The 57,671-nt window shown below is 65.3% G+C and carries 46 protein-coding genes and 2 pseudogenes (1 of these 48 running past the window's edge); 21 read left to right on the top strand and 27 right to left on the bottom strand.

Features of this window, described 5'->3' with window-relative positions:
* The 8 genes from DQW85_RS43865 to DQW85_RS43835 all read right to left on the bottom strand — a co-directional run.
* Positions 1 to 253 carry the beginning of a tyrosine-type recombinase/integrase gene (locus tag DQW85_RS43865; RefSeq protein WP_113705649.1) on the bottom strand. 1,112 nt of this gene lie to the left of the window's left edge, so only the first 253 of its 1,365 coding nucleotides appear in the window; its start codon is at positions 251 to 253; the stop codon falls past the left edge of the window.
* Positions 250 to 441, bottom strand: coding sequence for a helix-turn-helix transcriptional regulator (locus DQW85_RS43860; RefSeq protein ID WP_113705648.1), 192 nt, complete (start codon positions 439 to 441; stop codon positions 250 to 252). Before DQW85_RS43860 ends, DQW85_RS43865 begins: the two co-directional genes overlap by 4 nt.
* The gene (locus DQW85_RS43855) at positions 428 to 1,765 is read right to left on the bottom strand and encodes a replication initiator (RefSeq protein WP_113705647.1); all 1,338 of its coding nucleotides are present in this window, start codon (positions 1,763 to 1,765) and stop codon (positions 428 to 430) included. The genes DQW85_RS43860 and DQW85_RS43855 overlap by 14 nt, the downstream gene beginning before the upstream one ends.
* A 246-nt stretch (positions 1,766 to 2,011) precedes the next feature.
* On the bottom strand, positions 2,012 to 2,173 hold the full coding sequence (locus DQW85_RS45435; RefSeq protein ID WP_162795898.1) for a hypothetical protein: 162 nt from the start codon (positions 2,171 to 2,173) through the stop codon (positions 2,012 to 2,014).
* Positions 2,174 to 2,185: 12 nt separating this feature from the next.
* Entirely contained in the window at positions 2,186 to 2,515 is a 330-nt protein-coding gene (locus DQW85_RS43850; protein ID WP_113705646.1) for a hypothetical protein, read from the bottom strand.
* A gap of 11 nt (positions 2,516 to 2,526) precedes the next feature.
* Complete coding sequence (locus tag DQW85_RS43845; protein WP_113705645.1) at positions 2,527 to 3,198, bottom strand: DUF2637 domain-containing protein; 672 nt, start codon at positions 3,196 to 3,198, stop codon at positions 2,527 to 2,529.
* Between the two features lie 26 nt (positions 3,199 to 3,224).
* On the bottom strand, positions 3,225 to 4,550 hold the full coding sequence (locus tag DQW85_RS43840; RefSeq protein WP_113705644.1) for an FtsK/SpoIIIE domain-containing protein: 1,326 nt from the start codon (positions 4,548 to 4,550) through the stop codon (positions 3,225 to 3,227).
* Positions 4,543 to 4,872, bottom strand: coding sequence for an SCO3933 family regulatory protein (locus DQW85_RS43835; RefSeq protein WP_240197808.1), 330 nt, complete (start codon positions 4,870 to 4,872; stop codon positions 4,543 to 4,545). The genes DQW85_RS43840 and DQW85_RS43835 overlap by 8 nt, the downstream gene beginning before the upstream one ends.
* A gap of 144 nt (positions 4,873 to 5,016) precedes the next feature.
* Between DQW85_RS43835 and DQW85_RS43830 the strand changes: the two genes are divergently transcribed.
* On the top strand, positions 5,017 to 5,388 hold the full coding sequence (locus tag DQW85_RS43830; RefSeq protein WP_113705643.1) for a GntR family transcriptional regulator: 372 nt from the start codon (positions 5,017 to 5,019) through the stop codon (positions 5,386 to 5,388).
* A 180-nt stretch (positions 5,389 to 5,568) separates the two neighbouring features.
* Here the strand turns inward: DQW85_RS43830 and DQW85_RS43825 are convergent, their stop codons facing one another.
* Both DQW85_RS43825 and DQW85_RS43820 read right to left on the bottom strand, forming a co-directional pair.
* The gene (locus tag DQW85_RS43825; RefSeq protein WP_113705642.1) at positions 5,569 to 6,771 is read right to left on the bottom strand and encodes a helix-turn-helix domain-containing protein; all 1,203 of its coding nucleotides are present in this window, start codon (positions 6,769 to 6,771) and stop codon (positions 5,569 to 5,571) included.
* A 195-nt stretch (positions 6,772 to 6,966) separates the two neighbouring features.
* On the bottom strand, positions 6,967 to 7,254 hold the full coding sequence (locus DQW85_RS43820; RefSeq protein ID WP_113705657.1) for a hypothetical protein: 288 nt from the start codon (positions 7,252 to 7,254) through the stop codon (positions 6,967 to 6,969).
* A gap of 220 nt (positions 7,255 to 7,474) precedes the next feature.
* Between DQW85_RS43820 and DQW85_RS43815 the strand changes: the two genes are divergently transcribed.
* From DQW85_RS43815 to DQW85_RS45430, 3 genes and pseudogenes are all read left to right on the top strand, one after another.
* On the top strand, positions 7,475 to 7,717 hold the full coding sequence (locus DQW85_RS43815; RefSeq protein ID WP_113705641.1) for a GntR family transcriptional regulator: 243 nt from the start codon (positions 7,475 to 7,477) through the stop codon (positions 7,715 to 7,717).
* Positions 7,718 to 7,770: 53 nt separating this feature from the next.
* Positions 7,771 to 8,156, top strand: a pseudogene (locus tag DQW85_RS47455) (NUDIX hydrolase); the annotation flags it as partial.
* A 339-nt stretch (positions 8,157 to 8,495) separates the two neighbouring features.
* Positions 8,496 to 9,482: a PGN_0703 family putative restriction endonuclease gene (locus DQW85_RS45430; RefSeq protein WP_162795897.1), complete on the top strand. Its 987-nt coding sequence runs from the start codon at positions 8,496 to 8,498 to the stop codon at positions 9,480 to 9,482.
* A 40-nt stretch (positions 9,483 to 9,522) separates the two neighbouring features.
* Here DQW85_RS45430 and DQW85_RS45425 read toward each other — a convergent pair whose 3' ends face one another.
* From DQW85_RS45425 to DQW85_RS43800, 3 genes are read right to left on the bottom strand one after another with little or no spacing between them, the layout of a single operon-like run.
* On the bottom strand, positions 9,523 to 11,553 hold the full coding sequence (locus DQW85_RS45425) for a hypothetical protein (RefSeq protein WP_162795896.1): 2,031 nt from the start codon (positions 11,551 to 11,553) through the stop codon (positions 9,523 to 9,525).
* 22 nt (positions 11,554 to 11,575) lie between these two features.
* Positions 11,576 to 13,441 (bottom strand): AAA family ATPase, encoded by a 1,866-nt coding sequence (locus DQW85_RS43805; protein WP_162795895.1) that lies wholly within the window; start codon positions 13,439 to 13,441, stop codon positions 11,576 to 11,578.
* Positions 13,442 to 13,459: 18 nt separating this feature from the next.
* Positions 13,460 to 14,275: a DNA-methyltransferase gene (locus tag DQW85_RS43800; protein ID WP_162795894.1), complete on the bottom strand. Its 816-nt coding sequence runs from the start codon at positions 14,273 to 14,275 to the stop codon at positions 13,460 to 13,462.
* Between the two features lie 228 nt (positions 14,276 to 14,503).
* Between DQW85_RS43800 and DQW85_RS45420 the strand changes: the two genes are divergently transcribed.
* Positions 14,504 to 14,743, top strand: coding sequence for a DNA-binding protein (locus DQW85_RS45420; RefSeq protein WP_162795893.1), 240 nt, complete (start codon positions 14,504 to 14,506; stop codon positions 14,741 to 14,743).
* A 738-nt stretch (positions 14,744 to 15,481) separates the two neighbouring features.
* Here DQW85_RS45420 and DQW85_RS45415 read toward each other — a convergent pair.
* The 5 genes from DQW85_RS45415 to DQW85_RS43785 all read right to left on the bottom strand — a co-directional run bounded on the left by DQW85_RS45415 (position 15,482) and on the right by DQW85_RS43785 (position 20,901).
* On the bottom strand, positions 15,482 to 16,156 hold the full coding sequence (locus tag DQW85_RS45415; protein WP_162795892.1) for a hypothetical protein: 675 nt from the start codon (positions 16,154 to 16,156) through the stop codon (positions 15,482 to 15,484).
* Positions 16,153 to 16,887 carry an HAD family hydrolase gene (locus DQW85_RS43795; protein ID WP_113705638.1) on the bottom strand — a complete coding sequence of 245 codons (735 nt, stop codon included), beginning with the start codon at positions 16,885 to 16,887 and terminating at the stop codon, positions 16,153 to 16,155. Before DQW85_RS43795 ends, DQW85_RS45415 begins: the two co-directional genes overlap by 4 nt.
* 556 nt (positions 16,888 to 17,443) lie before the next feature.
* Complete coding sequence (locus DQW85_RS43790) at positions 17,444 to 18,694, bottom strand: IS110 family RNA-guided transposase (RefSeq protein ID WP_205315838.1); 1,251 nt, start codon at positions 18,692 to 18,694, stop codon at positions 17,444 to 17,446.
* A 732-nt stretch (positions 18,695 to 19,426) separates the two neighbouring features.
* Positions 19,427 to 19,684, bottom strand: a complete 258-nt coding sequence (locus DQW85_RS45410; RefSeq protein ID WP_162795891.1) for a hypothetical protein — start codon at positions 19,682 to 19,684, stop codon at positions 19,427 to 19,429.
* Between the two features lie 86 nt (positions 19,685 to 19,770).
* Positions 19,771 to 20,901: a macro domain-containing protein gene (locus tag DQW85_RS43785; protein WP_113705636.1), complete on the bottom strand. Its 1,131-nt coding sequence runs from the start codon at positions 20,899 to 20,901 to the stop codon at positions 19,771 to 19,773.
* Positions 20,902 to 21,383: 482 nt separating this feature from the next.
* Here DQW85_RS43785 and DQW85_RS43780 point away from each other — a divergent pair, with 482 nt between their 5' ends.
* Genes DQW85_RS43780 through DQW85_RS43745 form a run of 8 tightly spaced genes read left to right on the top strand, consistent with a single transcriptional unit; the run spans position 21,384 to position 35,921 of the window.
* Entirely contained in the window at positions 21,384 to 25,550 is a 4,167-nt protein-coding gene (locus DQW85_RS43780; RefSeq protein WP_113705635.1) for a CHAT domain-containing protein, read from the top strand.
* A 10-nt stretch (positions 25,551 to 25,560) separates the two neighbouring features.
* Positions 25,561 to 27,186 (top strand): Hsp70 family protein, encoded by a 1,626-nt coding sequence (locus tag DQW85_RS43775; RefSeq protein WP_113705634.1) that lies wholly within the window; start codon positions 25,561 to 25,563, stop codon positions 27,184 to 27,186.
* Between the two features lie 19 nt (positions 27,187 to 27,205).
* Complete coding sequence (locus DQW85_RS43770; protein WP_162795890.1) at positions 27,206 to 27,892, top strand: tunnelling fold family protein; 687 nt, start codon at positions 27,206 to 27,208, stop codon at positions 27,890 to 27,892.
* Between the two features lie 52 nt (positions 27,893 to 27,944).
* Positions 27,945 to 28,553, top strand: a complete 609-nt coding sequence (locus DQW85_RS43765; protein ID WP_205315837.1) for an RES family NAD+ phosphorylase — start codon at positions 27,945 to 27,947, stop codon at positions 28,551 to 28,553.
* Positions 28,550 to 29,146 (top strand): nucleotide exchange factor GrpE, encoded by a 597-nt coding sequence (locus DQW85_RS43760; protein WP_113705631.1) that lies wholly within the window; start codon positions 28,550 to 28,552, stop codon positions 29,144 to 29,146. Before DQW85_RS43765 ends, DQW85_RS43760 begins: the two co-directional genes overlap by 4 nt.
* Entirely contained in the window at positions 29,143 to 30,810 is a 1,668-nt protein-coding gene (locus DQW85_RS43755; RefSeq protein WP_162795888.1) for an Hsp70 family protein, read from the top strand. The genes DQW85_RS43760 and DQW85_RS43755 overlap by 4 nt, the downstream gene beginning before the upstream one ends.
* A 21-nt stretch (positions 30,811 to 30,831) precedes the next feature.
* A complete protein-coding gene (locus DQW85_RS43750; protein ID WP_113705629.1) occupies positions 30,832 to 32,907 on the top strand; it encodes an Hsp70 family protein in 2,076 nt (691 codons plus the stop codon).
* Positions 32,904 to 35,921 carry a zinc ribbon domain-containing protein gene (locus tag DQW85_RS43745; RefSeq protein WP_113705628.1) on the top strand — a complete coding sequence of 1,006 codons (3,018 nt, stop codon included), beginning with the start codon at positions 32,904 to 32,906 and terminating at the stop codon, positions 35,919 to 35,921. The genes DQW85_RS43750 and DQW85_RS43745 overlap by 4 nt, the downstream gene beginning before the upstream one ends.
* On the opposite strand, the gene DQW85_RS46300 is transcribed toward DQW85_RS43745, so the two are convergent.
* The 3 genes from DQW85_RS46300 to DQW85_RS43730 form a co-directional block, all read right to left on the bottom strand.
* The gene (locus tag DQW85_RS46300) at positions 35,922 to 36,488 is read right to left on the bottom strand and encodes a hypothetical protein (RefSeq protein WP_113705627.1); all 567 of its coding nucleotides are present in this window, start codon (positions 36,486 to 36,488) and stop codon (positions 35,922 to 35,924) included.
* A gap of 8 nt (positions 36,489 to 36,496) precedes the next feature.
* Positions 36,497 to 37,954 carry a hypothetical protein gene (locus DQW85_RS43735; RefSeq protein ID WP_162795887.1) on the bottom strand — a complete coding sequence of 486 codons (1,458 nt, stop codon included), beginning with the start codon at positions 37,952 to 37,954 and terminating at the stop codon, positions 36,497 to 36,499.
* A 521-nt stretch (positions 37,955 to 38,475) separates the two neighbouring features.
* A complete protein-coding gene (locus DQW85_RS43730; RefSeq protein ID WP_205315836.1) occupies positions 38,476 to 39,015 on the bottom strand; it encodes a hypothetical protein in 540 nt (179 codons plus the stop codon).
* A 345-nt stretch (positions 39,016 to 39,360) separates the two neighbouring features.
* Between DQW85_RS43730 and DQW85_RS47865 the strand changes: the two genes are divergently transcribed.
* From DQW85_RS47865 to DQW85_RS43695, 7 genes are all read left to right on the top strand, one after another.
* Positions 39,361 to 40,209, top strand: coding sequence for a transposase (locus DQW85_RS47865; protein ID WP_162795886.1), 849 nt, complete (start codon positions 39,361 to 39,363; stop codon positions 40,207 to 40,209).
* Positions 40,210 to 40,250: 41 nt separating this feature from the next.
* Positions 40,251 to 40,964 (top strand): transposase, encoded by a 714-nt coding sequence (locus DQW85_RS43720; protein WP_162795885.1) that lies wholly within the window; start codon positions 40,251 to 40,253, stop codon positions 40,962 to 40,964.
* A gap of 479 nt (positions 40,965 to 41,443) precedes the next feature.
* Positions 41,444 to 41,638 (top strand): hypothetical protein, encoded by a 195-nt coding sequence (locus tag DQW85_RS43715; protein WP_162795884.1) that lies wholly within the window; start codon positions 41,444 to 41,446, stop codon positions 41,636 to 41,638.
* A 143-nt stretch (positions 41,639 to 41,781) separates the two neighbouring features.
* Positions 41,782 to 43,272 (top strand): TIGR02677 family protein, encoded by a 1,491-nt coding sequence (locus tag DQW85_RS43710; RefSeq protein ID WP_113705622.1) that lies wholly within the window; start codon positions 41,782 to 41,784, stop codon positions 43,270 to 43,272.
* A complete protein-coding gene (locus tag DQW85_RS43705) occupies positions 43,262 to 44,482 on the top strand; it encodes a TIGR02678 family protein (RefSeq protein WP_205315835.1) in 1,221 nt (406 codons plus the stop codon). Before DQW85_RS43710 ends, DQW85_RS43705 begins: the two co-directional genes overlap by 11 nt.
* Positions 44,479 to 48,447, top strand: coding sequence for a TIGR02680 family protein (locus DQW85_RS43700; protein ID WP_113705621.1), 3,969 nt, complete (start codon positions 44,479 to 44,481; stop codon positions 48,445 to 48,447). The genes DQW85_RS43705 and DQW85_RS43700 overlap by 4 nt, the downstream gene beginning before the upstream one ends.
* A 107-nt stretch (positions 48,448 to 48,554) precedes the next feature.
* Positions 48,555 to 49,649 carry a TIGR02679 family protein gene (locus DQW85_RS43695; protein ID WP_240197806.1) on the top strand — a complete coding sequence of 365 codons (1,095 nt, stop codon included), beginning with the start codon at positions 48,555 to 48,557 and terminating at the stop codon, positions 49,647 to 49,649.
* Positions 49,650 to 50,163: 514 nt separating this feature from the next.
* On the opposite strand, the gene DQW85_RS45400 is transcribed toward DQW85_RS43695, so the two are convergent.
* Together DQW85_RS45400 and DQW85_RS48485 are read right to left on the bottom strand one after the other, a co-directional pair.
* Entirely contained in the window at positions 50,164 to 50,961 is a 798-nt protein-coding gene (locus DQW85_RS45400; RefSeq protein WP_162795880.1) for a hypothetical protein, read from the bottom strand.
* A 117-nt stretch (positions 50,962 to 51,078) separates the two neighbouring features.
* A pseudogene (locus DQW85_RS48485) lies at positions 51,079 to 51,414 on the bottom strand (phosphorothioated DNA-binding restriction endonuclease family protein); the annotation flags it as partial.
* A gap of 97 nt (positions 51,415 to 51,511) precedes the next feature.
* Here DQW85_RS48485 and DQW85_RS43685 point away from each other — a divergent pair.
* Positions 51,512 to 54,589, top strand: a complete 3,078-nt coding sequence (locus tag DQW85_RS43685; RefSeq protein WP_113705620.1) for a DEAD/DEAH box helicase — start codon at positions 51,512 to 51,514, stop codon at positions 54,587 to 54,589.
* A 79-nt stretch (positions 54,590 to 54,668) separates the two neighbouring features.
* Here DQW85_RS43685 and DQW85_RS43680 read toward each other — a convergent pair whose 3' ends face one another.
* From DQW85_RS43680 to DQW85_RS43665, 4 genes are all read right to left on the bottom strand, one after another.
* Positions 54,669 to 54,983 carry a hypothetical protein gene (locus tag DQW85_RS43680; protein ID WP_113705619.1) on the bottom strand — a complete coding sequence of 105 codons (315 nt, stop codon included), beginning with the start codon at positions 54,981 to 54,983 and terminating at the stop codon, positions 54,669 to 54,671.
* A gap of 389 nt (positions 54,984 to 55,372) precedes the next feature.
* Entirely contained in the window at positions 55,373 to 55,684 is a 312-nt protein-coding gene (locus DQW85_RS43675; protein WP_162795883.1) for a hypothetical protein, read from the bottom strand.
* 124 nt (positions 55,685 to 55,808) lie between these two features.
* Positions 55,809 to 56,366, bottom strand: a complete 558-nt coding sequence (locus DQW85_RS43670) for an RICIN domain-containing protein (RefSeq protein WP_162795882.1) — start codon at positions 56,364 to 56,366, stop codon at positions 55,809 to 55,811.
* 40 nt (positions 56,367 to 56,406) lie between these two features.
* Positions 56,407 to 56,895 (bottom strand): RICIN domain-containing protein, encoded by a 489-nt coding sequence (locus tag DQW85_RS43665; RefSeq protein WP_162795881.1) that lies wholly within the window; start codon positions 56,893 to 56,895, stop codon positions 56,407 to 56,409.
* Positions 56,896 to 57,671 lie beyond the last annotated feature (776 nt).

Genomic DNA, 57,671 nt, shown 5'->3' with positions numbered 1-57,671 from the left:
CAAACTCCAGGAATGTGGGGCCGGAGGACTTGGACGTGAGCATTGACACCGGCAGGCCGGTGGTGATGTCGAACTCCTCCCCCACCTTGGCCGCCTGGCGTAGGTCGGACAGGAAGGCGTTGGCCAGGCCCTTGGTTCGGAAACTCTTGGACTTCGCCTTGCCCGCGACCTTCCAGCGGGCGATGTAAGTGGGGGTATCCCGGTCCGAACGATGCTGAACTCCGCCGAGCTTCACGTCATAGGTGGTGTTCACACCGCCTCCCGTCGCGACTCGAGCCAGGCCAGCAGGTCACTACGCCAGACACGGAGTTCGTCGTTGGGAAGCCGGATGCACTCGGGTGCCCGGCCGAGTTCGCGCCACCGGTAGAAGGTGCGGCGGGAAACTCCGCCCAGCTCATCGAGGACCTGAGGAACGGTCAGCAGCTCGTCACGCCTGCTCATCCAGGTCCACCCCCCAGCCAGCGAGGCGAGTACCAGTGATGGCGGCGAGCACCTGGTCTCCGAGGGACAGGCCCTTTCCGGCGTACTCCCAGTGGGCGATGACGAGGATGGTGTCCTCTTCGAAGAGCGGCAGACGGCCGGTGGTGATGTCCTCGCCGCGCATGTGTTCTTCGCGGGCGGCGCGGAGGGCGCCCAGGGTGGTGGAGTAGCGGCGGCTCTTGGTGGAGAAGTGGCCGCGGAAGCCGAGCATGTGAGCCCACTTGGTGAGGCGGAGGTCGACCAGGTCGTCGAGGGCGCCCAGGCGGAGGCATTCGGCGATGAGGCGGCGGGCGTGCTCACGGAGCGGGTACAGGGCAAGTTCGTCGAGGGTGTGGATGCGTCGGTCGAGCGTGCCGACGCACTCGGCTGCCTTTGTTGCGTATTTGGCAATGTAGGCGGCGACGGCCTGTTCGGTGAGTTCGCCGTTCATGGTGATGGGCCGGACGTCGAGCTGGGTGCCCCAGCGGAAGACGCGGGCCAGCGGCTCGACCTCGACGGTTATCGCCCCGGCCGCGTGCTGGACGGCCTGTTCCAGGGCGTCGGCGGTGGCCCAGGCCGGCGGCGGGGAGGCCGGACCGGTGGGGCCGTCGAGGCGGATGACGGCGTGGAAGTGGACGACTCCACGCCGCTGGTATTCGGCGACCTTGGCGAAGGAGATTGTGAGCTGTTCGCGCAGTTCCTGCAGGTTGAGGCCGGAGATTCGGGCAAAGCGCCGGCGGAGGGCTTCGGTGAAGCGCCGCCACAACTCGGGGGCAACGGAGTTGAACAGCACCGAGCCCTCGTAGTCGTAGCACTCGGCGCAGAGCGGTTCGCCGAGGCGCGGGTCGTCTGCTGCGTGGCGTGCCGTGCAGGTCATGACATGTCCGTGCAGGCAGGTCTCGGCGTCGCGGCGGGCGTGGCAGGGCAGGACCTTGCCGTTCTTCTCACGCCGGACATGCACGGCCCCGAAGGAGGGAGCCGTCAGAGTGACGAACAGGCATGGGTGCGTGCTGACGGTCTCCGGGACGCCCTTGCCACCGACCAGGCCTGCGCGGACAAGTTGGTAGGTGTCGGCGCGGTAGGTCTCGGCGCAGGCGGGGCAGCGGGAGGCGCGGCGGGTCTTGCACGACACCCGCAGCACGCCGTCCGGCTCTTTGCGGGTGCTGTAGCGGTGCAGGAGTTGGCCGGTGGCGCGGTCGTAGTGCTCGACCTTGCCGCGCAGGTGGATGGGCTGGCGGCAGCCACCGGTGCGCTTGATCTGCGCGGCCCAGCGGTCGTAGTTCGAGTCGTGGAGCCGGGTGATCATCCCGGCTATGGCGTGTGGGTGGGGCAAGATGGGTTCCGTCCTATCCGGATGTTCTGGGGTGGGATGGCCCCTCACCTGGCGCGGAACTTGGCGGTTGTGTGGCCAGGTGAGGGGGTCCGGCGAGCTATGCGCCGTAGTTGTCGATGCCGGTGCCGTGGCAGTCGCGGCAGGTGTCGCGGTCGCCGTCGAGCCCGGTGCCGTTGCAGGTGCAGCAGCGGTAGCGGATGGTCAGCTCGTCCATGCCGGTCACCGGACCTTGCGCGGGATGATCGTGACGTAGACGCGGTAGTTGCGGGGTCGCGCGCGGTCGGGGTAGGCGCGCGACATGGCGGTGACGGTGAAGAGTTCGCGCAGGTGGATCATGCCGAGGGCGATCTCGGCGCGGTTGCCTTCGAGTCGGATGCGCATGCTGGGTTCCTCCTAAACGACGGGGTCGATGCAGCCGCGGTAGCTGTCGTCGGTGGCGTGGCGGGCGCGGGCGGCGCCGAGGATGGCGGTGTAGTCGTAGCGGACGGGGCCGAAGTCGAGGCCGGTGGAGTAGTGGCCGTACGGGCTGAGGTGCGAGTCGATCTCGGTACCGAGCAGGGCGGCGACCTTGTCGACCTGGGCGCACATCTCGGCGTCGGAGCCGTGCTTGGGGAACTGGTGGAGGACGGTCCTCGGCATGAACACAGGAACCTCGGGGTTGGCCTCCAGGAAGGCGGCCAGGGCGCGCAGTCCGGTGATGAGGGCGCTGCAGTCGTCGTGCATGGGTGATCCCTTCAGGCGGTTCGCAGGATGCGGAGCAGGTCGGAGGCGAGCTGGTTGGACACGCCCAGGCGGGCGCGGAGCAGGTCGCGGGTGATCGGTTTGCCGTGCTTGGCCGTGTGCTCGTCGGCTACGCGCCGGGCGTAGTCGACCAGGGCCGGGTCAGGTGCAGGCCCGTCGTCCTGGCCGTCCTCGCTGGCGGGGACGAGAGCGGGACGGTCCGGGACCGCTGAGGACGTCTCGGCGACGGCCGGGGACGCCGACACCGTGACCGGGGACGTCTGCGGGATGTCCTGCGGACGAGGGGCGGAAGCCCTCCGTTCGAGCATCGAGACAGCGACGAGGAACGCGCCCGCAGGCGTCGCCGCGGTGATCCAGCCCCAGGCGGTCGCTTCGGCCTGTGCCAGGTTGGCGGCCAGGGACAGGACGATGCCGCCGGTCAGGACGAGAACGGGCCAGGACACGAGGCCGAGCCGTCCTCGGCTGGTCTTCTTGTCGCGTTGGCGTTCGCGGGCGGCCATGACGCAGGTGAGGTCGATGCAGACCGCGACGGCCCAGGCCATCCAGCCGGTCTGGCCGTGCTCGGCGGCGGTGTCGCGAATGTGGGCGAACGAGCCCGCGCCCGCAATGAGGGCCAGGACGAGAACGGGGCCGGTGTCCAGAAACCAGGCGGCGAGGTGTCGCATCGTTGTCCCTCCCTTCGTGAGTGCAGTCAGGCGGCGGACGATTCGTGTGGCTGGGTAGCGATGACCTCGTCCCAGGACGGTGCGAGGTGGGCATGGATGCGGGCAGCGTGTTCGGCGGCCTGCTCGGTGACGTAGAAGGAGCGAGCCCGGTACCACTGGCCGTCCTGGGAGGCGACGATCGCGACTCCGGGAGTCTCGGCCGGGATGGCGCGGGCGGAGTCGAGTGCGGCGGGGTCGAGGTCGCCGAGGGTCATGGTCGCGGTCTCCGGATCGTTGACCCGGTGGCAGATGCGTCCGGAGCACTGCGCGCGCAGCGCGGTGACGCCGGGGCCGAGGTCGGAGCCGATCCGCTGGCCGCAGCAGAATAGGTAGATCCCGAAGGCCCGCCCGAGCTGCGCCACCCGTAGGAGCGCGGTGGAGGACTTGGCGACTTCGTCCTTCTCGGACTTGTCGGCCATCAGGTAGAGCTCGGCCAGCTCGTCGACCAGGACCACAACAGGCACGGGCCGCAGGTCGTCCGGTAGCTGCCAGATGTTGCGGGCGCCAGTCGTGCGGCACAGCGTCATCCGGTCGGCCATCAGCCCTTCCAGGTCTTCCAGCAGGCCGACGCACTCCTTGCGGGTCGTGGCGAGCGCGGAAAGCCGGGACGAGTAGGGCGTGAACTCCACGCCGCCTTTGAGGTCGAACCCGACCAGCGCCACCGGCTGGGGTGCAAGGCCCTGCACCAGAGCGTTGGCGAGGTTGGACTTGCCGGACTGTGTTGCCCCGGCATTCATCCAGTGCGGGACGATGCGGAAATCGATGACCCACGGGCCGCCGGTCTCCAGACGGCCCACGGTCACCTTGAGCAGTTCGGTCGAGGCCGGGAAGTCATCGACCCTCACCAGCGGATCACGCATCGTCGCCGCCAGCACCACCCGGCCCGGACGGGGAGAAGAGACCCTGACCGCGTGGACGCCCCAGGAGTGGGCGAGGCGTTCGGCGGCGTCGGCGTAGTCGCCGGGGATCTGCCCTTCGAGCGTGTGGATGGTGACGCGCCAGCCGTACCGGGTGGGCTTGGGCAGCCACATGAACGGCTTGGTGTCGACGGCGACGCGCTGGAAGCGGCGCTTGACCCGGACGATGCCGGTCGAGGAGATGAGACCGGGGACGGTGGTGAACCACCAGCGCTGCCGCTTCTTGGTCAGCCCGCAGCCGAGGGCGACCTTGCGCCAGGACGCGTGGACGCTGAGCGCCATCAGCGGATAGCCGACCACCAGCCAGAACGACGGGTAGTGCCAGCGGCGCCAGGCCCAGAGCCCGGCCGCGACAGCGGCCAGGACCCCGAGCACCGCGTAGAACTGGTCAGACACCGGCGGCCTCCTGCAGCGGGAGCAGGGCGGTCGCGCGGTAGGAGATGCCCCAGCGTCCGGCGATCTCCCAGACGTAGCCGAGCAGGCCGACCGCGTTGACGGCGTCGCCGGCCTTGATGGGCGGCTCACCGGTGATGCCGATCTTCACGAGTTCGATCCGGCCGAACTCGTCCTCTACCGACACGGTCACCTCGTAGACGGTGTTGCCGTTCTTGTCGGTCTTGATCTCGCCGGTGTCCTTGTTGAGCACCCGCGGGCGCGGGGCCTTGACGCAGGTGATGGTGAGCTTGCTGGTGTCCACAGGGATGGGGACGGTGCGCATGGAGTGATCTCCTTGAGTAGTTACTGTGTCACCTACAAAGATACCTAGGTATCTAGCTCTGCAAACCCATTTTGCTGCGTTGCCTCACGAGCTTGTTACAAGTTGCCTGGAGACCTAGGCATCTAGAACCGATACTGTGGGGGTATGGCACCTACTGACCGGCGCCGGCCATACCTGCGGATCGCCGAGGACATCCGGCGCGACATCGCGTCCGGCCGGTATGCCATGGGAGAGCAGCTCCCCGTAGCCCGCGAACTGTCCGAGCAGTACGGCGTCGCCATGATGACCATCGGAAACGCCCTCGCTGTGCTGCGCGAGGAAGGGCTGATCGAGACCCGCCAGGGGGCCGGAAGCTTCGTCATCCGGACCCCCGAAGGCGAGATGCCGGCCCCCGCCGACGAGCACAGCGAGGAGTTCCGCATCCTGTCCGATCAGCTGCGCGAGATCCGCCAGCACATGGAGAAGCTGACGGTCAGGCTGGATGAGCTAGACGCTCGGACTCGATCCGAGCAGTGATCTCGACCGCGCGCCGTTGAAGGTCGGCCAGGTCGGCCGCAATCTCCGCGAGCTCACGCATCAAGATCTGTCGTTCGATCTCATTGAGACCCACGAATACTTCCCCATTCGTTCCGGGTGTCTGATAGATGGGGGAGCCGTTGCGCGGGATGGCTCACCGTAGGTTCGGTCAGGGCAGCCTCATCGCCTTGACGAGGTTGAGCAGCTCGCGTTGGCAAGAAGCGGCCCGCTGTCTCTGAGGTCACGCACGATGTTGCGGACCATTGGGCGGTTGCGGACATGCTGGGGTGCTATGCGATCCGCGCGCAGCAGCGCGTCCACCGCCTCGTTGTCCTTGCGATTCATGTGGTATCCCGCTGCTGTGCAGGTCCAGTAATGCGCCTGCCTCTCGGACGAGGCGATCTCGGCGATCTCTACGTGTTCTGCCCGCGTGATCACATCACGGGGCCGCCCCAGCTCCATGCTGACTTCTACGGCGTGGATGGTGGTATTGACCCGGTTGAACTGGGTCTGAAAGACGTTCCCGTCTCTCGGGAGGCTCTCGGCGACCCGCCGGGCCTCCTCAAGATGACTCTCGACCTCTCTCGGATCCCACAGCCGGGAGTAGGCGACGGCGGCCCGCAGGTGCAGCGCACCCCACATCGCCTTGATCGTGTCGTTCTCCCCCACATGTGGTTCGATCTGGTCGAGCGCCGACAGCGCCGCGCTCTTGGCCGGATCGAGCTGTGCCTCGTGCAGCCAGACCCCGCACAGGTCCCAGCTCGCGGCAGCCACCAGGTCCGGCGAGCCGACCCGTTGCGCGGCGACGAGCTCCCGCTGTACTGCCGTCCATCCCAGATCGTGATGACCCAGGAGGTTGGAGGACACGCGCGCCATGTGGCACGCCCGCAGCATCAGCGCCTCAGCCCGGTCGTGGTTTGCTGAGGAGTCGGCGGTGATCAGGGTGAGATCGTTGATGATGCTCGGCAGTACATCGCCCAGAGCGGTGAACTTGGCGTCCTGGCGGAGCTGCTCGGCGAGCTTGACGTTCGCCTCCAACTCGTCCAGGGTCCGCGGTTGCCGGCCGCTGAGGAGCGCGGCCCCGCCAGGCATGGTGGCTTGCTGGAGTGCGAGCCGTAGCGCGGGGGTGGCCGCGTGCCCGGAGTCGAGGTCGGCGCTCTCGTGCCGGTACGGCTGGCCGGTGAGTTCGGCCACCTCCACGCCAAGGACTTCGGCGAGCTGGCCGACCACGCTCATCCGGTCGAGCGGCAGCCGCCCGTTCTCCACCTTCGACAGCCAGGAGACGGAACGACCGATTCTCTCGGCGAGGGTGGCCTGATCCCAGCCCTTGCGGTGACGTGCCCGCGCGATGCGCTGGCCCTGGGTGAGGTGCTCGGTTGCCACGTGTTCCGCCCTCCTACTCGTCGTCGCTTGCCTCGACGATAAGGCGGGTGGAGCAGGTCACTGGCAGAAAAACTGCCAGTGCGCGGACATGCGGAAACGCAGGCCGACCGTCGACCTGCGGAAACACAGAGTGATGAAGATGTTGCTAATCGTGCACGGGAATGCGCGACACGCCGTGCACGGTGTGCAGCCCTCCTATCTCGCGAGACCGTTCACGAGTCGCAGCCACAGCACTTCGGTCTCGCGCATGGTCATCCACGTGCTCTCCATGACCTCCGGCGTGGCATAACCGCGGTCGGTGCGGCGGACGAAGAACAGGCCACCGGCCGCGCACAGCTCGTAGGTCGTCGCGAGGCACTCGCAGGTGTGAGCGCGTACCCGTACCCGCTCAGCACGGGGCAGCGACTCGAACCACGACACCCGCCCGCACCCCGCACAGGCCGCGATCGGATGGATACCGTGAAACGGGACAAGCTCACTCATCGGCCCACCGTCAAACGGCGCCAGCGAGCGAACCGCCGGCAACACCACCATCCCGACCGTGGTCGCGGTGCTGCACCTCGAGCCCCACCCGGAGAGGCTCGTGCTCTTCGCTCACCGACGCCATGCCCCTACCGTAGGCCAACCTGTCTTAACCTGTCTACACCATTCCTAGGAATTGCTGTTCTATGTTCGCACGTAGGGTCCTACCTAGAGTCGTCTTGTGATCGATTGGGACCCTAGGCTCTACAAGTGGGAGCAGATCGCGGACATCGTGGCCGAGCGCATCAAGGACGGCACCTATCCGCCCCTCACGCTTATCTCCGAAGTGAAGCTCCAGGAGGAGTTCGACGTCGCCAGGGTCACCGTGCGCAAGGCCATGGAAGCCCTCAGGGCCCAGGGTTTGATCATCACCAAGCCCGGCAAGGGCTCGATCGTCAGCCCTGAATCCGAGACCGAGGACTGACAAGCCCAGATCTTCCGGCGCCGAGGACTGGCACCCGGATGGGCTCCCCGCTCGTGTCCCGCCGGATCGACTATTACGACGACGCCAACGCGCTGGCTGCCAACAGCCTGGCTCTATCCGTCAACATCGTGGTCACAAACGAGGTCGGATACGTCCTCCTCATCCGCCGCTCCGAACAACGACAAGTGGGCCCTCCCCGGGAGAGGCATCGATCTCGGCGAGTCCATCCCCGAGGCCGCCATCCGCGAGACCCTAGAGGAGACCGTGATCACCTGCGAGATCACCGGACTCGTCGGGACCTACAGCGACCCCAGCCGTAGCCAGCGAGCCGACACCAAGCACGGAGTCCCGCGAAGTCCGCTGGGTGCCGCGGAATGAGCTCACGAACTACCGGATGGATCGCTCCGTGAGCCTGCGCATCGGCCACTACCTCAGGCAGACGGCCGCCAGACTCCGCAGATCGGCTGACTGCAGTCCGCTGCTCCGATTCGGTGACATGCACCAACCGAGTCCGGAGCACCAGCGGCGAGGCAAAGCACCAGGTCACAGCCACGATCGTCGTTTGGATGAGTACTACGACTTCAAGGGCAGTCCGCCTGCGGCGGACTGCCGCGCGTCCGGGCGGTCACGGGCCGCGCTGCGGCTCTTCGGCCGGTCGCGGCCCGCAACGCCCACGCGCTAGCTCACGGCGAAGCGGATAGCGATACAAACGCCTATCGAATAGCGCAAGGCCGACGAAGCCGGACACTTGCTCTCCGCTCGACAGTCAAGGAAACCCATGACACCTCCACGAGATCAACCCAGCGAGCTGGAACGACAGCTCATGCTAATCGGCCCCCAGCGTCAATCAGAATCGCTATTTGCAGCCCGAGCACGGTTTCATCAATCTTGGTACCGGTATTATGTGTTGGGGCTAGAACGTTACGGACGAACTTCTGAAGCAAATAACGGTTGCCATCTTGGAAGCATCCTTGCCCCGGAGGATTCTCTGGCGGGAAAAAACTTTATCTCAGATCACAGCCAGCAACTCTATCTTGAGAGGCGACAAAACGGATGGGGGGTAGACCCGGTCCGCTGCACAAGTTATCTGACATCAAGCCAGGCCATGACCATAAACATTTTCGGGTCGATGGCGGCGCACCAAGATTGGATGACTAGAGTCTACGCCATCCTGCTCAAGAAGCCGATCAAGCGCATCATAGGTCCACAGATTGAGTACGCGCCAAAGCAAAGGATTCAGCTTCTAGGAGATCGCACAATCCTCGATGCATGGATAATTGCAGAGACTAACACCGATATCATGCCGATCTCCATGGAGGTCAAGTATATTGACCGCTTCAACAGCCGGCACATTGACCCTGCTCTACGTCCCAAGTATATTGCGCTGGCCGACCGGTCAAATCTTTGGGATACCTCAAATCCGCTATTCAGAAGCCGACGCGTCAATCAACTACTTCGATGCCATGCACTTGGGGCTGCCATTGCATATGACCACAGTCCCGGACAGGGCCCACCGCTCATGATCCTAATTCATCATCCGGACGACCAGGCAGCAAAGGATGTCCTTGACGGCTATCGTCAGCTTCTCCGCGATGAACACCTCCTCCTCTCTATCCCTCTCGACACCTTATTCAAGGCCATGAAAGATAGCGCCACCGAGGCAGAGCAACACCGAATTGCAGACGAGCTGCGCTTGCGCTATATCGGCTACACTGCAAGTCAGGCCTTGTGGAACGAATACCGCTCCCATGGAAAACGAACCTAGAATCGAAAATACAATAAATCGCAGATATTGAAAAGGAAAATCACGGGCTCGCACTAGGCGGAGTTCCTAGTATCAGCACGTCAACTGCTCGTGCAAGCAGGCCTGTAGGTCCAATCAAGACATTCCAGGCTGCTTGCCATGTTGCCTCACTGACCAGATCGCGGTGAGCCGCTGGAATTCGGTATCGCCTATTCATATTCGCCAAGTCTTGCATGAGCTGTTGTGCAGTCGAATGTACGACATTCATCCTGTTTAGTTGAGCCAGGATGGCCTGATGAAGCGCCTCATTACCGTTGTTCAACGCTCTTAGAGTCGCATGTATAACCTGCCCGAGCGTCTTGCATCCATTACCCAGCTGAGTGTTATGTGCGATAGCAGGGCCAAAAATATAGTCATGGAGAATATTTTCCGCGCTTGCACAGATTCCTATCACAGGGCCTGAAAAATCAGCGGCTGGATCAAGCGAGAACCCCACATGCTCCGATGTAGCGAGCATGGTCTGGATTTCGCTTGTAAGTACAGTCCAACGTCCCTTACCAATGACCGTCTCTAGCCTACGCTTTGAAGCATCAAGCAAGCTCTTCGGCATTGCGGCAGCCAAGGCTTGCAACTCAAGGGACCGCGCCCTTACCTGTACTTCGGCCGAGGCTTCTGAGTCGTTGTCGGCGATCGGTTCTTTGTCAACAGAAGCAAGAAGAGGCGGGATATCCAGGAGGCCGAGAAGCATCGTTGCAACTGGCCCAACGGCACTCCGCGATTGGATGGGTCTAGCGGGATTTAGCGCAACCGCGTGGAGGGCGCCTGACGCTCCATGCCTTTCGTAGGAATAGCTCGGAAGCTCACCTTCGGCCGCCGTGGTGTGGTAAAGAATCGCACCACGAGGTGAAGACATCAAGGAATGGTTGCTCAGGTAGCCCAGCACTTTATAGAGCTCCTCCGTGGGAGGACCACCTCTTTGTCGTAGCTTAGGATCAATGATAGCCATGTGTTCTGTACCATCAGAACGCTTAATCGCGTGGGCCACGATGTCAGGAATGCCACCCAACGAGCGTTGATTATCTTCTTGGCGGCGCCATTCAGGCTTGTGCTCTGAGGATATGCTTGATATAGAGCGCTGAAAATGGAGGGTAAGGGTACCAGCTGGACGTTCCCACTTGTAAGCTGCATCGCCGCTGCGCCAGCTCAGGTGCACCGTCGGCATGTTGACACACAACTGGCGGGAGACCTCCTGAGCAAGAGTATGGAGGCACCACAATTCGAACAGTTTAGTATCGAATCGATCTCCATAGAAAGACCAATCCAAGTCACCCGATTCTGCCGCTGGTTGTCCTTCGAGTGATCGCTCTATCCAGTCCACAAGCTCACGGTATGGCGTGGCATTCGCAATTTCACGACGCCGCAACCGAGATTTTGCTGCCGCAATGAGAGCATGCTCATCTTGGCGCCGCTTAACTTCGTCAGCCTTACGAATACAGCCTGCAAGCCACGGAAGACGGAGAAGTTCGTCTAGCGCACGCGTCCTGCGGCCGTATTCCTGTGCTTCTGGCGCAGTGGCCGGCGCAACGCTGGATCGATACGAACTTTGTAGCTCCCTAAGCAGCCAAAGAGCCGCGTACGCAACAAGAACATTCTCCGCTGTCTCCTGCGCTCGCTCAACATGGATGACAGGATAGATCGGAGCCTCTGCTACAGCTCCGAAACTCGTCGTGTAGCGATTGACATCTAGTTGACCCGTTATCGCGCCCACTGACTCAAGTGACGTCAACTGATAGCGAAAGGTGGGTCGCTCAGATATCCGGGAAAGGATGATTTCAAGGCGTGCCGCAGCAGCAAGAGCAACGCGGAGCTGCAAGCCCGCTAGGAGTTCGTGGAGCAACAATCCGCTCGCCGCTTTTCCCAGCGTTGGAGATACAGTGAGTGGTTGTTTCCCTGAAGTGAAATAGAGACCTAGCAGAGGCAACGTCGCGGCAATTGCAGCCTTGCGGCCTACAGCGCTTAGGGCGCCCCCTCTAGCCTCGGTTTCATCTAGAGTCTCACCATCAGTATCGAGATCAAGCCAAGCACCTGACATTGCTGCGCCTCACCTCAACTAGTCAGCTAAGGGTGTGAGGGTTGAAGAGATGGCGAAGCGCATCGTGAGCCGCAACCAGGCTGTGCTCCTCGAATAGCACACTGAATGACTCGAACTGGGCATCGTCCATAAAGCTCATCTGTGGGACCAATAGATCTGCAAGTGCAAAATCAAGAGCCTCACGTTGTTCGTCAGGATTATTTGTGACCGACTGAAGCTGAACAGTTCTGAGCACGTCCACGATTTGAGCGGTGCCCACAGGCCATCCTGCACCGCTGTTTGGCTTCCGAAGATGGTCTACCACGCTTTGAAGTATTTGAAGTTCTGCGTCTAGCTTTGAGCGCAGATCCTCAGCGACGGGTAGCGTCAGAGCAGATCCATACGTCCTGTCTAGCGATGCATAGGCACCCGCGAATGCACTTTCTAGCTCTGAGCTGATAGGGACCTGCTCCGTCCCCGTGACCTTTGGTACGCCTATATGAATGAACTGGAATCTTCTAGTCAGCCCTTGAGAGATTCGGTTGACAAACGACGTATCAAGGTCATTCATCGCGCCAATAATGCGGAACCGGGCAGGAACCCACAGTTTACCCCGACCCGGAGTTGTCTCAAACCACAGGTCGATAGGTGTATCACGCAGATGTTCTGGATCGCACGAGGAGAGCATCGTGTAAAGCGAACCGATTGCTTTATCAATGTCTGCTCGATTGAACTCATCGATGAATAGCCAGGCTGCCTGAAGATCCCCAGTCGACGTTGAAGCAACGCTATCGAGGTCGAAGAGAGCTGGGTCATCTCTATCGACGTCCGCGGCTTCGGCGTTCGCCGCATCGCGCACTATCTCGGCACACGACAGAGCTGCTTCTGCCACCTTCCCATAGGAAGGAGACAAGCCGCCGGCTGCATTAGGGCGAAGTCCACCCACCACGTGGTAGGGCGACCAGTCACTGGTGGCGGTTGATTCAATGAGTTGAGCCCGAAATCCTCGCGCCAGCGCGCGTGCCAGAGTTGTTTTTCCCGTTCCCGGAGGCCCCTGAAGAATGAGGTGTCCCAATAGAAGCGCCGTCACACAGCGCCGAACGAGCCGGGCCGCGTCTGGAAGTTCAATATTCCGGCGCTCCAGGTCAGCCAATACTTCCTCGGCTATGGCCTGCGGGTTAGGATTTCTGAGGGTGTAGACGCAGACGTCCCGCGTCCATTCCAGATCGTCATCTAGCACAGTTGCCGCCGTTGCCTGAGCTAGCACCGTCTCCGGCACTGAGGTGACGGGTGCCTTCACATCAAGTCTCGCTAGGATCTCTTCGTTCGTCGGGAGCGTGGCTGAGAGTGGTCGCTGGAGGGAAGCTATCTCTGCGGGGATATCGCTGGTGTAGACGGCATCTAAGTCGGTGCCGTCTAGAGGGAATTCATCATCGAACCAGTCCAGAAGATCGCTAATATCTGTCACGTCTTCGTTGCGCCCCAACCAAGCGGCAAGGCAAATCTTGGGAACCTTGGGGCGTTCAGCCGCAAGAACAATCCCTGCATCGGATTTAAGACCGAAGTGCGTTCGCTTATTAGTCTGTGGATTTACCCTGTCCGAGAAGATCGCGCGTCCCAGAGCGTCTCGGGTGCGCTTCGCTTGAAGGGTAGACCCAGAGTAGTCTCGCCTCACCATTTGGGGGGGCTGATTCCAGACTGCCAAAAACGGCTTGCTGCCGTCGCCGACTTTGAAGGCATTAAGGATATCATTTTCTTCTCGGGAGCCGAACTTTTGTAGATCAGTAGGCGCTATGCCTGATCTACGTGCTCCACGAAGCAGTGCTGGGATGCTGATGACCGCAAGGGGATCACGATCCCTGAGCCCGTCGGCTGCTGCGGCGAGTAGGTCGATGCTCGGGTAGGGCACCCATGCGATACTAGTGGATCACGACTCCGCCGTGGGGATCCTGTCCGGTTCTGCCCTCAGAACATCCGTAATGTGTTGGCAGAATTCCTCACTGAGCTCGATACCTACGGCGCCTCGTCCCATGTCGAGGGCTACCGACATGGTCGTTCCCCCTCCTACAAATGGATCAAGGACGGTACCGCCCTCGGGACACCCCACATCGATGCATCTCCTGACGAGTGCTCGCGGATAGGGAGCGTAGTGAGTACCCCTCGCGATGGAGTTACGCTCCGGCTCAATGAACCAGACATCCTCCTCTCGATGCTCCTTCTCGGTACCTTCATCCACAATCAGGCCATCACGGTAGAAGTCGTACTTAACGCTCTTGGTCAGCAGGAAGACCAGCTCATACTGACGCCAGGGCCTGTCCTTTGCGGTGGGCTCGGGGATGCTCGTCTTGCGAACCCAGGTGATCGCGCTCCGCAGGATCCACCCATCAGCTTGCAGCGCAAGGGCAACCCGCCATGGGATGCCAATCAGTGATTTGCGTGGCAAGCCAAGACCGGGCCCATCTACCGCTCGAAGCCTCGACATACGACGTCGTCGATGCTTGTCATCTTGGCCGTGAGGTCTACCCTTGGCGTTGTAGTACGTGTCGCCTAGATTGAGAAAGACCGTACCTCTCGACTTCAGTGCTGGTCGTAGCGCCGCGAAGGTCCTGACCAGGTTGTCAACGTAGCCCGCTATGGTGTCTTCCATACCAAACTGGCCATCGACTTCATAGTCTCGCTGCCAGTAGTAGGGCGGAGACGTGATAACGCAGTCAATGGACTCTTTGTCCAGTTGAGGCAGCACATCAACGCAGTCACCTTGATACAGAGACCAAGTTCTACCGTGCAGCTCCCCGGCAGCGTGGAGAGCCGAAGGCCCTGCATTGCTGGCTGCTTCGCTCACTTTTTCGGTCTCCCAACCTAGTCGCGCTATCTTGCCCGGGCAAGTGTAAGAGATTTCCGACGGTGCTTGCTACCCATACGCGCGATCAGTCCAGAAGACAGCTCCAAACGAGCCCGTTACGATCTCCTTATGGATGAGGCGGAGTTCATCGCCGGAGCTGCGGAGGTCGGTTGGGTTCTCGGCGTGGAGGCGAACACCGTCAACGCGTGGCGCATGCGCCAAGTCGGCTTCCCTGAACCGGTTGTTCAACTGAAGGCCGGGGCCATTTGGGACATCCGCGAAGTGATCGCATGGGCCGACCGGACGGGTCGTACTGTCGAGCATCGAGAGTACACTGCACCCACACCCGCATCGAAGACGGCCCCCTAGCAGGGGGGCTGTCTCGCACCAGTTATGTCTCACGCTGACGACCGTACGCGTAGGTGCTGACATTCCTGAGTACCCGTATGCGCTCTGATCTTCGGTAAGCGATCACCGTAGTACAACACCTTGGCTGCCGCACCGCTTCCGGTGCTCGGGCCTGACGGCCCTGCGCTCCGGGTCGGCTTGCCACCGGATACGTGGGTTGCTGTGGTCTGCTGTACAGCAGGGAAGGTACAGCGCCGGCGCCTCAGACGGCCTGACCGTCCGGCACATCGACGAAGGGCTGGCCAGGGACAGGGCGGCCTCGCGACCCACTCCTTACCCCTTCGCTTCATTCGCGTTGAAAATTCCAAATGTCCTGCATACGAGTCGAGGCAAGTGCGGTTGACCCGAAGGCAATGCCATGACTAGCAAGGTATGGCACAGGATCATCCAGGGAGACGGGCCTGGACCTGGTCCAGGCCGAACGGGCGCTTGTCAGACTCGGAACTCACCGCAGTCATCGACGAAGAACGTGTGCGCGCGCTCAGAGCGCTAACACGGACCGATGTTCCCGCAGGTTTCCATCGCTCACGACCACGTCGACAGGGATCCAAGCAGCCATTCGTGCCACTGCGGGGCCGCTGCGTACCCTGTGACCGAATTAGATGGATCTCCTCCGGCCTTCCCGACCTACAGCAAAGAACAGCCACATCGGAGCAGTCGCTTGCGCCCAGCTCAACTAACGGATCAGCGGCTGCCGCACTAGGTTCTCCGAAGCCACGAAGGTTTAGCCTTAGGCCAGTCTTTAGCGACCCTATAGAGGATTACTATTACTACGAGTGCAACATCAGTAAGAATTATCGCAGTTTCAGTTTTAGGTCGCATCAAGAGCACTACAATTAGCGATCCCATCACCGCTATGGCAAAAAACCAAGTCACATGCCTTCGCCTAATGCGATCAGGAGTGTCAGTATCATCCTTATATGCAGGATTATTGCTAATTCGACGGCCAATTTCATCCCATATCACATAAAGGGCAAAAATGGCAAACACCGTGAGCGCTTCAGGCTCTGCACTATGAGGACCATTCCAGGGATCACCTTGCGGCTTATATTCGGCCGTAGTAGCCATAAGCCAGTATAGTCCCACCAAAAGCACATCTATTACAAACTGCCAGAATGGGTAGTTGAATACTTTGATTTCGTATTGCGGCCGGTAGACGCTGTTGTGATAACCAACCCAACTGAGTAGCGTCACCGTCGCGGCAAGGATCAGATGCGCAACGGCAGAACTCGGCAACTGTTCCGCATCCGTCGCACTTTCCATCATTCGACCCACAACCAGAGCAAACAAGACGTCAATAAAGGTGACGCCCACCTTGTGGTCGTCAATACGCGAGTACTGCGGGTTTGATCCTCCTTGTGCAGCTTGATTCATGTATCCCTCCTAACTGTTGACATCGGCCTCATCAATGAAAGGGCTGTTGATACAGCATCCACTATTGACTCAACACGTACACTTCTTCCCGACGCCAATCGCTTCTCTCGATTCTCGTAAGCCCAGACATTAGCTGGTACCCATGCAGCGTTCATTCCCACCCTAAGAGCAGGGTTTATGTCGGATGGCAAGCTATTGCCAATAGACCATGACTGGTCGGCTTCAGCACTCATTGCGGCGAGTACATTGCAGAACTCGTTTTCGCTCTTCTTGGATACGATGCAAATCAGCGTGAAATATCGCCCTAGCCCACTGTCTTCGATGCGGCGCTGCTGCACCCATGGATCACCGGCAGTCAGCAAAACGACTGGAACAGCGGCGGCTGCTCGCCGGACAGCCTCGGTAGCACCTGAAAGCAGCGAGGCTTTTGTTAGAAAGACTTGCTTGGCGAGAGTCGAAATAAGGTTCTTATCATTGTCACTAATCGGTCGCCCTGCCATGGTAGAAACCTGAATGAAAGCTTGTATGCATGAGGTTGGGAAACGATGCCTTGAAAGGCCAAAGGTCTTTATATTCTCCAGGTCACGCTCACGTTGAGCCGCTATCCAGGCTTGGCCATCTATGTCCTGTCCATCTATATATTCGGCAATCTGCTGGAGCGCATGTTCGTACAACGGCTCGGTCGCCCAGAGAGTGTCATCACCATCGAACACAATCACGGATTCGCTCATGCCTAGGAGGGTAGACACTGACACTGACACTTTCACGATCAGTACTTAGCCCTCTCTATGCTGATCAACACGTACTTCTAGGAGCTGTTGTACCGCCGCGGAGATCCTTTTGGCAGGTCATGCATCCGTTATGTCTGGGACAGCAGTGGTCTCGTTACAGGCCTTGATCAAACTAGTCTGTCCCGTAGGTTCAGCACACCAGCCACGGAGCGACAACAGACAGACTTGCTGCACCACGACCGCCACGGCGATAGCGGCTGGGCAACCACTCCAGGCACGGTACGTCCTACGTAGTATGGAGCCGGAGATCTAACCAGAAGGATTGGTCGCGGCGAGAGTCACCCGACGTCACAGGGATCCAACGTTCGGTCGGGCGGGTTATGCCACCGGATGATATGATTGCTCTCGCGATCGAGGGGCCGGGGATATGCGGGGGACGATCTTGCATGACCCAGGCGCCACACGGGCTGTTTGCCCAGTTCAAGGCGCCTGAACAGGCAGAGTAGACTCCACTCTCCTAAAGCGGGTGCCGCAGACATCCGATCTGCCCAAGTTGTCAAGCCATGGCCTTCGATCGCGGTTGGAAGGCGACATCTTCGTTGTAGGTCACGCCCTTTTGCAGGCAGTGGTGAAGGCAGCCGAGCAGACGGTTGAAGGTGTTGCGTAGCGCGCTGGAGTGTCGCTCGCCTTTGGCGCGTCGCTGGTCGTAGTGGGCTCGGGGGCCTGGTGCTCGTAGGGATGCGAAGGCCCAGAGGTAGCCTGCGGCGGCCAGGCGCTGATTCTTCACCTTGCGGTGGTGGACGACCAGGCTTTTGCCCGAGGTGCGGGTGATCGGGGCTGCGCCGGCGTAGGCCTTCAGCGCGCGGGCATCGGCGAAGCGGGAGCGGTCGTCGCCGAGTTCGGCCAGCACCCGGGCGCCGGTGAGATCGGCCAGGCCCGGGAAGCTGGTGATGACCGTCGCGTCCGGGTGCTGGTGGAAGGCCTCGTTGGTGGCGTCGGCGAGATCGTCAGCGGCGCGGCATGCCGCGTCCAGCTGCAACAGCAAGGCTTGGGCCTGGCGGCCGAGCGCTTCTTCGACCAGGGGGAGCTGGCGAAGGTGTTCTTCACGAAACAGCGCCTGCAGCCGGTCGGTCCAGGTGGCGATGTTGCGCTGCCGGCCCGAGGTGCGCAGCAGGGCGTGCAACCTGCGGGCGGTGAGCTTGGCGGCCGCGGTGGGCGTCGGCGCCGCCTGCAGGACGGCACGAGCCTCGTGGGAGGTCAGGCCGATGTTCTTGACGTGGAAGGCCGTCAGCGCCGCGGGGAAGTATTCGCGCAGCAGGGATCGCAGCTGGTTGGCCAGTTGCTGACGGTTCCAGACCGCGTCTTGTTGCGCCCGGGCCAGTACGGCGATGGCCTGGACCAGCTCGGTGTCGGCTGGCAGCGGCCGGTGGTGGTCGGCGTCCACGCGCAGGATGTTGGCCAAGGTCATGGCGTCGGCGTGGTCGGACTTGGCGCGGGCGACGGTGTGGCGTTCGCGGTAACGGGCCACGGCCAGCGGGTTGATCGCATACAGCGTGCGCCCGGTTGCTCGCAGGCAGGACACCAGCAGACCACGCCCGGTTTCGATCGCGACGGGGATCGGGTTGTCGGGACGGTCGCCGTGCTCGGCCAGCAGCTCGACCAGGGCCCGCCAGCCGTGGGCATCGTCGCTGATGCGCCGTTTGGCCATCAGCTTGCCGCTTTCGTCGACCAGGGCGACGTCGTGGTGGGTTTCGCTCCAGTCGATTCCGCATGTCACCGTCACCGGCGCCTCCTTCGATTCGGTCATTGGCCCAGGTGAGCCGCGCAGGGGCACGCCACGCCCTAATGAGAGAGCTCGACGGCTCGACATCCGATCAGCAGTTCGTGGCCCCAGCCCGCCGCAGGTCCGCGTTCTGCGCAAGGGCTCGAGCGCCCGGGTAGATACGAGCGGTGTCTCCTGCGGCTGGCTCACGCCACGATCTTGACCAAAAGAAGCGGCTGACGGGTGGCGGTTGAGAGAGACCGAGGTGCACGGCCTTAGCAGAGGACTCCAGGTCCGGTATCGACTCAGGCATTCACTCGGTCCCCGGTCGACCGCCACCCGCCAGGTCCTCGCCCCATTCGCACGGCCTGCGGTCAGGAGTCAAGCTCCGATTCGAATCTACGCTTCTGAGGCGAGTGCCCGAGTCGGCGAAACTCGGGGTCGTACACAGTCATTAGGTTCGAATCCTGCAGGGGGCACTCTTCTCCACCAGGCATTTCAGCCTCTGACCTGCGGTTTTCCTGCCGCAGGTCTTTTGCTTCCAGTCCCTGGATGGGTCACCGCGAGCACCCGAATGCAGCCGTAGGACAGCGTTCTGGGGACATGCAGGGGATGATCTTGGTTGCATTCTTCGAGTCAGTGCCGTGTTCGACGGCCGGCTGTCGCTATGAAATCACTCGTCTCTTAAGATCGGCGGCGTGCAATAGCTTGCCCTGTTTGACCTTGACCGAACGCTTATCGGCCTTGATGCTGCGTTCCGCCAGTGGGCCGAATAGTTCACACGGCCACCTGGCCGGAGGGGGCGAGCGGACACTGCCCGACCAGTACATGGACCGTCGACGGATCGAACCTTCTGATCACCGGCTCCTTCTCGAAGCGCTCCGGCGAGGTGTACATCGATTTACCCAGTCCCCTGTTCACTAGCTCCGAGCCTCCACGGCCAGCTTCGTAAGGACGGATAGCACTGACAGCGAAGCCGCCCAGGCCCAGAAGATCGGCAGCGCAGACGGTGTGATGCTCGGCGAGGGCCGTCATAAGTTCCGCTACTCGTGCCAAGTCTGCGGCAAACTGTGCGGCTCGGCAGACTTCCTTGCGAGATCGCAGAAACCCGGCCTAAGCCCTCACCGGGCCCCGGGTCCGCCGCGCGGCAGACCTCCGAGGCGATCAGCAGGCGATTCCTGACCGAAACGGCGGATGACGGCTTCAGCGTCCCTTGGTGCGTGCGTGATGATGTGCAATTCCCAGCCGCTCAGGGTGTCGGCGTCGATCTCCCGTTCGATCGCGCTCCATAACCGGTCCAGGCTCTGCGCCGGGTCCAGGCCGCCGCGTCCAGCCCCGAAGAGCGGCAGGGCGATCGATCGCAGCGGTGGCGCGAAGAGTGCGCGTTCGTGCTCGGCCAGGCGGAACACGTTCCGTACTGCCTGGGTCATGGCTTCGACCGAGAACTCGTACTGATTCCCGTCGGCGCACGGCGTGGCCACCGCCGCATGATAGACACGTTGGACTCCCGACCGGCGCAGACGGCCCGCCTCCGTCACGGCGACGCTGCCGGGCGCGACCGGGAGTCCGAGACGGCCATTGACCCGCAGCCATTGGGTGAGCTCTCGCCTGATGACGTCGTCCACGATCTCACCGGCCTCGTTGACCTCGGCACACGCCCGCCGCAACGCGGCTGACAGGGAGTTCCGGAAGATCTTGGACGCCTCCAGGTACACGTTCTCCGAAGAGACGACGATGTGGACCCCATTGATCAACTCCACGGGCATGAAGTCCAGGATGACCGGCCCCAGCGCCCGTGTCGCGGGGCGCCGGAGACCGGCCGGGCTGGGCGTACTGGCCGTCGTGGCGGCCAGGCAGAGCCGCAGTATCGCCTCGGCGGTCTCGTTGATGATGAGCTGCTCGTGGTGCTTGCGGAATCGCTCGACGCTGACTCCGTAGACGGAAGCAGCGCTCTTCCTGCGCTCGCCGATCGGCCAGTCGCGGGTGCCGGAGGCCAGTCCGAAGGTGTACTCGGCCGCACCGGTCAGATGACCCCCACCCAGCTCGGCGACCGCCCGGCGGACGAGTTCTTCCATGGCCGCGGGACGATAGGGCTCGATCAGCGCCTGTCCTTCCGGGTCCTCGCCCACGGTGCCGCAGAGCACCGTCGCGGCGTGGAGGGCGCTCAGCCTGGCGTCCCGCATCCGGGTGAGGCCCTTTTCCCGTAGTGACCTGAGGTCGGCGGTGAGCTGATCGTGAGACGGCGGCTGCATGACTCCAGTGTGGGCGCAATGTGGTCGTGAATGGGCTGATTTCAGGTCGATGGTTCTGTTTCTCGCATGAGGACGGGAGCACTGATGTTCAATGTGAAACTCACCAGCGCACCTTCTCCGGTGCAGCTGGTATGGATGCCGCCCCATCGAGTCATGACAGTGATCATGAAAGGAGAAGGTCATACCCGTCGAGATATCCGCGCTCACAGGGGCCGCGCCACAGGCTGATTCACCGATCAGCCGACCCGGCCGGGCGGCCGATATCGGATCAAGCACGACATCGGCACCAGAAGCCCCCTAACCGCACTTATCGCAATCTCCACACATATTTCGGGATATATCAATCAATGACCGATTGCAGCCTTAGCGCTGGCCGAATGCGGCCAAAAACGATGGCTTTTCACATATCATCAGCAATAGCGGATTGCGGCGTAGTAGCGTCTACTTATCCGCATGTGGTGAGGGCATAAGGGGGCGCCACGATGACGGCGGACCCATGGGACGCGTTCGATCCCGAACAAAGAGCCGGTGCCGACGAGCGCATCGACAAGCTCCGCGAGTTGCATGGATGCCCCGAGGAGCAGCGCTTCGAGGTGTTCGCCGAACTCGGACTCCTGTTGGGGTGGCGGTACGGAGCGAACGGCGACCAGGCGGACCTCGACGAGGCCCTCGCGTCGCTGTGCACGGCGGGGAACGCGCCAGCCCCGCCGGGGGCCGAACCCGCCTGGATCGACGTGGAGGTCGCCCGGCTCCTCGTCATCCGCGCGGATGCCGCCGGCAGCCTCTGCGACGCCGAGGCCGCGATCGCACACGCGGAGAGCGCCCTGGCCGCCCTCGCACCACCGGTGGACGGCCCCGATCGGGACTTCGCGCTGCTGTTCCATGTCCTCGGCGTCGCTCACGCGCAGCGGGTGTGGCTGGCGCCGGGCGGTGCGCGGGAGGACCTCCGCCTGGCCGCCGACGCGTTCCGCCGATCGCTCGCCCTCCTGCCCCCCTCGGATGCCGGTGCGAGAGGTGAAGTGACCGCCCGGCTCGGGGTCGTGCTCGCCGCCGAGCTCTGTCACGGGATGGACCATCTCGGCGACGCCGTCTGGCGGCATCATGAGGCATGGACCGAGCTGGGCAGACGCACGGCTGACACCCTGCGCGTACTGGAGGCCGGGTGGTCCGCCCTGCCAGCCGACGACCCCTATCGACCGCTCGTCCGGTACTGGCTGGGCATCATGCGGACGCTCCGCTTCACGGCGCTCGGCGGCGGCACCGAGGACCAGAAGACGGCTCTGGCCGACTTCGAGGCTTGTCTCGAACTGCCCGGCCGCGACGACGGCATGGCCGACGCCTGCCACGTCTACATCGCGATCCTGCACCTGACCGGCCTGGCACCCGACGCGTTCAGGATGAGCGGGAAGGCGCCGTCCCTGGACAACTTCGCCCGCTTCCTGGCGACGGTGCAGACGGCCCCGCCCGAGGCCATGCAGCTCGCGCTCGATCACCTGGACCAGGTCACCGGGCCGACGTACGACAGCGTGTTACCTTCGCTGCGGTTGATGGCAGAGGTCGGATCGCAGGGCTCGCACCAGGCAGGGGACCGGCTACGGTCGATGCTCCCCGATCTCATGAAGCTTCCCGAAGAAGTCACGGGTAAGGAGTTCCGCGGGTTCGCCAGCCTGCTCGGTGAGGTTCAGAGGCTGCGGGACGGCTCGGGGAGCCTCGACAAGGTGGCTGGGTCGTTCACCCGGTTCGTCGACGAGCTCGGCGACGCCCACCCCCTGCGCCCTGTTCTCCGAGGCATGCTCGGCCAGTTGCTCGATGCGACGGCGGGAAGGCCGGACAGGGCGAGACCGGCCTCGCGTGAAGAGCGCGACGCCGCTTTCGAGCTGCTGGAGCGCGTTCTGCGGGAGCTGCCCGATGGCCACCCGGAGCGTGCGTCCAGTCTCGTCCGGTTGGCGAACACGCTGATGCTCGGCCTGGAGGACAGTTACTCCCCGGATCGCGTGACGACCGTGCGCGACCTGCTCGTCGACGCGATCGCACGTCCCGCCGCGGATCGCGAGAACGAGGCGATGCACCATTTCCTCCTCGTCCTCATGGACTGCTGCCTGGAACTCGGCGGGAACGACACCGTGCCGGAGCTGAAGAAGCTGATCGAAAGGCTCCAGCGAGCCGTCGCGCTCGCGCCACCGGCCCACCGGATCCGGACGTTGAGCCTGGCGCTGCTGGCGATGGTCTTCACCCAGCGGTTCAGGCTGGGAGACGATCTGGAGCACCTTGACGCTGCGGCCTACTACGCCCGCACCGTGTCGCAGGCGATCGAGTCCGGCGACGTGCCGGGGGGCGAGACCGCCGTCCTGATGGATTGGCTGCTCGCCGTCATACCACTGGCGAGAGAAGACTCCCTCTATGACGCCGACCGGCTGAGCGAGATCACCGGGAGCATGCGGGAGCGGATCGAGCGGATACCGGAGGAGGATCGGCTGCGCCGCCTGTTCGAAACGGATCTGCAGGCGCTGGAGCTCGTGCGGGACCTCGCCGGCCTCGACGGTCCGGACCTGCATGCCCTCCGCTCCGATCCGCGACGCTTCACAGAGGCGGTCGACGCGCTGGTGGCGAAGGCCGGGAGGACCAGCCGGGACAGTTCCTACTACCCCATCGAGATGGGCATCGCCGGCAACGCGAAGGTGGGCAGCGGCTTCGTCCTGCGCGACGTGCGGATACTTGACGAAGGGCTCGCCATGGTGAGCGACGCCTACCTGGCCGCGCACCAGCTTCGCCCTCTCCGGCCCTGGCTGCTGACCATGCTCGGGGGCGGTCTGGTGATGCGGTACGAGATCACCCGCGACCGCGCCGACCTGAGTAACGCCATCGACAGGATGGAGGAGGCTCGGCGGGCCGACGAGGACCAGCCGCCCAGCAGGAGGACGGCGCTGAACCTGAGCCAGCTCGCCGCCGCCTATCGCTTCCGGGGCGACATGCGCCTGGACGACCGGCGCCGCGTCGGTGAGATGGCCCTCGCCTCCGTGCGCGCCAGCGCATGGGGCGTGATGCTGCAGACCAGCACCGAGCGTGCCTTCGACGCCGCTATCCGGGCCAGAGGAGAGGCCGCGGAGATGGCGTTGCTGTGCGTCGCCGCCGGGCTCGTCGAGACGGCCGTGGAGGCGCTCGAATGGGGCAGGGCCATGGTCCTGCACGCCGCGACCACGGAGACGGGGCTCCCCGACCTGCTGCGTGACGGCGACCACGACCTGCTGGCCACGGAGTGGGAGGCGACGTCGCGGGACGACGACCTCGCGCCCTGGGACGTCCCCGACGAGGCCGAGGGGACGCCTGGCCGGTACGCGCGGCTGCTGGAGGTCATGCCCGAGCTCCGCCCGCCGAGCGACCTGCGCCAGCGCGTCATGGCGGCCATCGAGGGGACGGAGACGGAGCGCAGGGTGTTCAACGCCGCGACTGTCGAGGAGATCGCCGCGGAGCTGCGCGAAGCGGGGGCCGCGGCGCTGGTCTATCTGGTCTCCCATCCCGGCTGGCGCGGCGGGCTCGCCCTCGTGGTCCACGCTGATGGGCAGGTGAGCCAGGTCCAGTTGCTCAAGCTGGGCACCACCGTCCAGACGAGCCGGTTGAATGCTTTTGTCGAGGCACAACACGATCGCGAGCAGGCGCAGGACGAGGACGCGGCGAAGCGCGCCCACGACCAATGGGCGCACGCGCTGGGCGAGCTGTGTGACTGGGCGTGGACAGCGGTCATGGAAGTCCTGCTCAGAGAGGTCACCGGCGGTTCGTCCGGGCACAGCCGGACGCCGCGGCTGATCCTGGTCCCTGTCGGCGAGCTCGGCGCTATCCCCTGGCATGCGGCCCGGCGTACGGTGGGGAGCGGTCTCAAGCGCTACGCCTGCCAGGACGCGGTACTCTCCTACGCGGCCTCGGCCCGCCAGTTCGTCGACGCCCGCCGGCGTCAGCCCCGTCGCTGGGTCGAGGACCCGGCGCTGGTACTGGTCCGAGGCGGCAATCTGTACTGGGCCGCCAAGGAGATCGAGCACAACCATGCCCGGCACTATCGGACGGGAGAGCTGCTCGGCGGTCGCCGTCGTGGCGCGGAAGTCCCCCCTGGTCGGCCCGCCACCGGAGAGAACGTGCTCAGCCTGCTGCCGGGCCCCCGATCAGGCGGCGCGACGCTGCTGCACCTTGGATGTCACGCTCGGGCGACGCCGCGCCCCGTCGACTCGTACCTCCTCCTGGCCGGCGGCGAGCGTCTCGGCATGACCGGCATCCTGCGCCAGGCGCGTTCCCGGCCCGCCGACGTCTCCGGCGGCCTGGTCGTGCTGGCGGCCTGCGGCAGCGACCTGACCAGCCGCCACCATGACGAGGCGCTGACGTTGGCGACGGCCTTCCTGGCCGCGGGCGCGACCGGGGTGGTCGGCACCCGCTGGCCGGTGCGCGATTTCCCGACCTCGATGCTCATGATCATGTTCCACCACTACCTGAACTCTGGTTACGACGACCCCATCGTCGCGTTGCGCGCCGCCCAGTTGTGGATGCTCGACCCGCGCCGACGCGTTCCCGGCCATCTTCCGGCCGACGTGGTCGCCCTGCTGGAGAAGACACCGGTCCACGAGCCCGATTCCTGGGCGGCGTTCACCTACCAAGGCCGATGAGGGAGTTCCTTTGACTGCGTTCGGCATCGATCTCGGCACCACCAACTCCTGCATCGCCTGCGTCGACGAGAGCGGCCGACCCGTGGTCCTGCCGAACGCGATCGGGGAACTCACCACGCCCTCGGTCGTCTATTTCGACCAGCGGGAGAAGGTGTGGATCGGCCGCGCCGCCAAGGACGCGGCCCTGCTGGCCCCGGACCTGGCGGTGCAGCTCGTCAAGCGGCAGATGGGGCTCGAGGGGGTCGGGTTCACCTTCCACGGAACCACCTACACCCCCGAGTCGATCTCCGCGCTTGTTCTCAAGGAGCTGACGTCCGCCGCCCAGCGGCACCTGGGCGAGCCGGTACGTGACGTGGTGATCACCGTTCCCGCTTCCTTCGGAGTGGCCGAACGAACGGCCACCCTTCTGGCAGGCGAGATCGCCGGTCTCAACGTGCTGGACATACTGGACGAGCCGAACGCGGCCGCCCTGTCCTACCGGGAGCGCGCCCCTGTCCAGGGCCCCCGTCACCTGCTCGTCTACGACCTGGGCGGGGGCACGTTCGACACCACGGTGGTCCGGGTGGACGGTGACCACGTCGAGGTGATCTGCACCGGAGGCGAGCCCGACCTCGGCGGCGCCGACTGGGATGCCAGGGTCAGGGATTTCCTGCTCGACACGTTCACCCGGCAGCATCCCCGGCTCGACCCCACTGCCGACCCCCACTTCATGAAGGAGCTGTCGATCAGGGCCGAGCAGCTCAAGGAGGAGCTCAGCACCATGACCAGCCGGCATCGGAGCCTGGCCTTCGGAGGAGCGGTGGTCCCGGTCGAACTGAACCGCCGGCAGTTGGAGGAGCTCACCGCCGATCTGCTGGATCGCACCCTGGCCCGCACCGAGAAGACGATCGCCGAGGCGCGCCGCAAGGGCGTGCCAGACGTGGACGAAGTCATCCTGGTGGGCGGCATGACCCGGATGTCGGCGATCATGGAGCGGCTCGGGAAACTCGTGGGCAAGGCGCCGCGGCGGCACGAGCCGGATCTCGCCGTGGCTCGCGGCGCGGCGATGTTCGCCCTGCTCAAGCAGATGGAGCAGGGGGCGGGACAGGGCAGGGCGAGCCGGCCGGCCGTACGCCTCGCCGCCCGGATGGGCCTCGGCGAGAAGCAGGCGGAGAAGCTCGGCTCCCAGCGGGCGACCGCGGTCCTCCCCCGCGGCTTCGGGACCAAGGTGCTCGACATCAATGATCCCCTCGCCACAACCAATCCGGCGCTGGCGCGCGCCTATGTGGTGCACCTGATTCCCGCGGGTACGGCCTTGCCCGCCGACACCGGCCCGGTGACCTTCCACACGGCGATCGACAACCAGCCGGGCATCGAGGTCGAGGTGTGGGAGCAGGCGAGCGAGGAGAGCTCCGAGGAACTCGCCGACAACAAGCTGATCGGGCGCGGCAAGCTGCGCGACCTGCCGCCCAAGCTCCCGAAGCACACGCCGGTCGAGATCACCTTCTTCCTGAGCGAGACCGGGCTGCTCACCGTGAACGCGGTGGAGCCGGCATCGGGGCGGCAGGTCAGGTTCGACCTGCAGATCGGCGGCCTCGACCGGAGCGCCGTCGATCTGGCCAGGACGTTCGTGGCGCGTCACGACACCAGTTCATAACGGGTCGAGGAGGACATTCATGGGACTACGGCGAGCGCTGACGGTGCTGGCCGAGCAGTGGGACGACATCCACGACCGGCTGTCGGCCCATGAGTTCGCACGGTTGTCGAGCCTGGTCGACGAGTTCGTTAGGGAGGGCGACTGGGTGATCGCCGAAGAGATCGCCGAGGATCTCGCGGACCGGCTACGTGAGCAACTGCCGCACGACCACCCGTTCGTCGAGGCACTCAGCGGACCGGTGGACCGGTTGGACCCCACCCCGGCGCGACGTGTGGAGGATCTGACTGCCTGGTTCCGGCTGACCGATCCGTTACGGGCCCGGCTGCTCGGTGACCCGGCGCCCACAGCCGATGAGGTGGATCGCGCCGCCGTGTCCATGCTGCTGGCGGCCCCCGCGCTGCGCGCCGACGAGCTGACCGCCAACGGCCAGGATCCCCAGGACCCCGGCCTGATCCGGCTGGAGGAGGCCGACGGCTCTCCCCGCTGGCCCGCCTTCCAGTTCGCCGGTGATGGCTCACTCCTGCCGCTCGTACGATCGATCAACCAGCTCCTGGAAGCAGCGGACGACCCCTTCGGCGCGGCCGGCTGGTGGCTGGGCGACAACGGCTGGCTCGGCGACGCACCGGCCCGGCTCATCGGGCGGCTGCCCGACGAACGGCTTCTGGCGGCGGCACGCGCAGAGACGCGGGAGGCGGGAGATGCCTAACCGCAAGCCTCCGGCCGGCTTCCGTGCGACCCCGCAAGTGTTCATCCTGCCCGTGAGAAGCCGACTGTGGCGGGTGCACTTCCAGCAGTACAATGCGACCGCCTTCAACCCCTGGCCGGCCGACGACAACTTCGGCGGTGGGCGGTTCGACGGCACCGACCGCGACCCTTATCCGTATTTCTATGCCGGCCTGGAGGCCGGGACTGCGCTGGCCGAAACACTGCTGCGGAGTATCCCCTACGACGAGAAGGGGGATCGGAAGATCCCGCGATCGAGCGTGCGCGGTCGTCGCACGAGCGTCGTCGAGACGACCCAGGAGTTGACCCTGGTGGACCTGTGCTCCGCAGAGGCCCTGGCGGCGGTGGCCCAGGACACCTGGCTCATCCAGGCGGATCCCAGTGACTACCACGCCACCCGCCGCTGGGCGAGCTGGATCAGGCAGCAGGCACCGGCGGCGCATGGCCTGATCTGGCCGTCCAGACGGCTGTACGCCCGGCCCGCACTCGTCCTGTTCGAGGACCGCTGCCCCGACGGCTGCCTCGTCGCGGACCCGGCCGCGGGACGAGACCTCGACGACCTCGAAGGAGCCCTGTGGGTCAACCGGTTCCTGGCCCCCTACAGAGCCTCCGTCAGCAAACCTCGCCGGCGGACGACCAAATGACAAGCGAATCAATTGCCCACTGCAAGGTGAACCATATGGCAGACGCTCCTTCGGACGGGGATTCCACTGAATCCCCGTCGAGCGAAAACAAAGTGCCCACGCTCGGGACGGTCATGGAGGAGCTGACAGCGCTGCGCCAGGCCTTCGACGCCAAGATTCGCTATGACAACGGACGGGAGCGCCTCATCCAGACGATGAGCGAGGAGCTCGAACGACATCGCAACAATGTCCACCAGAGCCTGCTGCGCCCCGTTCTCATCGATCTCATCTCGCTGTACGACGACCTGACCCAGGTTCTCGAACCGGCCGGCACCGCCGACCGGCTGAAATTCTTCCGGGACACCGTCGAGCAGATCCTGACCAGGAGCGGCGTGCAGATGTTCACCGTGGAGGGCGACGCCGTGGACCGCTCCTGCCAGCGAGTCGTCAGCACCGTCGACACCCCGGACCCGGACCTGCGCAGGCGGGTCGCCCAGCGCCTTCGCCCGGGCTTCGCGTGGGACGGGAAGGTGTTGCGCCCCGAATGGGTGAGTGCCTATCGCCATGTCGAAACACCATTGGTAGAGCACACCGGAGAAGGAGCTGCCGAATGAGCGGCGAGCGGGTTTACGGAATCGACCTGGGGACCACCTACACGTGCATCTCGCACGTTGACGAGGCCAGCGGCAAACCGACCGTCGTGTCGAACTTCGAGGGCGAGAACATCACCCCTTCCGTGGTGCTGTTCGAGGACGCCGAGACCCGGGTCGTGGGGCGCGAGGCCAAGAACACGGCCGTTCTCGACGCCGACCACGTCATCGAAATGATCAAGCGGGAGATGGGAACCCCTTGGCGCAGGGAGTTCTTCGGCAGGCAGGTCTCACCCGAGGAGGTCTCCTCCTACATCTTGCGCAAGGTCGTCGACGACGCCGCGCAGTTCGACGGGACGAGACCGCGGGAGGTGGTCATCACATGCCCGGCGTACTTCGACATGACGCAGCGCGAGGCGACCGCGACCGCGGGCCTGATCGCCGGCCTCGAAGTGCTGGAGATCATCAACGAGCCCACGGCCGCCGCGATCGCGTACGGGACTCACGACAAGAGCGACCAGACGGTGCTCGTCTACGACCTGGGCGGCGGCACCTTCGACATCACGGTCATCGAGATCAAGGACCGTGCCATCACGGTGATCGCCACCGACGGCGACGACCGGCTCGGCGGCCGGGACTGGGACGAGGAGATCGTCAGGTACTGTGCCGCGCAGTGGCAGAAGGAGCACCCTGACGCCACGGAGGACATCCTGACCTCACCCGACGCCCTGCAGGATCTCTGGGGCCGGGCCGAGAGCGGCAAACGTGCCCTCAGCAACCTGCCGCAGACCAGGATCGCGGTCAGCCACGAAGGCAGGCAGACGGCAGTGACCCTGCCCCGGGAGACGTTCGAGGAACTCACCGCGCATCTGCTGGAGAACACCATCACCTTCACCAAGGCGGTGCTCGAGAAGGCCGCGCAGCGCGGGCACCCCACGGTGGACCGCGTGCTCCTGGTCGGCGGCTCCACGAAGATGCCGCAGGTCAAGACCCGGCTGCTAAGCGAGTTCGGGTTCGAGGTGGAGACCTTCGAGCCGGACTTCGCGGTGGCCAAGGGCGCTGCGATCTACGGGCAGAAACTCGCGATCAACGAGCGCATCAAGCACGAGATCGCGCTGCAGACCGACCAGAAACCGGAGGACGTCGACGTCACGGACACGGCGAAGGACGTCCGTGACGCCGCCGAGGAGGCCGTGGCCGAATCGATGAACCTACGGCTCAACACGGTCAAGAAGTACAGCGAGATGGAGGTGACGAACGTCGCCAGCCACAGTTTCGGCGTAATCGCCTTCACGGACGACGACATCGAGGTCATCTCGAATCTCGTCCTGGCGCAGCAGAAGCTGCCCACCGACGTCACCAAGCACTTTTCCACGCGCGAGGCCGGCGCGGCGCTGATCGAGCTCAAGATCGTCGAGAACACGTCCAGCGATCACATCGTCACCGACCTCGCCATGGGCGAAGAGGTGGGCAACGCGATGCTGGAGATGCGGAAGGGTCTGCCGGCGGGCTCCCCCATCGAGGTCACCTTCAAGCTCAACAACCAGGGGCGCCTGCACATCACCGGCCGCGACATGGCCGAAGGCGGCAAGACCGTGACAGCGGTCATCGAGACGAATCGCGTGCTGTCCATCGAAGAGGTCGAGCAGGCGGTCAAGCATGGGCGGGGCATCCGCGTCATCGGGTAGGCGGTCCTGGAAGGCGATCACATGGACACAGCCGTGGGCATCGACCTGGGGACCACGTACTCAGCCGTGGCCTGGGTCAACCGGGACGGGGATCCCGAGATCATCCCCGACGCGCTGGGGGAGACGCTGACGGCCTCCGTGGTCGCCCTCGACGCGGACGGCCGTCCCGTGGTGGGCGGCGACGCCAAGGCGGGAATGACGGGCGGCGAGACGGAGGTCGCCCATCTGTTCAAGCGGTTCATGGGCAACCCCGCGTACCGGCTGCCGCTCGGCGAACGTGACTGGTCTCCGCCGGAGCTGTCGGCGCAGGTGCTGGCGCATCTGAAAGCGCAGGCCGAGGCCCGGCTGGGCTGGCCGGTCACGCACGCGGTCGTGACCGTGCCGGAATACTTCACCCATCCGGAACGCGCGGCGACGCTCGCGGCCGGGGACCTCGCCGGGCTGGAGGTCCTGCGGCTGATGAGCGAGCCGACTGCGGCCGCCCTCGCCTACGGCCTGCGGCCCGGCCCGGCCGTACGACGTCTGCTCGTGTACGACCTCGGCGGCGGCACCTTCGACATCTCCCTGGTCGAGGTCGGCCCGGACGAGATCAGGGTGATCGCGGCCGAGGGCGACAACGAGCTCGGTGGCCGGGACTGGGACGACCGCCTGATCGGCGAGCTGCTGCGCGTCCTGCCGCCGGACGACGCCGACCTCCTGGCGGCACATCCCGGCGTTCTCCTGGTGGAGGCGGAGCGGCTCAAGCGCACGCTGTCAGCGCGCCGGGCGGCGGATCTGCGCCTCACGATCGGCGGACGTACGGTCCGAGCGGCGGTGACCCGGGAGGCGTTCGAGGCTTCCTGCCAGGATCTGCTGGAGCTGACCGGGCAGCTCACCTCCAAACTGCTGGAAGAGGCGAGGCTCACCTGGGCGGACATCCACGGGGTGCTGCCGGTCGGCGGCTCCACTAGGATGCCGATGATCACGCGGTGGATCGAGCGCACGTCCGGCAAGCCACCGATGGGCGGAATCCACCCCGACCATGCCGTGGCGCTCGGAGCCGCCGCCCAGGCGGCGATCCTGCTGGAGGCGGAGACGCGTCTGCGCCTGCCCGGCCCGGACGACGGCTCCGTCACCCCCCTCCTGAGGCTCAGCGCGCCCCGCCAGGTCAGCAACGTCGTGGCGCACAGCCTCGGCCTGATCGCCGAGAACCCCGAAGGAGACAGATACCTCAACAGCGTCCTGCTCCCGCGCAACCAGCGCATCCCCTCGCAGGCCACCCGGCCCTACCAGTTCTGGCTCAAGGGCTCCGGCGACGACCTGATGGAGATCTTCCTCACCCAGGGCGAGTCCGACGACGTCCAGGACTGCGTCTATCTGGGGCGGTATGTCGTCACCGGGTTCCCAGCCTCCGGGAGCTCGCGTCAGGCCGTCGTCGACGTCACGTACGCCTACGACGACAGCGCCCTGGTCGAGGTGACGGCGACGGAGCGGACGACGGGCGACCGGCTGGACGTCAACGTGGAGGAGTTGCCGTCCGACGTGCCCGACCGCTTCCTGGAGCCTCCCGCACGCGGCGGCTCGCGGCTTCCCATGACGGTCTACCTGGCCTTCGACCTGTCGGGCAGCATGAGCGGCAGCCCATTGCAAGAGGCGCAGAAGGCCGCCAAGGCGTTCGTGAGCCAGCTCGACCTCACCACGACCGCCGTCGGGCTCATCGGCTTCTCCGACCGGGTCGACGTGCCGCTGCACGCCACCAGCAACGCCGCGCGCATAGAACGAGCGATCCGGAAGCTCAGCGTCGGCACCACCGGCTACGGCAACGCGACGCATCCCTTCGACGACCTCCGGCGGCTGCTGACCGACGATCGGCACAGGAAGTTCTGCGTCGTGCTCGCGGACGGAGTCTGGGAGCGGCAGGACCACGCGGCGAAGCGAGCACGACTGTGCCACCAGGAGGGAATCGAGATCATCGCCGTCGGGTTCGGGCACGCGGACGAGAAGTTCCTGCGCGCCGTCGCCTCCTCCACCGAACAAGCCCTGTTCACACAGCTCGGCTCGCTGAGCCAGGTCTTCAGTACGATCGCACGCGAAATCACGGAGGCGGGCCCGAGATGACCGGGGACCTCCCGAACTTCTTCACCCTGCTGGAGCTCGACCCGAACGCCCCGTGGGACGAGATGGCCTATCAGCGCGCCTTGTGTGATGCCGAGCGGCGGTGGACCCGGCAGGTCTCGGGCCCCCAGTCGCTCCCCTCAACCGCCGCGGCGCGGCGCCACCTGGACCTGATCAGATCCAAGGCCATCCAGAAGGTCATGGAGGACGACGCCGCGCGCGAGGCGGCGCGCAAGCGGGCCAAGGCCGAGAAGATCGCCCTGCTGGCGGCCCGGCGCAAGGAGCTTCAGGACAGGCTGGATCTCCTCGTACGGCGAGGCCACCTTCTCCCGCAAGAGGTGAACTCGCTCCGCGAGAGCTTCGCCGACGTCCTAGCCGACCATCCCGGCCTGGCCAAGCGGCTCAGCAAGGCAACAGTCGGCCCGGCCGGGAACGACAAGACCGCGCCCCGGCTCGATCCCTCCGTCACGGACCAGATACGCGACCAGCTCAGAAACGCGCAGGCCCTTTCGCTCTACGACGTCCTCAAGACGGTGGACTCGAGGATCACCCCCCACAGCCCACGCGAACTCCTCATCGAGGCCGCCGACGCGCTCTACCGGAGGGAGCAGTCCCGCAAGAACAAGACCGATCCGGCGATCAAGGCGCGCAAAGATCTCAGCGGCCTGGCCAAAAGGGTCTTCGCGACTGACGAGCTGCGCGAGCGTCACGACACGTCGATGCGCCTGGCCGGGCTGGAGGAGCTGATCGCTTGGCTGCTGGAGGTCCTCCGCGAGGCGAAGGCGGTCAGCGGCGGTCAGGTCCTGGCCTTCCTGGAGAAGGCGAGGACCAAGGGCTTCGACGACGTGGATCTCGCGCTGCGGCTTCTGCGGGAGAATCTCGCGAAGCGCGGCTGGGCCATCGAGCTACCGGCCACGGAGGCGGAGGACCGGCTGCGCCACCTGGTGCAGTGCCCCAGGTGCGCCCAGCTCAACGAGCCTTCGAGCGAGGTATGCCTGATGTGTGCGTTCGAGCTGCGCGAACCCTGTCCCGCGTGCGGTGCTGTCAAGCCCGGCTACGGCGGCTGCCTGTGCGGCTTCCCGCTCGGGCAGCGGGATACCGTGCTCAACCTCATTGCCCAGGCCATGGAGGCGCTGGACAGCGGCCGGTTGCCGACCGCCGAAAGGCTGCTGGAGCAGGCTGAGCGCATCTGGCGGCTGCCGCGCGACCGTGACGATCAGATCGCGGCCAAGTTGCGTGACACCCGGGCGCGATTGGCTGCCACCTCCCAGAGCATCGAGCAAACACAGGAAATGATCAAGGTCTTGATGGAGGCCGGGAAATACGCTGGAGTCCGTGACCTGCTGCGGGCGGCTCCTGGAGGTTTCCCTGACCGCGAAACGCACTTACAGCAGGCCGAGGCGAGAGTCAGGCAGGCGCGGAAGCTCTACGAGGCGGCCTTGCGGCCCGAGACCCCTTTGGGGCGACGCGTCGAGTTCCTTCGCGAAGCGCTACAGCGGTGCGAGGATTTCGAGGCGGCCAGGACCGAGCTCACGCGTATCCCCCTGGAGACGCCCCGCGCGGTCCGCGCTGAGGTCCTGACCTCGACCACGGACGTGCTGGTCAGGTGGGAGCATTCCACGGAGCCCGGCATCTCGTACATCGTGGTCAGGCGAACCGGCCTGGACGCACCGGAGTCCGTGGAGGAGCTTCCCGGCCAGCGACTCCTTTGCCAGGTCGGCGGCTTGTCCTGCCGCGACAGGACGACAGACGAGTATGCGGGGCTGCCGCTGACCTACGCGGTGTTCGCGGTACGGTCCGGCGCGCACTCCGCGCCCGGCGTGGCCGCATCCGTCGTGGTGACACCCGATCCCGAGCTGCGCTGCCAGGCGGGCGACGGCCAGGTTAAGCTCACGTGGGAACTGTCGGCCCACGCCGAAGGCGTCGCGATCTCCCGGCGGACGATGGGCGCCTCCGAGGCACCGGTCGTGCTGGAGACCACCGGCGAGTCCTTCTTGATCGACTCGGATGTCACCAACGGAGTGCGCTACGAGTACACGGCGCGGGCGTCGTACGTCATCCAGGGGCTGGGGACGTTCTGGTCGGAGGGCGGCAAGGAGCAGGCGATACCGAGCAGACCCCTCGCTCCGCCCGGTCCCCTGACCATTACCAGTTCCCCCCCGCAGTTCAAGCTTGCCGTGCACAGGGTGGGCATCCGCTTCCCCGAGCCGGAGCGGGGCGAAATGCGGATCTTCCGCCAGGACGGCGTGGGAACCTCGAACGAGGGAGATCAGGGGCCCGAGGCCATCCTGCGACCGGCTGGGACAGAGCTGTCAGGGCATCCGCCGGTGATCGACGCCTATTACGACGTCGCGAGCGGATTCTTCTCCTACGTGCCGGTCCTCCAGGCGGACGGCATGCGGTACGTCGGCAAACTGCGGCGTTACGCGATCCGCGAGGAGGTGTCCGGGCTCCAAGGGGAGTTCGGCGGTCCGGTGCTCCAGCTCGGCTGGATTTGGCCGGACGCCGGCGAGCGAGCACTGGTCGGCCACCGCACCAGCGGGGAACTGCTCGATGCGACCACCGCCGACCGGCCGCTGCCGGTGACGCGGGTGTCCGGGGAGCGCGTGGGCGGATGCCTGATCCCGGTCGGGCCGGGCGACACAGGGATGTACGTCGTCGTCGCCGTGGTCGTCGAGCGGGACGGGGTGGACTTCATGACCGCGGGGGTGCGTGGCCACATCGTACGGCCCAGGGTGCTGGTCAACTATCGGGTGGAACAAGCGAACGGGCGCCGGCCCACGCTGACGCTGATCGCCACCGAACCGGTCGGGCTTCCTACCCTGGAGCTGCGCGGCCGGCCCGACCGCCCACCGCGGACCCGTGAGGACGGCACGCATGTCAAGGCCATCGATCCACTGATCGTGACCGGCACGAGCACGGTCCCGTTGCCGAAACTCGGTGATCAGCGCCTGCGGTACCGGCTGTTCACGGCCTCGCCCGGCGAAGCGTCCACCGTGGAGCTCGTGCCGCTGTGATCACTGCTTGAACATATAGACGTCCAGACTCACCGTACTCATCGAGTTGTAGAAATTGACGTAGGGAACGAACACTGTCCCGTGGAACACGGAGAAGTTCTGTTTGCCGAGCTTCTTGAAGACCGCGTTCGCCTTCCTCGCGATGTTCTGGGCACGGTCCCGATCCTGCGCCCCTCCACCGCCGAAGGCCAGCACCAGCCCGGCGTGACGGTCTTTCAGCTGCTCTTTCGCCTGGATCTTCCGCCGAAGATCGGCCTCCGCGGCCTTGCTTCCCGCCAGCAGGCCGGCCCAGTCCACCCCTCGCAGTGTCACTTTGACCGGGCGCTGCTCGATTCCCGGCTCGACCGTCGGAGTGGGAGTGGGAGTGGGACTGGGCGTCGGGGTCGGGGTCATAGTCGGCGAGGGTTCGGGGGGCGGTGCCTCCGGTTTCTGTCCCCCTACCGTGGTCGCCACCAGAAATGCCATGACGAGGGCCACCATGAGGTCGGCGAAGAGCCAGCCTATGGTTCCGAACACCAGGTTGCCCGGCTCTCTCCTACCTCCCCGGATCTCGGCGATCCGGCGCACGCGCCTCATCAGCGCCCACCGAACAGCCGCGCCCAGAGACGGCGGCGGCGGTACACCGGAGCGGAGCCAGCGCTGATCGTCTTGGCCGCCTTTTCCACCGCTGCCGCGGCAGTGAGGAGGTTGGCGGCTGTGGCTCCCATGGCCCGCGTCGCCGCTTCCAGCGATAGGGCAGTCGCGGACAGGCTCCGCTCGGTGGCGGCCAGAGTCGTACCGGCCTGCACGACATTCTGCGCCAACGCCTCCATGTCGCTCTTCATGTTGCCGGTTATCAACTTGGCGACGTCATGCAACTCAGCCGAGGCGGAGCGGATGCCTGTCGAGTGCTCCTCGATCTTCTCGCCGAACGCGGTCTGTGTGGCGTCGATCGACGCGAGCTTCTCGTCGATGGACCGGCCGACCGTGGCGTACGTGCCGACACCGTCGGCCAGCCCGGACGCCGCCGTCGTCAGGTTCACGATGCCTCCGGCCAGCTTGGCGGCGCTGTTGCGGTAGGTCTCCTGGTCTCGCCGGTACTCCGCCAGCGAGATCTTGAACCCCTCGAACAGCGGGGTCATCTGCTGCTCGACCAGCTGCCGGTTGGCCTCGCCTGCCTGCTTGAGCACTTGGGTGGCTTCCTCCCCCACCCGTGTGGTGGTCTGCTCGCTCTGCCGTTGCAGGGTGAGCATCACCTCCCGGGTCTCCTCGCCGACTCCCTTCAGCATCTCCTCACCGTGCTGTTGCAACTGCGTCAACCGCTCACTGGCGGTTTGGGCGATGTCGGCGTTGTTCTTGGCGAGCTGAGTGGTGTCACGCACCGCCGCCTTGATCATCTGTTGCGTCTCGGTCAGGACCCGGCTCGCCGCCTCGGCCCACTCCTTCGCATTGTCGGGCGGCCGAGCCGTGCTGGCTTCGACCGCCAGGTCGAGAGCGTTCAACGCGTCGTCCGCCAACTTGTCGACAATGGCGATGCTTCTGTTCGCCGCGGCTTCTCTGCGGTGCGCCCATACGGTGAGCATCATCACGATGAGCAGCAGGCTGAATGACAGTACGGCCGTTTCCGCGAACGTGGGCAGAGCCATACCGTCGAAGCGCCCCTGCCACAACACCAGGAAGGGATCCGCCATCCGGGACGGATCTTTCCGAACCAGTTCGTGATAGGCCCAGCTGGCCACCGCGAGCGCTAACCAGGTGAGCATGAGTGGTACCAGTGCGACAGCATTACGCCAGCCGGCAACTCGCCCGACCCGACCGTGCTGACGCTCGTAGAACTCGTCGAGCGGAATGCCGGTGGCGACAAATCGTTTCAGCCCATCGAAATCCCGGCGGCACGCGGCTTCGTCCGCGTCCCGGACATGTTTCGCGTCGCCGACCGCCCCCTGTCTCAACAGTTCGTCATACAGCTCAGTCAGTTTTTGGGCGGCATGCTTCCCATGCGGCGCCAGGGCTGCGACGTGCACGAAGGAGCGATCCAGCGATCCGGTAACCATACAGTCCCCCACAAAAAAGAGAAGAGGCTACATCTCAGCCCATCTCCACAGATTCTAGTAAAAGCTAACCTCCCATGTGCGCCGAGAACCTGAAAAATCATGTATCCGATCTTGGCGATAATGGATCTACGTTGGGCTGCGGTCAAGACAATTGCCACCTTCTACACATAAGACCGATCGCTGGCCACATGGAACGAAACGGACTATTTGTAATGATCCGGATACCAATCGCATACAGCCCCCTTCGAAACCGCACTCCTGGGGCGGACAGAGACACACGCCGATTTTTGCGCTTTCGTATGGATCAGGCTCGAAACGAGATTACAGGCGTCGTCAAAATTCGTAAGACGCCGGAGTGAAAACTTCAGGGAAAGAACATTGGCATGCGTCGCTGCACCAATAAACCCGGGTGCCGGTCACGCGTCCGGAACACCTATGAGGCCCATTATGTTCTTCGCTCCCGCATGTGATCCCGGTGACCACTGTGGGCCGATACAACCAGCCCAACCTGCAGCGCCGACTCAAGGCCCTGCCCTGACGCGATGCGATCCTGAACGATCGCACCGACGAGCAAGGGCACGGCCGCCGCTCTGCCCCAGGCCCAGCAGTGAGCGGCAGGCCCACTCGGTCATCGTCATCCCCAGCCGGTAGGCGGCTGCGTTCTTCGCGCTGCGCTCGGTGCCGTACGCGTACCCCGGGTTCAGGGTCAGGCGCCGGTCCTTGGTGCCTCGTACGGGGTACTGAGGCGTGACGGGGTGCATGCCGAGATAGGCGTACAGCGGGGAAACCCTGGCGACGAGTTCCCCGTGCGCATACCGCGGCTGATTCTGTAGGTGCGGGGTGACGTCGCGGCCGACCTCAATGGCGGCCTTGATGATCTCCCGCCAGGTGGTGGTCGAGACGTACCAGCCGTCGCTCGCCGGGAACCCGCCCGAGCTCGCCCACGGCTTGAGCTTGGCTGTCCGCCACTGCCTCCTGGGCTTCCTTCGCAGGCCCGTTACGGAAAAGAACCGGTATGTCGAAGCTGTCGGCGTAGGTGAGCGGTGGCTCGTCGGGAACATACGGGGGGATCATGCGGATCACTCTGGCACGGTTGGATCGCTTCCGGCGCCGGGTCTGGCTTGCCGGCCGCTTCCCGGCGAGAGCGATTCGGTCGACCTCGGGAGCGAGTGTGAGGCTCAAGAACTCGAGTACTTCAAGCGCAGAGCCCTTCGTCCGGTGCTAGGAAGGGCTCTGGGCGCCGAGTGGCTAGTCCCAAGGCCGTGACGCTGTTGGCGATCTTTGAGTGGGGGTTCAGGCTGGAGGTGCCGACCGGACTGCGAGCCGGTCGAGAGGAGGCAAGGGCGATGTCACTGCGTCCCCGAGCGAGTGCGGGGATTCCCGCGAAGACGGCGGAGTTAGCCTGGATGGTCTGTCCGAAGGGCACACCGGCGATGCTGGTCCGAGACCGGCTCGGAGAGATCTTCGAAGATGACGAGTTCGCCGACTGGTACCCGGTCGACGGGCGGCCGTCGCTGTCGGCGGCACAACTGGCGCTGGTCAGCGTGTTGCAGTTCACCGAGGACTACTCCGACCGGCAGGCGGCCTGCGCTGTCGCGGTGCGGATCGACTGGAAGTACGCGCTGGGTCTGGAGTTGGAGGACGCCGGGTTCGACTACTCAGTGTTGTGTGAGTTCCGGGCTCGGCTGGCCGAGCAGCCCGAACGCGCCGACCGGCTGCTGGGCATGATGCTGGATCGCCTACACGCGGCTGGGCTGGTCAAGGGCCGGGGGCGGCAGCGCACCGATGCTACCCACGTGCTGGCCGCGGTCCGGCAGGTCAGCCGACTGGAGCTGGCTGGGGAGAGCCTGCGGGCGGCGTTGGAGGAGTTGGCTGAGGCCGCCTCGGTCTGGCTGGCGCCGCTGATCGAGCCGGAGTGGGCGCGCCAGTACGGCCGCCGGGTGGAGATCGGACGGGTGCCCGGCGGCAAGCAGGCCATCATCGCGCGGGCAGAGCAGATCGGCCGGGACGGCCTGAAGATCCTCCAAGCGGTGTGGGCCGATGACGCCCGCCCCGGCTGCGCGGCCTGCCGCAGGTGGAGATCTTGCGCCAGGTGTGGCTGCACCATTACTACACCGACGAGCACGGCACGTTGTGCTGGCGGGAGGGCAGCGCGCTACCACCGGCCTCGTTGCGTTTTGACTCTCCCTACGATGTCGATGCGCACTGGTGCGTCAAACGTGGCACCGAATGGAGCGGTTACCGGGTTCATCTGACCGAGACCTGCGACGATGACCTGCCGCATCTTGTGGTCCACGTGGCCACCACCATCGCCCCCGTCCAAGATGGGCAGCTCACCGAACTGATCCACGACGACCTGGCCGCCACCGGACTGGCCCCAGCCGAGCACGTGGTGGACGCGGCCTACCTTTCACCCGCACGCATCCAGCGCGCCGATCAGATCCACAACATCACCTTGCTGGGGCCGATCGCCCCCGACCCCAGCGCGCAGGCCATGGCCGGTAGCGGGTTCGACAAATCCGCCTTCGTCATCGACTGGGAGCGTCAGGTGGCCATCTGCCCGCGCGGCTCACCCAGCCGCAGCTGGGGACCGCTACGGATCAAAGGACACGACTACATCCAGGTCCGCTTCGACACCGCCACCTGCCGGGTCTGCCCGGTCCGCACCTCGTGCACCGCATCGGCCGAACGGCCCCGCGCACTGGCGCTGCTGCCCCGCCCGCTGCACGAGATCCAAACCCGTAACCGCGCCGAACAGGCGGATCAGGCATGGCAGGCCCGCTACGCCATCCGCGCCGGGTGTGAATCAACCATCTCCGAGAACGTCCGGGTCCGCGGGCTACGTCGGACCCGCTACCGGGGGCTGGCCAAGACCCACCTCCAGCACGTGCTCACCGCCATGGCCTGCAACCTGGCCCGCCTGGGCGACTGGCTGAACGCCACCCCCAAGACGCGCCGCCGGGCCAGCCGCTTCCACACCCTGTGCCAGGCCCTCCTCGCCCCCACATGAAAGATCGCCAACAGCGTCACGGCCTTGTGGCTAGTCCGGGTCACCTGGGATCAGATTTCGTGATCTTGCCTCTGGTGTGCGCCGTCACCCGGCGACTGTGTCTGTTGTCTGAGGTGCCCACCTCCAGCTCATGCTGAACTCCGGTAGCGCCGCCCTTGCCGACCTTGTGGCTACCGAGAACCATGCACGTCAAGCAGACTAGGCTTCGCGTCAGGGGCGACTCCCAACTCTTGGCTGCAGATCGCTGGCCGATGCTACTCATTGGTTGCTCGTAGTCGTTCGGTCCGTGACAGCACCGAGTATCGCGCTACTGAGAAGCGGCCGCAGGGAGCAAATACCTTGCGTGGTCTGGCGCGCGGCCTGACATGCCGCAAACTCTCAATCAGCGGGTACTTTTCAGCTGAGAACGCTCGACAACAGTCAGCTCATGAGGTGCGAGGACATTGGGGCTTAGTTGCCCATCCGGGCTGCACCCCGCCGTGGAGGTCTACGGCGTGGCCGCCGCCCAGGGCGAAGCCGTGGTCGGAGATGAGTTTGAGTGCCAGCCGAGCGAGCCGATCCTGGAGATCGTCCATCCGGCGGCGACCGCTCCAGGCCAGGGTGAGCGGGAGTTGGATCACGCCGTGTTCGGGCCTTGTAGGTCAGGCACGACGTATGGCCTGGTGCCGGCGTAGCCGAAGGGAGGTGTATCCATGTTTCCGTGTTCCTGACGGCGGATGGGCACGCAGCGCTTGTTGGTCGAGCTGTGTGGGTTCACAGCTCGGTTCGCCGAACATGGAGCGAACCGTATCCGGTGACGGCATACTGACATATTGTTATGTCTCATTCGCGTACTCAAGTATTCGCCCATCTCGATGTCCCCAACTCCTCCCTCTATCGCCGGATCATGAATGTCTTCATGGCCAACAAGCGGCGCTTCGTGGTGCACTTGCGGCCGGAGGACGTGGCGGAGGCTCTTCGCGGAGACGGTGGCGAACCGGTCACGCAGGACCAGGTGGACAGCGCCCTGGACAGCTTGGATAAGTGGGACAACCTGCGCGCCGACCCCGACACGGGCCGTGTCACCACGGTTGAGGATTTCTACCGCGCCCGTTACCTCTATCAGCTCAGCCGTGAGGGCGAGGCCGCCGAGCGCGCGCTGGAGGTCTTCGAGCAGGAGGTGGGACGCAGGGGCGAGCTCCAAGCGGTGGCGCTGGAGGACATCCGGGTACGGCTCCATGCGCTGTCGGCCCTGGAAGGGCAGCCGGATCCGGCGGTCGCACACAACCTGCTCTTGGAGATCATGAGCAGGCTCGACAGTCTGGCGGCCAACGCGAGCGCCTTCATCGGCGGCCTGCAGCGCACGATCGACCTGCAGGATATCGAGGAGGAGGCGTTCCTCGCCTACAAGGATCGCCTGATCGCTTATCTGGAACGGTTCGTCTCGGAGCTGGTCGTCAAGTCCTTCGACATCGCGGACAAGATCCAGAAACTCGACCAAGTCGAGGCCCTGCTCAGGCTGGCCGCAGAGCGGGAGGCAGCTGATGCGGCGCCGGATGAGGAAGACCCCGTCGGCTTGAAGCTGGCGGAGTGGCGTAACCGCTGGTCGGGCCTGCGGTCGTGGTTCGTGGGGGATCGTGCGCGTCCCTGTCAGGCCGATCTGTTGCGGACTCGGGCCCGCCAGGCGATTCCCGATCTGCTGGCCACGATCAGCGTGCTGCAGGAACGTCGTGCGGGCAGGAGCGACCGCTCGGCTGACTTCCGGGCTCTGGCGCGGTGGTTCGCTGAGTGTCTCACCGAGGCGGATGCGCATCGTCTGTGGCGGGCGGCGTTCGGGTTGGCCTCCGCGCGGCACTTGACCGTGGAGGCCGGGGAGCCGGAGGGCGCACCGTCGGCCACGAGCTGGCTTGAGGGGCCGCGAGCGGAGATTTCGGTACGGCTGCGCGCCACAGGCAGCTATTCCAGAAGAGGCGCCCCGAGCAAGGTCGTCAACCGGAGCAGGCAGCGCGCGGAACTGGCAGCGTTCGTGGCGGCAGAACGCGAGCAGACCGAGCTGGCGCGCAAACAGCTGGCGACGGGCCGGCCAGTGTTGCTGAGCGAGCTGGGGGAGCTGGACCCGGTGGAGTTCCGGCTCTTCCTGCGCCTGCTGGGGGATGGGCTGGCGGCCGGGCCGGGCGAGGTGATGGCCAGGACCTCGGATGGCAGCCTGGAAGTGCGGTTGAAGCCAGTGGACGGTCATGCGGAAGTCCGGACGGAGGACGGTGTGCTGCGAGGACCCGACCATGAGCTGACCATCATCGACCTGTCGGTGGCGCCGTATGGCGGCTGAGGTCACCGATGTGCTGGACGCACAGCGTGAGGAGGAGCGCGGCAAGGCGATTCGGGCGCTACTTCGTCATCCGCTGCTCACCCCCGAGGCACCTGACTTCCGACTCGTGCGTAAACATCAGGGCTGGTTGACGGACTGGTTCGCCCGCGAAGCCGGGTGGTCTCTGCACGCCGATACGGCTGCGGCCCGGCTGCGCAAGGTGCCGTCGCGTCACGTCGATGGCACGCGAGCCGCGCAGACCAAGGGAAAGGTGGCGTTCAGCCGCCGCCGTTACGTGCTGACCTGCCTGGCTCTGGCGGCGCTGGAGCGCGCCGACAGCCAGGTGACGCTTGGCTGGCTGGCCGAGCGGATGCTGGCCTTCGCGGGCGACCCCGACCTGATCGCCTCCGGGATGGTGTTCACGCTCGGCACCCGTGAGGAGCGCACCGATCTGGCGACCGTGGCCGGGCTGCTGATCGGTATCGGAGTGCTGAACAAGGTGGCGGGAGACGAAGCGGCCTATGTGAGCGGCTCGGGCGACGCCCTCTATGACGTGAACCGGCGGGTGTTGGCCGTCCTGCTGGCCACCCGGCGTGGACCCTCCATGGTGCAAGCCGCCGAACTGGATGAACGGCTGTCGGCGATCACTGAGGAACTGGTCCCCGACACCGAGGATGGGCGCAACCGGTTGATCCGGCACAGCCTGGTCCGGCGACTGCTGGACGATCCAGTCCTCTACTATCACGAGCTGTCCGAGGCCGAGCGAGGCTATCTGGAACGCCAGCGCGGACCGCTGCTCAAGCGCCTCACTGAGGCGACTGGCCTGGTCGCGGAGGTCCGCTCGGAGGGCATCGCCCTGCTCGACCCCACCCGTGAGGCCACTGACCTGGGCATGCCGGAGGAAGGCACTGACGGGCACGCCACCTTGCTGCTCGCCGAATATCTCGCCGATCACCTGCGCATGTATCCCGGAACGGCGGTTGAGACGGACCAGGCCAGGAACGAGATGGAACGCCTTGCCGTACGGCATCGTACGTTGTGGCGGAAGAATGCCTCGGTTCCGGAACTGACCGCGGGCGCTATCTACCGGCTGGCGTCGCTCGGGCTCATCCGGCTCCAGGCTGACGCCATTGTACCCTTGCCTGCGCTGGCCCGTTTCGGCTTCGCCGACCCGGTGATCACCGGGAAGAAAGCCGACGATTCCGCGATCACCGAATCGAAGGACGCATGACTCTCCCGATCGCCGCGACGAACCGCTGGCAGCCGCTGCGCACCGGTCTGGTGGACCTGTTCTATTACGACGAGCAGGAGTTCTGGTTCCGGGACGGGCGCATCCTGTTCCGCGGCAACAACGGCACAGGCAAGTCCAAGGTGCTGGCGTTGACGCTGCCGTTCCTGCTGGACGGCGAACTGACACCGAGCAGGGTGGAACCCGACGGCGACCCCGGCAAGAAGATGGAGTGGAACCTCTTGCTGGGCGACCGGTACGAGGAGCGGCTCGGCTACACCTGGCTTGAGTTCGGCCGGGTCACCGAGGACGGCGAACGCGCGTACCTGACCGTGGGGTGCGGGCTGAAGGCGGTCAAGGGCAAGGGCATCGCCGATCGCTGGTTCTTCGTCACCTCGCAGCGGATCGGTCAGGAGCTGTCGCTGATCGGCAAGAGCGGCACCGCGCTGACCCGCGACCGGCTGACCGAGGCCGTCGGCCTGTCCGGTCAGGTCGTCCAGCAGTCCTCCGGCTACCGCAGGCTGCTGGACGAGCACCTGTTCCACCTAGGGACGGAACGGTACGAGGCGCTGATCAACCTGCTCATCCAGCTCCGCCAGCCGCAGTTGTCCAAACGCCCGGACGAGAAGAAGCTGTCGCAGGCGCTCTCCCAGGCACTCGCTCCGCTCGACCAGGCGCTCATCTCCGATGTCGCCGCCGCCTTCCACGATCTGGAGCAGCAGCGTGAGGAACTGGTCGGGCTCAAGGACACCCGGGAGCACGTGCGCCGGTTCATGACGCGCTACCAACGCTATGCCTCAGTGGCCGCACGCAGGCAAGCCGGACAGGTACGGCTCGCGCACTCCGCCTACGAGCAGGGGCAACGCGACCTGAACACGGTGGCCGAACTGATCGCGGACGCCGCCCGGCGAGAGAGCGAAGCCGCCGCCTCCACGGAGAGCGCCCAGACCGAGCTGGCCGAGCAGAATGCCGTCAAGGAGGAGCTCGCCGGCGACAGCCGGATCAAGGACCTGGACGCCGCCGAGCGGTACGCCGACGAAGCCGATCAGGCCGTCACCGCCGCGGTGGAGTCGGTGGAGGCCGCCGAGAGCAAGGTGGCAGAGCGGACCACCCGGCACGCCGAAGCCGAGCAGGCCGCGGACGAGAGCGAGCGGGCGCTGGCCGGATGCCGTGATCGCGCGATGCCTCTGGCCGAGCAGACCGGGCTCGCAGCGGAGCACGAGCGACTGCTGGAGGCCGGTGAGCCGATCGAGGCTGCCCTGAGGTCGAGGGCCGAAGCCGTCGACCACGTCGCCGCTCTCGCCCAGACGGCGGCGGAGCGCGAGCGCGACCTGGTCGCCGCCCGCACCCTGCTCGCCAAGCGCGAGTCCCAGCGCGACGCGGCCGCCGACCGGCTGGCCACCGCCCGCGACGGGCTGGCCTCCGCCATCGCCGATCACGTGACCGCCTGGCGCCGGTATGGTCTGGGGCTTCGGGAGCTGAGCCTGCCCGATCCCGAGGAGTACGGCCTGGCCGACTGGGCCGAGAGCCTGACCGGGCCGCACCCCGGCGAGGCGGCGCTGCGCGAGGCCGGACGCCGCAGGGGGCAAGAACTCGCGCACGCGCTGGCTGCCGCGACCATGGCTTTGGACACCCGCCGCGCCGATCACGATGATCTAGTGGCCGAGCGTGACCGGTTGTCCGCGGGCGAACAGGCCATGCCACGCGTGCCGTACACCAGAGGAGACGGCGTCCGTGAGGGGCGGCCGGGCGGGCCGCTGTGGGCGCTGACTGACTTCGCCGCCGAACTCGACGCCGGCAGCCGGGCCGGGCTTGAGGCGGCGCTCGAAGCCTCCGGCCTGCTGGATGCCTGGATCACCCCGGATGGGCGGCTGCTGGACGCCGGGACCCACGATGTGATCGCGCTGCCTGGCGATCGTGCGCAGGCGCCGCTCAGCCGCGCGCTGGTCACCACCGACCCGGCGGCGCAAGCCGTCCTGGACGGCATCGGCCTGGAGGAACAACCCGGACCTTACGTCTGCGCCGATGGCCGCTGGCGGCTTGGGCCGTTGCACGGAGCGTGGGCCAAGCCGAGTGCCGAATACATCGGAGCCACGGCTCGCGAGGAAGCCAGACAGCGCCGCCTGGCTGAGCTGGAAGTGCTGATCGGCCAGGCTGCCGATCAGGTGCGGCAGGCCGAGGCGACGGCTGCTGCCATCGAGGCACGGCAGGAGCAAGTGAGCGCCGAAGCGGCAGGACACCCACTGGACACCGCCGTGCGGGACGCCCATACGGTGCTCGCCAGCGCGGTCGATCGCCATGCGGATGCCGTGGCCGCTGTGGAGGAACAGGAGAACGACGTCCAGTGGGCCCTGGACGACCTGGCCTCGGCGATCGGAGAACGGGACCGGGCCGCACTCGACACCCGGCTGCCCGCCGATCTCGCTGGGCTGGCGCGGGTACGCAATGCCTTGGGCGCCTACCGCCAGGTGGTCACGGAACTGCTTGCCGCCGCGCACCTGCACGCCCAGAAGCAGGCCGAGATGATCACCTGGACGGGTGAGCTGCGTGCCACGAAGCAGGAGCGGGAACGGGCCCGGCAGGTCGAGCGCGCGGCGCGGCGGCGGGCGGCCGAAGAACATGCCCGGCTGGAGACCTTGCGGGCCTCGATCGGCGCGTCGGTGGAGGAGCTCCGGGAGCGGCTCGCCGAGGTCAAGGCCCGAATCACCACACTCACCGCCGAACTCAGGCGCCTGGGCCAGGCCCACCAGGAAGCTGTCGAGCAGCGCGCCAAGGCCGAAGGACGGCAGGAGCAACTCCGGGAGAACGCCGATGGCGTGGCGCGCCGCAGAGAGGGGGCCATCGAGGCGCTTCGCCGTTTCGCCGAGACCGGGCTGCTGGAGGTGGCCTGCGAGGTGAAACAGAGCGGTTCCTGGGCGGCAGATCCCGCGGTCAGGCTCGCGCGACGCATCGAGCAGACGCTCTCGGACGTCGATGACTCCGACGACGCATGGCGCCGGGTCCAGGACGAGATCACCCGGCGCTACAGTGAACTGTCCGAGGCCCTGACCAGGCACGGCCACCACGCTGTGGCGGGCTTGTCGGACTGGTTCGTGGTGACGATCCAGTTCCAGGGCCGGGAACGGGTGCCCGCCGAACTGGCCACCCTGCTGGAGGCCGAACTGGACTACCGCGAGCGGACGCTGACCGCACGCCAGCGGGAGATCGTCGAGGAACACCTGGTCAACGACGTGGCGGCTCATCTGCAGCAGTTGATCTCCGATGCTGACGAGCAGGCCGGCCAGATGAACAAGGAGCTGAAGGAACGGCCCACCTCCACCGGCATGCTGCTGCGCATGTCCTGGGTGCCCGACAAGGATGCCCCCGCCGGACTGGCCGAGGCCCGAGCCCGACTCCTGCGCCAGGGCGCCGACCTATGGTCTCCGGCCGACCGGACGGCCGTGGCCGACTTCCTCCAGGCCCAGATCGAGGCCGAGCGCAGCAGGGACGAGCACGGCACCTGGGCCGAGCATCTGCGGCGGGCGCTGGACTATCGGAGCTGGCACACCTTCGTGATCGAGCGCTACCAGGATGGACGCTGGCGTCCCGCCACCGGGCCCGCCTCTGGTGGCGAGCGGGTGCTGACCGTCTCCCTGCCGCTGTTCGCGGCGGCCTCCTCCCACTACCGCTCCGCGCATCCGCACGCTCCCCGGCTGGTAACCCTGGACGAGGCCTTCGCCGGAGTCGACGACGACGCCCGGGCCAAGTGCCTGGGCCTGCTGACGACCTTCGACCTGGACGTGGCGATGACCAGCGAGCGGGAGTGGGGCTTCTACCGCACGGTGCCCGGCATCGCCACCCATCAACTGGTCCGGCGCGACGGCATAGACGCGGTTCACGTGACGACCTGGGAGTGGGACGGCGCCCGCGCCGAACGGGTGGAAAGGGATACCTCCGCTGCCGACGATTCAGGCCGAGCCCTGTGGTGAGCGATCCCGATCGGCTGCGCAGTACCCTCGGAGGGCCCGGACTGGCGCGCGTCGTGGCACGCCTGACAGACCGAATCGCTCACGACCGCGATCTCTACGCCCCACTGATGCTGGAAGAGGTCACGGACGAGGAGCGACGGGCAGTCGCCGGACTGCTGGGCCGCAAGGACCGTGGCGCGGCCAGCCTCACCGTGTCACCGACGGCGGTGGAGGCGACGCTACGTAGGGCTGGGATCTGCGACGACCTACTCTCTGCCGTGCTCACCCTCACCGGCCCGGTCTCGGTGCGCGCCGACGAACGGGCGCGCCACGACCACGCTCGCACGGAGTTGGTGGAGATCTTGGCCGGATGCCGTCACGCGAGCGAGCCGTGGTTCGCCGAGTGGAGCGCCAGACTGGCCGCCGACGGAACATTGACCAAGGCAGTACGGCGGGGCGGTGGGGTTGTCCGTCAGGCGCGGGTTGTCCTCGATCTGCTACCCGCCGCCAGTCCGATCCCGATCAGCGTACTGGCGGAGCGGGCCACCGGCGACACCAAGGCACTGGCCGGGACCCCCTTGGACAGGCTGGTGCTGCGGGCACTGGCAGCACGGATCAGCACGCCCGTCGAGACCACATCGGAGGGACGCCGCGCGCTGTGGGAGTCCGCCGGAGTGATCGTGGACGACCTCGCGAGCCAGGTGCTCGTCCTGGGGCTGCGCGCGACCGGTTCGGCGTTGGCCGATTGGTTGAACGCGGCGGCGGACACGGCCACGCCCTTCCGGGTCACCTTGCATCAGCTGGTGACGATGCCGCTGCTGGTGACCACGCCTCGGGTATTCGTGTGTGAGAATCCCGCAGTGCTCAGAGCTGCGGTGACCGTTCCTGGAGCGGCCCTGATCTGCACCGAAGGGATCCCGTCGCTGGCATGCCACCGGCTGGTTGCCGCCTGCGCGGGAGAGGTGTGGTGGCGTGGTGACTTCGACTGGACCGGAGTGCGGACCACTGCGGAGGCGCAGGCGAGATATGGGGCCACACCCTGGCGGATGGATATGACCACCTACCGGCACGCACTTGGCCGGGGCGAGTCCGAGGCATTGAAGGGCAGCTCGGCCGATAGTCCCTGGGCGCCCGAACTCGCGGCACACATGGCAGTCACCGCGAGAGCGGTCATGGAAGAACGACTCATCGGTGAACTTCTCGAAGACCTGGCGGAAGCTTAAAGCGCTCTACTATCGTCAGCTCATGACATGCGAGCGCATTAGGGCTTAGGTGTCTATTTGGACTGGTCCCGCCGGGGGCACTCATCTCCACCAGGCACTCCAGCCTCCGACCTGCGGTTTCTTGGCCGCAGGTCAGTTGCGTTCCGAGCCCTTGGTAGGCCGCCGACGGCACCTGTATGCAGCCGTAGGACCTTGATCACGGGACATATGCGGGATGATCTTGGCGACGCTTCCCCAAGCCAGGCCGCGCCGCTCAGGTGACGAGCCAGGCCAGCACCGTAGGAGCCGGTACCCTCTCCACCGCATGCAGTTGATCGCGCAGCGGTTAAGCCGCGAGCACTTCCTTGCCCACCGGTCACCAGCACGATCTGCAGCGGCGGGTCCCCCGCCAGAACGCGGGCTGGCGGATCAACATCTCCCGAGGCGCCTTGCGAATTGGCCACCTCGCCCACCTTCTGCCGCACCCACTGAACTAACGATCACCGAAGTTGCGCATCGAAAGGGCCATAGTTCGTCAGGCGAAGATGGCGTTCACGGCCTCGCTCATCTCGGCGAGAGGGACTTTCTCACGTTGGCGCTCGAAGGCGATCCACTCCTTGCCTTCCGCAGCGACGCCCTCCAAGACGTGTAGGGCGTTGCCGAGCCCCGCCGTGCCGAGGGTCACCTGTGACGCGCCTTGCGGATTCTTATCCTCCTTCTGGGTGACTTCTGTGGGCGGATCGGTCACCTTGACCTTGATCGGATCACCGTTGGTCAGCGTCAGCTCGAAGACGTTCTCTCCGTTGTCGGTCTCGGCCACCTGGACCGAGGTGAACGCGTCATAGCGGTAATTGGTACGTGCCCGGCTGCGGAATGTGGCCTTCTGGAAGTCGAGGTGCACCGTTAACTGCCGCACGCCGTCCTTGGTGAGTAGGAAGAGCAGGATCTTGTATTTCGAATAGCGCCATGGCCCGTCCTCAATGCGTGCCCTGCTGTAGGAGGGTGTGGCGGGCGCCTCGATAAAGGCGTGGGCGAGGACGTCCTGCCGCTTCAGCCTGTAGAAGCCCATCGCCTCCTCCATCAATGCCTTGCGGTCGCACTCCAGCCAGCGAGCCATCTCCAGATCGTCCGGCCTGTCGGCGACTTTGCGCTTCCACCGGTCGAGCGCCGCTTGACGGCCGGCCAATAGGACCTCCTTTTCCGCCTCGTCGGCGGCGTGCCGCTTGTACTCCGCGGCGATGCGCAACCAGACGCGAGCCGAGAGCCAAACTGAAGCCAGGGCGACGAATGCGGCCAGCGGCACGATGAGCGGCCTGACAGCCCAGAAAGGCATGCAAAACAAGATCATCACTGGATGGTTGCCGGAAATTCGGCTAACGTACCCCATACTCGATATTTCTGCGCTGTCATCCCGTATGTCCAACTCTGCCCGGCCCGGCATCCGACCGCGACGTTGACTCTGGGGCGCAAGGCGGCCGCTGGCCTGGCTGGCACGTAACCGGCCCAGTTCTGGGCCAGGGCTGCCCGGGCCGTGGCGGGTGTCGACCAGCCAGAGGCCGTCGCTTGTCAGGTGGTGGAACGGGTAGCCGGGACTGGTGTCGCGGGGCGGGCCGTACTCCTTGAGCAGTTTCTTGAGCTCGTTCTCCGCGGCGCTGAACGGAACGGGTCTGTTGTCGTGTCGCTAGAAATGCCCCAGGGCGTACAGGAGCAGGAGCGGCTTGTGCGGTGCCCGCTCTCCGCCTCTGGTCCAGCGCCGGATCTCGGCGACCCGCTCGATCCAGTCCACGGTCGGCCAGTGTGGGGCGATCTAATGGCCACGTCAGGACAGGTGGTCATTGACGTTCGCCCATCGCCGTAGCCGGCCGCGACCTATAGTCGCCGGGGTGAGCGATCTTCAGCCGGGCATCTACCAACATCTGATCACCCGTGAGGTTGACACCCTGCTGCGAGCCTTACCCGATCGCGAGCTGATCGACCGGCGGTCGTTGGACATCGCCGACTCCCACGAGACGCTGGCCCGGCACCTGGCCGCGCTCACACGTCGCGCGCTGCGCTCCGTACGAGGTGAAAGCGATGCGGTGCGGCTGGCCCGGCAGGTGGAGATCGTCAATAGGGTGGCCGAGCTCATCGGCGACCTGGTGCCCGAGGCCGCCTCGCCCGATGAACTCGTGGAGGCAGCCGAGGAACTGCTGGGCATCGCCCGGAGCCGGGACACGGCCGGCCAGGTACGGTTTCCCGCGCGTCCGGTCGTCCCGCTCACAGGGAGCGCGTTGCTGGTGAACGGCAGGGGGCAGCCGGAGATCGGCCATGAGCTCAAGCGCGAGCTGGCCTCGGCTGATCGAGTGGATCTGCTCTGCGCGTTCGTGAAGTGGAACGGCGTACGGGTACTGGCGGAGGCGATCGAAGAATTCCTGACGCGCGGCGGTCGGCTGAGGGTGGTGACCACCACGTACATCGGCGCCACCGACCGCCTCGCGCTGGACCGGCTGGCGGCCATGGGGGCCGAGATCCGCGTCTCCTATGACACCCGGATGACCAGGTTGCATGCCAAAGCCTGGCTGTTCCATCGGGCCAGCGGCCTGTCCACCGCCTATGTGGGCTCCTCCAACCTGTCGCGAACCGCCCTCAGCCATGGGCTCGAGTGGAACGTACGACTCGCCCAAGCCGAACAACCTCATCTGATCGACACTTTCACCGCCACGTTCGACGACTACTGGGGCGATCCTTCTTTCGAGCTCTACGATCCGGCGCAGGATGCCGAACGGCTCGACCGTGCCTTGTCCGCGGAGCGGACCGGCGGCCTGGCGGTCGTGCTTGACTTCGCGCACGTCGACGTCCGTCCGTACTCCTACCAGCGTGAGATCCTCGACGAGCTCGACGCCGAACGGCAGGTCCACGATCGGTGGCGAAATCTGGTCGTCATGGCGACCGGCACCGGCAAGACCGTGGTCGCCGCTCTGGACTACCGGCGGCTGCGTGCGGCAGGGCGGGCGGACTCGCTGCTGTTCGTCGCGCACCGGGCGGAGATCCTGCGGCAGAGCCTGCTCACCTTCCGGCAGGTGATGCGGGATGAGACGTTCGGTGAGTTGTACGTCAGCGGCTCTCGTCCGGAGCGATGGCGGCATGTGTTCGCCTCGATTCAGTCGTTGCACACCAACCCGCTGCCGGAGCCGGACAGGTTCGACGTGGTTATCGTGGACGAGTTTCATCATGCCGAGGCCTCGACGTACCGGCGCCTGCTGTCTGCGGTGCGGCCTAAGGTGCTCCTGGGGCTGACCGCGACACCGGAACGCGCCGACGGCCAGGACATCAAGCACTGGTTCGGTGGCCGGATCGCTGCCGAGCTGCGTCTGTGGGAGGCGCTGGAGCGGGGGCTCCTGGCGCCGTTCCAGTATTTCGGTGTCCACGACGGCACTGACCTGCGCCGGATTGGCTGGCGCCGGGGCCAGGGTTATGACACGGGCGAGCTCTCGAACGTCTACACGGGTAATGACCGCAGGGTCGCCGTGGTGCTGGAGACGTTGCAGGGCAAGATCGGCGATGTCGGGCGGATGCGGGCCATCGGCTTCTGCGTGAGCATCGACCACGCCCGTTTCATGGCGGACCGGTTCACCCGAGCCGGGCTTCCCTCGGTGGCTGTTACCGCGCAGAGCCCGGCGAGCGAGCGTTCCCAGGCACTCCGAGACCTGAGGGAGCGAAGGGTCAACGCGGTGTTCACCGTTGACCTCTTCAATGAGGGCGTCGACGTTCCGGAGATCGACACCGTGCTCTTCCTGCGCCCCACCGACAGCGCCACCGTCTTCCTGCAGCAGCTCGGGCGTGGACTGCGACTGGCCGACGACAAGCCGTGCCTGACCGTGCTCGACTTCGTCGGCCATCAGCACAAGCAGTTCCGCTTCGACCGGCGCTATCGGGCACTCACGGGCGCCAGCCGTACCGGAATCGCACGGGAGATCGAGCAGGGGTTTCCGACACTGCCCGCCGGCTGCGTGATCGACCTGGACCGCGATGTGTGCCGACTGGTCCTCGAGAACGTTCGGCAGGCGCTCGGCCTGAATTGGCGGGACCTGGCACGCGAGCTCCGCGACCTCGGGGACGCCCTCGGGGACGTTGATATGTCCAGGTTCCTGGAGGAGACCGGGCTGGACGTGGAAGATCTCTACCGGCGCCGTCAGGGCTGGGCCTCCCTGCGGCATGCCGCGGGTCTCGAAGCTGCGCCCCCTGACGAAGGGCTCGGGCGGGCCTTCGGCAGGATGCTGCACGTTGACGACGTCGAGCGCCTCGCCTTCCTGACCGAGGTGCTGGCCGGCCGGACTCCGCGGTCCCCGCGCGAGCTACGCCTCATGGCCATGCTGGACGCGATGTTGTGGGGTGGCAGCGAGCCTGTCTCGGGGATGGAAGCCCGGCTCACGCGGCTCACGGGGGCTCGCGCCGCGGAGCTCCTGGAGTTGGCGGACGTGCTCCGCTCGGGAATCCGTCACGTCGCCCCGCCGCTGGACCCTGTCGTGCCGTTGCACGTCCATGCCCGCTACAGCAAGAACGAGGTGCTGGCCGCCTTCGGCATCGACAGGCCAGCGCATATGCGGGAAGGGGTCAAGTACGTCCAGGAGCACCGGGCGGACCTGTTCTTCGTCACCGTCGACAAGTCCGAGGACCACTACTCCCCCACCACGCTCTACCACGATCGCGCGATCAGCGAAGAGCTGTTCCAGTGGGAGTCGCAGAGCATCCTGCGATCCTCGACCGCCACCGCTCGCCGTTACCTGACGGGTGGATCCACGGTTCATCTGCTGATCCGGAAGTCCAAGCGTGACGAAGGGCTGGGGGCTCCGCCGTACACCTACGCCGGGCCTATGCGGTACGTACGCCATGAGGGTGAACGATCTGTCCGATTCGTGTGGCGCCTGAACCACCCGCTCCCGCCCGAGGTGTTCCACTATGCCAAGGCCACCGCGGGCTGAGCCGAGACGAGGTGTCGCCGCGCCGCCGTCGGCGGTCTTCCACGGGCCAGACCCGTGATCGCGAAGGTTGACGCCGGTCCTAAGCGGTGTCTTCCCCCAGCACGCGATCGAGTCTGTGTCGCAGCTCGTTCAGGTCGTCCTGGAGGGCTTCGTACCAGGCCGGCATCTCGCGTTGAGCAGAGATGATGTGCTCATTCGTCTGCCGGCGAAGGCCTTCGATCTCTATGCCCAGAGCTGCCAGGTCTTGAGTGATCTCGGATCGGGCGTCCCTCACCTCGGCTATCATCGCGACAAAGGCGAGCACGGTGGTCTTGAGGACGCCGCCGGGACATGCTAGAGCTTGGAGTGCTTCCATACGGAGCTTCAACTCGAGGATCTCCGCCTCTATGTTCACAGGCCCCTGCCTTTGCAGTCGCGGTAGGGGAGTCCGGCCGCGGGCGACCGGTCCTCACTGTCGATGAGCACATAGTGACAGACAGTGCGCACTCGACGTGGCCTGGATGGCAGACTCGGATGTGGTTTTCTCCGTCGGCAGGCGAGTGCCGCCGCCAGGACGTCCGATCGCACCCGGTCCGCCACGTTTGTGGAGGCAGAAGCCAGCGCCGGGTGACATCCGGTAGATGGCAGCTTTAGCTCATCGGGAGTGGGCTGTGCGTCCCACAAGCCGGGCGGGATGTCATCTGGGATGTGGGTCTCGACTCCACCATCGTGGGGGGCATCAGGACGCGAGCGGCTCATGGTCCGCTCGGTCAACCGCCGTCATCGGCGTGGAGGTGGTTGCGGTCAGGATCGGACGCGCTTGGCCAGCCAATCGCCCATCGCGAGGATGAGGTCTGCCAGCAGTTTGTCAGCTCTCGCAAGATCGCGGGAACGACAGGGGCGATTGTGAGTGGGAAGCAGGTCGCTGATCTCTTTGCAGCGGAATTTGAGCTGGGTGGCGAAGTCTTCGTCGAACGGCGTCATCACGGGCGCAAGAGTGAAAATGGCCGCTGCGAATGCGACATGCGACTCGACCACTTGCTCTTCCCGGTCCCCTCGAAAGGTCCAGAAGCGTTGCTTCGCCATGGCGCACTGCACGTTGGCGGCCAGGGTCACCGTGACGTCGGACAGCCGCCTGGGCGGCAACGGCTGCTTTGGCAAGGGCTGTCCCGGCGACGAGGCGTACTTGAGGGGGCTGGCCGGCCGCGCCGCCCCGAGGCGACCCGTTAACATTACTCACTTACACGGCATCGAGATACCATCGCTGGCCCTGATCGTCGGCATTGCACTCAGACAGGAAGACCTTGCGGGCGACACCGCTCGGGTCCGTCTCGAAGTTGCTGTCCAGGCACCATTTGCTGTAGGCCGCCTGCATCAGGAACACCGACAGGTCACCGGTGTGTCTCCATATCCAGATGTTGGATACGTCAGTGCATTGCCACCAAGTCCACGTCGTGACGCGCCTGGTACTCAGGTTGTGGTGCAGGCAGCGATCGGTATTCGTTTGGTTCCAGGTCCAGTAGCTCTTGTCGTACCACCACTGCTGGTATTGGTTGGCCTCGTTACACGGCAGGGTATAGCTGTTGCCGTCTTTGTCGCCGTCCAGGCACCACTTGGTCAGTTTGTTGCGAAGCAGGTAGTGGGCCACCAGTCCGCTCGACTGGCCTGCCGACGTGACCCCCGACATGCCTTTTCCTGCCGCCGATGCGGGTGGCGCGAGCATGCCGGAAGCGACCACAGCGCAGATCAGCGTGATGGACGCCAGGCGTCGTTTCGACGAGCGACCGCCGGACGGCACCCTTGGTGCGCGAAATGCTATTTTCATTTTTATCCGTCACCTACCATGTGTAGCGCCAGCTCTGACCGAGGTCGTCGACATTGCACTCAGACAGGAAGACCTTGCGGGCGACACCGCTCGGGTCCGGCTCGTTGTTGCTGTCCAGGCACCAGTCTGTATTCCATAGCACGACCTGGAACTGGCCTGGACGCGTCCATTCGACATACCATTTGATATTGCTGATCATGTTTCCGCACCCCCAGAACCAGTGCGAAGTGGTGACCTTCCTGGTGCTTGGATTGCCGTTCAGGCACCGTTTCGTGTTGGCCTGCTTCCAATTGAAATCGGGCGACTCGGTCCAGTCCCACATCTGGTACTGATTGCCGGGACTGCACGGAAGCGCGTAGGCGTTTCCGTGGGCGTCACCGTCCAAGCACAGATTCGTCTGGACGTTGCGCAAGGGATGCCATTCGTCATCGAGTGCGGCCGACGCCGGTGCCGCGAGGACGCCCACCATGGACCCCAGCAGCATCGAGGTGACGAGAATCACGCGCCTATAGGACAGTTTCCCCCTCGCCCAAACGGGCCGACGGTAACGGTGAAAGTCGCGACCCTCCATCAATTCTCTCCGTTTCATCTCGGCCTTTCGCGTGTAGCGCCGTTCCGATGGCAGGGTGGGGTTGGACCGCCCAGGGCGATGCGGCTGCGGGCCATGTGTTCTTCTCGCTTGAGCATGTTGTTCAGAAGGAGAGGGTTGATCGCGCGCGACGTCGCGGGCTCGGAGCTCCGTAGTTGAGACTTCACGATCACCCTGCGGTGGCCTCGCGTGCTTGCCTGCGGCCTAACGTTCCAGTCACTCATCTTCGACGGCAAGTCACGAGATCCCGTGACAGGTGCCACGCTGAAACGTCGCAGGCAGCCATCGGCAAGGCATGGATGCGCGGCCGGCGGCATGCGGACGACCCGATCGGCTCACTGCCGCCCAGGATGACCGGCAGTAGGCGATCTTCTCGGTGTGGCATGACGCTCACAGGGCTGGTCGCGGCAGCGCATCGGCGATCATTGCGGTCACTGCGGTCACTGCGCTCAGTGCCGCGAGTTCGGCGTCCCAGACACGGCGTGATCGCAGGTGGGGCATGGGGACACCCACGGAGCACTCATCAACTCCTGGCCGAGCCTCTCCCACGATGGACGGCGAATTGAGCAACGAATGGTCGGGAAAATGAGTAGTCCCGCCTGCCAACTTACTGAGGCATTTTCATCCTCGCGCGAGCTGGTGATTCTGTAGGAGGGCGATGGCCTTGCACAGGTGTCCGGCCTTGCTTG

Origin of the sequence: Nonomuraea lactucae (assembly GCF_003313395.1) — a bacterium.
Taxonomy (GTDB): domain Bacteria; phylum Actinomycetota; class Actinomycetes; order Streptosporangiales; family Streptosporangiaceae; genus Nonomuraea; species Nonomuraea lactucae.
The sequence above is the reverse complement of the archived record's forward strand: the minus strand, read 5'-3'. Positions and strand labels throughout refer to the sequence as shown.

Coding starts and splice junctions, on each gene's coding strand:
- DQW85_RS43860 (WP_113705648.1), bottom strand. CDS start 441: ATGAGCAGGCGTGACGAGCTGCTGACCGTTCCTCAGGTCCTCGATGAG.
- DQW85_RS43855 (WP_113705647.1), bottom strand. CDS start 1,765: ATGATCACCCGGCTCCACGACTCGAACTACGACCGCTGGGCCGCGCAG.
- DQW85_RS45435 (WP_162795898.1), bottom strand. CDS start 2,173: ATGCGCATCCGACTCGAAGGCAACCGCGCCGAGATCGCCCTCGGCATG.
- DQW85_RS43850 (WP_113705646.1), bottom strand. CDS start 2,515: ATGCACGACGACTGCAGCGCCCTCATCACCGGACTGCGCGCCCTGGCC.
- DQW85_RS43845 (WP_113705645.1), bottom strand. CDS start 3,198: ATGCGACACCTCGCCGCCTGGTTTCTGGACACCGGCCCCGTTCTCGTC.
- DQW85_RS43835 (WP_240197808.1), bottom strand. CDS start 4,872: ATGCGCACCGTCCCCATCCCTGTGGACACCAGCAAGCTCACCATCACC.
- DQW85_RS43830 (WP_113705643.1), top strand. CDS start 5,017: ATGGCACCTACTGACCGGCGCCGGCCATACCTGCGGATCGCCGAGGAC.
- DQW85_RS43820 (WP_113705657.1), bottom strand. CDS start 7,254: ATGAGTGAGCTTGTCCCGTTTCACGGTATCCATCCGATCGCGGCCTGT.
- DQW85_RS45430 (WP_162795897.1), top strand. CDS start 8,496: ATGACACCTCCACGAGATCAACCCAGCGAGCTGGAACGACAGCTCATG.
- DQW85_RS45425 (WP_162795896.1), bottom strand. CDS start 11,553: ATGTCAGGTGCTTGGCTTGATCTCGATACTGATGGTGAGACTCTAGAT.
- DQW85_RS45420 (WP_162795893.1), top strand. CDS start 14,504: ATGGATGAGGCGGAGTTCATCGCCGGAGCTGCGGAGGTCGGTTGGGTT.
- DQW85_RS45415 (WP_162795892.1), bottom strand. CDS start 16,156: ATGAATCAAGCTGCACAAGGAGGATCAAACCCGCAGTACTCGCGTATT.
- DQW85_RS43795 (WP_113705638.1), bottom strand. CDS start 16,887: ATGAGCGAATCCGTGATTGTGTTCGATGGTGATGACACTCTCTGGGCG.
- DQW85_RS43790 (WP_205315838.1), bottom strand. CDS start 18,694: ATGACCGAATCGAAGGAGGCGCCGGTGACGGTGACATGCGGAATCGAC.
- DQW85_RS45410 (WP_162795891.1), bottom strand. CDS start 19,684: ATGACGGCCCTCGCCGAGCATCACACCGTCTGCGCTGCCGATCTTCTG.
- DQW85_RS43785 (WP_113705636.1), bottom strand. CDS start 20,901: ATGCAGCCGCCGTCTCACGATCAGCTCACCGCCGACCTCAGGTCACTA.
- DQW85_RS43780 (WP_113705635.1), top strand. CDS start 21,384: ATGACGGCGGACCCATGGGACGCGTTCGATCCCGAACAAAGAGCCGGT.
- DQW85_RS43770 (WP_162795890.1), top strand. CDS start 27,206: ATGGGACTACGGCGAGCGCTGACGGTGCTGGCCGAGCAGTGGGACGAC.
- DQW85_RS43760 (WP_113705631.1), top strand. CDS start 28,550: ATGACAAGCGAATCAATTGCCCACTGCAAGGTGAACCATATGGCAGAC.
- DQW85_RS43755 (WP_162795888.1), top strand. CDS start 29,143: ATGAGCGGCGAGCGGGTTTACGGAATCGACCTGGGGACCACCTACACG.
- DQW85_RS43750 (WP_113705629.1), top strand. CDS start 30,832: ATGGACACAGCCGTGGGCATCGACCTGGGGACCACGTACTCAGCCGTG.
- DQW85_RS43745 (WP_113705628.1), top strand. CDS start 32,904: ATGACCGGGGACCTCCCGAACTTCTTCACCCTGCTGGAGCTCGACCCG.
- DQW85_RS43735 (WP_162795887.1), bottom strand. CDS start 37,954: ATGGTTACCGGATCGCTGGATCGCTCCTTCGTGCACGTCGCAGCCCTG.
- DQW85_RS43730 (WP_205315836.1), bottom strand. CDS start 39,015: ATGTTCCCGACGAGCCACCGCTCACCTACGCCGACAGCTTCGACATAC.
- DQW85_RS47865 (WP_162795886.1), top strand. CDS start 39,361: ATGGTCTGTCCGAAGGGCACACCGGCGATGCTGGTCCGAGACCGGCTC.
- DQW85_RS43710 (WP_113705622.1), top strand. CDS start 41,782: ATGTCTCATTCGCGTACTCAAGTATTCGCCCATCTCGATGTCCCCAAC.
- DQW85_RS43705 (WP_205315835.1), top strand. CDS start 43,262: ATGGCGGCTGAGGTCACCGATGTGCTGGACGCACAGCGTGAGGAGGAG.
- DQW85_RS43700 (WP_113705621.1), top strand. CDS start 44,479: ATGACTCTCCCGATCGCCGCGACGAACCGCTGGCAGCCGCTGCGCACC.
- DQW85_RS43695 (WP_240197806.1), top strand. CDS start 48,555: ATGCTGGAAGAGGTCACGGACGAGGAGCGACGGGCAGTCGCCGGACTG.
- DQW85_RS45400 (WP_162795880.1), bottom strand. CDS start 50,961: ATGCCTTTCTGGGCTGTCAGGCCGCTCATCGTGCCGCTGGCCGCATTC.